Annotated in this window: 53 protein-coding genes and 2 pseudogenes (2 of these 55 running past the window's edge); 47 read left to right on the forward strand and 8 right to left on the reverse strand. The window is 32.9% G+C overall.

Annotated features, from left to right (window positions below):
* The 3 genes from dnaX to FYJ50_RS02105 form a co-directional block, all read left to right on the forward strand.
* Positions 1–786 carry the 3' portion of a DNA polymerase III subunit gamma/tau gene (dnaX, locus tag FYJ50_RS02095; RefSeq protein WP_154459388.1) on the forward strand. It extends 921 nt beyond the left edge of the window, so only the last 786 of its 1707 coding nucleotides appear in the window; the start codon falls outside the window, past its left edge; its stop codon occupies positions 784–786.
* Positions 787–798: 12 nt separating this feature from the next.
* Positions 799–1386, forward strand: coding sequence for a recombination mediator RecR (gene recR, locus FYJ50_RS02100; protein ID WP_154459389.1), 588 nt, complete (start codon positions 799–801; stop codon positions 1384–1386).
* Between the two features lie 561 nt (positions 1387–1947).
* Positions 1948–2514 carry a hypothetical protein gene (locus tag FYJ50_RS02105; RefSeq protein ID WP_154459390.1) on the forward strand — a complete coding sequence of 189 codons (567 nt, stop codon included), beginning with the start codon at positions 1948–1950 and terminating at the stop codon, positions 2512–2514.
* Here FYJ50_RS02105 and FYJ50_RS02110 read toward each other — a convergent pair.
* Entirely contained in the window at positions 2490–3053 is a 564-nt protein-coding gene (locus FYJ50_RS02110; RefSeq protein WP_154459391.1) for a CYTH domain-containing protein, read from the reverse strand. The two genes, FYJ50_RS02105 and FYJ50_RS02110, sit on opposite strands and share 25 nt — an antisense overlap.
* Positions 3054–3106: 53 nt before the next feature.
* Between FYJ50_RS02110 and FYJ50_RS02115 the strand changes: the two genes are divergently transcribed.
* On the forward strand, positions 3107–3880 hold the full coding sequence (locus FYJ50_RS02115; RefSeq protein WP_154459392.1) for an NAD kinase: 774 nt from the start codon (positions 3107–3109) through the stop codon (positions 3878–3880).
* Here FYJ50_RS02115 and FYJ50_RS02120 read toward each other — a convergent pair.
* Complete coding sequence (locus FYJ50_RS02120) at positions 3877–5115, reverse strand: FtsW/RodA/SpoVE family cell cycle protein (RefSeq protein ID WP_154459393.1); 1239 nt, start codon at positions 5113–5115, stop codon at positions 3877–3879. The two genes, FYJ50_RS02115 and FYJ50_RS02120, sit on opposite strands and share 4 nt — an antisense overlap.
* Before the next feature lie 86 nt (positions 5116–5201).
* Here FYJ50_RS02120 and mutS point away from each other — a divergent pair, with 86 nt between their 5' ends.
* The 16 genes from mutS to FYJ50_RS02200 all read left to right on the forward strand — a co-directional run bounded on the left by mutS (position 5202) and on the right by FYJ50_RS02200 (position 26460).
* Positions 5202–7739 (forward strand): DNA mismatch repair protein MutS, encoded by a 2538-nt coding sequence (mutS, locus tag FYJ50_RS02125; protein ID WP_154459394.1) that lies wholly within the window; start codon positions 5202–5204, stop codon positions 7737–7739.
* 10 nt (positions 7740–7749) lie between these two features.
* On the forward strand, positions 7750–9510 hold the full coding sequence (gene mutL, locus FYJ50_RS02130; RefSeq protein WP_338082981.1) for a DNA mismatch repair endonuclease MutL: 1761 nt from the start codon (positions 7750–7752) through the stop codon (positions 9508–9510).
* Positions 9503–10411 carry a tRNA (adenosine(37)-N6)-dimethylallyltransferase MiaA gene (gene miaA, locus FYJ50_RS02135; protein ID WP_338082982.1) on the forward strand — a complete coding sequence of 303 codons (909 nt, stop codon included), beginning with the start codon at positions 9503–9505 and terminating at the stop codon, positions 10409–10411. Before mutL ends, miaA begins: the two co-directional genes overlap by 8 nt.
* Entirely contained in the window at positions 10408–11316 is a 909-nt protein-coding gene (locus FYJ50_RS02140) for a diacylglycerol/lipid kinase family protein (RefSeq protein WP_205946376.1), read from the forward strand. The genes miaA and FYJ50_RS02140 overlap by 4 nt, the downstream gene beginning before the upstream one ends.
* Before the next feature lie 2 nt (positions 11317–11318).
* On the forward strand, positions 11319–12581 hold the full coding sequence (locus tag FYJ50_RS02145; RefSeq protein WP_154459397.1) for an HlyC/CorC family transporter: 1263 nt from the start codon (positions 11319–11321) through the stop codon (positions 12579–12581).
* Between the two features lie 733 nt (positions 12582–13314).
* Entirely contained in the window at positions 13315–13683 is a 369-nt protein-coding gene (locus tag FYJ50_RS02155; protein WP_154459398.1) for a BlaI/MecI/CopY family transcriptional regulator, read from the forward strand.
* Positions 13680–14783: a M56 family metallopeptidase gene (locus FYJ50_RS02160; RefSeq protein ID WP_154459399.1), complete on the forward strand. Its 1104-nt coding sequence runs from the start codon at positions 13680–13682 to the stop codon at positions 14781–14783. Before FYJ50_RS02155 ends, FYJ50_RS02160 begins: the two co-directional genes overlap by 4 nt.
* A 103-nt stretch (positions 14784–14886) precedes the next feature.
* Complete coding sequence (locus FYJ50_RS10480; RefSeq protein WP_205946377.1) at positions 14887–15039, forward strand: hypothetical protein; 153 nt, start codon at positions 14887–14889, stop codon at positions 15037–15039.
* Positions 15040–15188: 149 nt separating this feature from the next.
* Positions 15189–15644, forward strand: a complete 456-nt coding sequence (locus tag FYJ50_RS02165) for a hypothetical protein (protein WP_154459400.1) — start codon at positions 15189–15191, stop codon at positions 15642–15644.
* Positions 15645–15647: 3 nt separating this feature from the next.
* Positions 15648–16223, forward strand: a complete 576-nt coding sequence (lepB, locus tag FYJ50_RS02170; protein ID WP_154459401.1) for a signal peptidase I — start codon at positions 15648–15650, stop codon at positions 16221–16223.
* 17 nt (positions 16224–16240) lie between these two features.
* Positions 16241–20311 (forward strand): DUF7601 domain-containing protein, encoded by a 4071-nt coding sequence (locus FYJ50_RS02175; protein WP_205946378.1) that lies wholly within the window; start codon positions 16241–16243, stop codon positions 20309–20311.
* Positions 20312–20372: 61 nt separating this feature from the next.
* Positions 20373–21902, forward strand: a complete 1530-nt coding sequence (locus tag FYJ50_RS02180; RefSeq protein ID WP_154459403.1) for a SpaH/EbpB family LPXTG-anchored major pilin — start codon at positions 20373–20375, stop codon at positions 21900–21902.
* A 60-nt stretch (positions 21903–21962) separates the two neighbouring features.
* Positions 21963–22784, forward strand: coding sequence for a class C sortase (locus tag FYJ50_RS02185; RefSeq protein WP_154459404.1), 822 nt, complete (start codon positions 21963–21965; stop codon positions 22782–22784).
* 2 nt (positions 22785–22786) lie between these two features.
* Complete coding sequence (locus FYJ50_RS02190) at positions 22787–23692, forward strand: Cna B-type domain-containing protein (protein ID WP_154459405.1); 906 nt, start codon at positions 22787–22789, stop codon at positions 23690–23692.
* Positions 23682–24269, forward strand: a complete 588-nt coding sequence (locus FYJ50_RS02195; RefSeq protein WP_154459406.1) for a sortase — start codon at positions 23682–23684, stop codon at positions 24267–24269. Before FYJ50_RS02190 ends, FYJ50_RS02195 begins: the two co-directional genes overlap by 11 nt.
* Positions 24270–24324: 55 nt before the next feature.
* Positions 24325–26460 carry an oxidoreductase gene (locus FYJ50_RS02200; protein ID WP_154459407.1) on the forward strand — a complete coding sequence of 712 codons (2136 nt, stop codon included), beginning with the start codon at positions 24325–24327 and terminating at the stop codon, positions 26458–26460.
* A 90-nt stretch (positions 26461–26550) separates the two neighbouring features.
* Here the strand turns inward: FYJ50_RS02200 and FYJ50_RS02205 are convergent.
* Positions 26551–26943: pseudogene (locus FYJ50_RS02205) on the reverse strand (AAA family ATPase); the annotation flags it as partial.
* Between the two features lie 172 nt (positions 26944–27115).
* Here FYJ50_RS02205 and FYJ50_RS02210 point away from each other — a divergent pair.
* Positions 27116–27316 (forward strand): hypothetical protein, encoded by a 201-nt coding sequence (locus FYJ50_RS02210; protein ID WP_154459409.1) that lies wholly within the window; start codon positions 27116–27118, stop codon positions 27314–27316.
* Positions 27317–27351: 35 nt separating this feature from the next.
* Here the strand turns inward: FYJ50_RS02210 and FYJ50_RS10715 are convergent, their stop codons facing one another.
* Positions 27352–27477, reverse strand: a complete 126-nt coding sequence (locus FYJ50_RS10715; protein WP_268891862.1) for a hypothetical protein — start codon at positions 27475–27477, stop codon at positions 27352–27354.
* Positions 27474–28148 (reverse strand): YggS family pyridoxal phosphate-dependent enzyme, encoded by a 675-nt coding sequence (locus FYJ50_RS02215; protein ID WP_154459410.1) that lies wholly within the window; start codon positions 28146–28148, stop codon positions 27474–27476. The genes FYJ50_RS10715 and FYJ50_RS02215 overlap by 4 nt, the downstream gene beginning before the upstream one ends.
* A 43-nt stretch (positions 28149–28191) precedes the next feature.
* On the opposite strand from FYJ50_RS02215, the gene tmk reads away from it, so the two are divergent.
* The 10 genes and pseudogenes from tmk (at position 28192) to FYJ50_RS02265 (ending at position 38120) form a co-directional block, all read left to right on the forward strand.
* Positions 28192–28824 (forward strand): dTMP kinase, encoded by a 633-nt coding sequence (tmk, locus tag FYJ50_RS02220; RefSeq protein WP_154459411.1) that lies wholly within the window; start codon positions 28192–28194, stop codon positions 28822–28824.
* Positions 28817–29743, forward strand: coding sequence for a hypothetical protein (locus tag FYJ50_RS02225; RefSeq protein WP_154459412.1), 927 nt, complete (start codon positions 28817–28819; stop codon positions 29741–29743). Before tmk ends, FYJ50_RS02225 begins: the two co-directional genes overlap by 8 nt.
* Positions 29740–30552 carry a regulatory iron-sulfur-containing complex subunit RicT gene (gene ricT, locus FYJ50_RS02230; RefSeq protein ID WP_154459413.1) on the forward strand — a complete coding sequence of 271 codons (813 nt, stop codon included), beginning with the start codon at positions 29740–29742 and terminating at the stop codon, positions 30550–30552. The genes FYJ50_RS02225 and ricT overlap by 4 nt, the downstream gene beginning before the upstream one ends.
* A gap of 1 nt (position 30553) precedes the next feature.
* Entirely contained in the window at positions 30554–31396 is an 843-nt protein-coding gene (rsmI, locus tag FYJ50_RS02235) for a 16S rRNA (cytidine(1402)-2'-O)-methyltransferase (protein WP_154459414.1), read from the forward strand.
* A gap of 169 nt (positions 31397–31565) precedes the next feature.
* The gene (gene purE, locus FYJ50_RS02240; RefSeq protein ID WP_154459415.1) at positions 31566–32051 is read left to right on the forward strand and encodes a 5-(carboxyamino)imidazole ribonucleotide mutase; all 486 of its coding nucleotides are present in this window, start codon (positions 31566–31568) and stop codon (positions 32049–32051) included.
* Positions 32052–32061: 10 nt separating this feature from the next.
* Complete coding sequence (locus tag FYJ50_RS02245) at positions 32062–35754, forward strand: phosphoribosylformylglycinamidine synthase (RefSeq protein ID WP_154459416.1); 3693 nt, start codon at positions 32062–32064, stop codon at positions 35752–35754.
* A 12-nt stretch (positions 35755–35766) separates the two neighbouring features.
* Positions 35767–36792 carry a phosphoribosylformylglycinamidine cyclo-ligase gene (gene purM, locus FYJ50_RS02250; protein ID WP_154459417.1) on the forward strand — a complete coding sequence of 342 codons (1026 nt, stop codon included), beginning with the start codon at positions 35767–35769 and terminating at the stop codon, positions 36790–36792.
* Positions 36786–37370: a phosphoribosylglycinamide formyltransferase gene (gene purN / locus FYJ50_RS02255; RefSeq protein WP_154459418.1), complete on the forward strand. Its 585-nt coding sequence runs from the start codon at positions 36786–36788 to the stop codon at positions 37368–37370. The genes purM and purN overlap by 7 nt, the downstream gene beginning before the upstream one ends.
* Positions 37367–37942: pseudogene (purH, locus tag FYJ50_RS02260) on the forward strand (bifunctional phosphoribosylaminoimidazolecarboxamide formyltransferase/IMP cyclohydrolase); the annotation flags it as partial. The gene purN and the pseudogene purH, both read left to right, overlap by 4 nt.
* A gap of 40 nt (positions 37943–37982) precedes the next feature.
* Complete coding sequence (locus FYJ50_RS02265; RefSeq protein ID WP_205946380.1) at positions 37983–38120, forward strand: hypothetical protein; 138 nt, start codon at positions 37983–37985, stop codon at positions 38118–38120.
* On the opposite strand, the gene FYJ50_RS02270 is transcribed toward FYJ50_RS02265, so the two are convergent.
* Together FYJ50_RS02270 and purF are read right to left on the reverse strand one after the other, a co-directional pair.
* On the reverse strand, positions 38117–38728 hold the full coding sequence (locus FYJ50_RS02270) for a LytR/AlgR family response regulator transcription factor (RefSeq protein WP_154459420.1): 612 nt from the start codon (positions 38726–38728) through the stop codon (positions 38117–38119). The two genes, FYJ50_RS02265 and FYJ50_RS02270, sit on opposite strands and share 4 nt — an antisense overlap.
* A gap of 190 nt (positions 38729–38918) precedes the next feature.
* Positions 38919–40337 carry an amidophosphoribosyltransferase gene (gene purF / locus FYJ50_RS02275; RefSeq protein WP_154459421.1) on the reverse strand — a complete coding sequence of 473 codons (1419 nt, stop codon included), beginning with the start codon at positions 40335–40337 and terminating at the stop codon, positions 38919–38921.
* 147 nt (positions 40338–40484) lie between these two features.
* On the opposite strand from purF, the gene FYJ50_RS10485 reads away from it, so the two are divergent.
* The 7 genes from FYJ50_RS10485 (at position 40485) to FYJ50_RS10495 (ending at position 48293) form a co-directional block, all read left to right on the forward strand.
* Positions 40485–40727 carry a hypothetical protein gene (locus tag FYJ50_RS10485; protein ID WP_205946381.1) on the forward strand — a complete coding sequence of 81 codons (243 nt, stop codon included), beginning with the start codon at positions 40485–40487 and terminating at the stop codon, positions 40725–40727.
* 60 nt (positions 40728–40787) lie between these two features.
* Positions 40788–43613, forward strand: coding sequence for an excinuclease ABC subunit UvrA (gene uvrA, locus FYJ50_RS02285; protein ID WP_154459423.1), 2826 nt, complete (start codon positions 40788–40790; stop codon positions 43611–43613).
* On the forward strand, positions 43610–44566 hold the full coding sequence (gene hprK, locus FYJ50_RS02290) for an HPr(Ser) kinase/phosphatase (protein ID WP_154459424.1): 957 nt from the start codon (positions 43610–43612) through the stop codon (positions 44564–44566). Before uvrA ends, hprK begins: the two co-directional genes overlap by 4 nt.
* A complete protein-coding gene (lgt, locus tag FYJ50_RS10815; protein ID WP_338082983.1) occupies positions 44559–45989 on the forward strand; it encodes a prolipoprotein diacylglyceryl transferase in 1431 nt (476 codons plus the stop codon). Before hprK ends, lgt begins: the two co-directional genes overlap by 8 nt.
* Positions 45965–46873, forward strand: coding sequence for an NAD(P)/FAD-dependent oxidoreductase (locus FYJ50_RS02300; protein WP_154459425.1), 909 nt, complete (start codon positions 45965–45967; stop codon positions 46871–46873). Before lgt ends, FYJ50_RS02300 begins: the two co-directional genes overlap by 25 nt.
* A gap of 101 nt (positions 46874–46974) precedes the next feature.
* A complete protein-coding gene (locus FYJ50_RS10490; protein ID WP_205946382.1) occupies positions 46975–47805 on the forward strand; it encodes an ATP-binding protein in 831 nt (276 codons plus the stop codon).
* On the forward strand, positions 47799–48293 hold the full coding sequence (locus tag FYJ50_RS10495; protein WP_205946383.1) for a DUF4143 domain-containing protein: 495 nt from the start codon (positions 47799–47801) through the stop codon (positions 48291–48293). The genes FYJ50_RS10490 and FYJ50_RS10495 overlap by 7 nt, the downstream gene beginning before the upstream one ends.
* 32 nt (positions 48294–48325) lie before the next feature.
* On the opposite strand, the gene FYJ50_RS02310 is transcribed toward FYJ50_RS10495, so the two are convergent.
* The gene (locus FYJ50_RS02310) at positions 48326–49849 is read right to left on the reverse strand and encodes a helix-turn-helix domain-containing protein (protein WP_154459426.1); all 1524 of its coding nucleotides are present in this window, start codon (positions 49847–49849) and stop codon (positions 48326–48328) included.
* 157 nt (positions 49850–50006) lie between these two features.
* Between FYJ50_RS02310 and FYJ50_RS02315 the strand changes: the two genes are divergently transcribed.
* The 9 genes in view from FYJ50_RS02315 to FYJ50_RS02355 are tightly spaced (at most 23 nt apart) and all read left to right on the forward strand, a layout consistent with a single transcriptional unit that may run on beyond the window.
* The gene (locus FYJ50_RS02315) at positions 50007–50957 is read left to right on the forward strand and encodes a flavodoxin family protein (RefSeq protein WP_154459427.1); all 951 of its coding nucleotides are present in this window, start codon (positions 50007–50009) and stop codon (positions 50955–50957) included.
* Between the two features lies 1 nt (position 50958).
* Entirely contained in the window at positions 50959–51417 is a 459-nt protein-coding gene (locus FYJ50_RS02320; protein WP_154459428.1) for a hypothetical protein, read from the forward strand.
* 11 nt (positions 51418–51428) lie between these two features.
* Entirely contained in the window at positions 51429–52922 is a 1494-nt protein-coding gene (locus tag FYJ50_RS02325) for an FAD-dependent oxidoreductase (RefSeq protein ID WP_154459429.1), read from the forward strand.
* A gap of 15 nt (positions 52923–52937) precedes the next feature.
* Positions 52938–55025, forward strand: coding sequence for an FAD-dependent oxidoreductase (locus FYJ50_RS02330; protein WP_154459430.1), 2088 nt, complete (start codon positions 52938–52940; stop codon positions 55023–55025).
* Positions 55026–55034: 9 nt separating this feature from the next.
* Positions 55035–55610 carry an indolepyruvate ferredoxin oxidoreductase subunit alpha gene (locus FYJ50_RS10620; RefSeq protein ID WP_154459431.1) on the forward strand — a complete coding sequence of 192 codons (576 nt, stop codon included), beginning with the start codon at positions 55035–55037 and terminating at the stop codon, positions 55608–55610.
* Between the two features lie 23 nt (positions 55611–55633).
* Complete coding sequence (locus FYJ50_RS02340; RefSeq protein ID WP_154459432.1) at positions 55634–56962, forward strand: thiolase family protein; 1329 nt, start codon at positions 55634–55636, stop codon at positions 56960–56962.
* On the forward strand, positions 56952–57371 hold the full coding sequence (locus tag FYJ50_RS02345; protein WP_154459433.1) for a Zn-ribbon domain-containing OB-fold protein: 420 nt from the start codon (positions 56952–56954) through the stop codon (positions 57369–57371). The genes FYJ50_RS02340 and FYJ50_RS02345 overlap by 11 nt, the downstream gene beginning before the upstream one ends.
* 17 nt (positions 57372–57388) lie before the next feature.
* On the forward strand, positions 57389–57628 hold the full coding sequence (locus tag FYJ50_RS02350) for an acyl carrier protein (protein WP_154459434.1): 240 nt from the start codon (positions 57389–57391) through the stop codon (positions 57626–57628).
* Positions 57629–57642: 14 nt separating this feature from the next.
* On the forward strand, positions 57643–57671 hold the start of the coding sequence (locus tag FYJ50_RS02355; RefSeq protein ID WP_154459435.1) for a phosphate acyltransferase. 973 nt of this gene lie beyond the right edge of the window; the window shows 29 of its 1002 coding nt (coding positions 1–29); its start codon is at positions 57643–57645; the stop codon falls past the right edge of the window.

The raw sequence follows: 57671 nt of genomic DNA on the forward strand, positions 1-57671 counted from the left end.
AGTATAATCGAAGAGTATTTTTCAAATACAACTGTTTCATATAAATTAAATGTTTTAAATCATTTAATGGATACATATTCTAAATTTGTATATGCATCAAACATATTGGACTACATTGAAACCTGTTTACTGACAATTATTTCTGAATCATATGATTTCAAAACAAAAGAATCAAAAGATAACCTGATTCAGATTAAAAAAGAAGAAAATAATATTGAAAAAAAGGATAATCCTATTCCAGTCATAACCAATGAAATTAAAAAAGATGAGAATATCAATGTTTCACGTGAAACATTGATACCGGAATCAGATAAAAAATTTATTTTAAATGACGATTACATTATACAATTACTGGTTGGAGCCAATAAAAAAATAAAATTGGAAGATATAGAAAAAATGAAACAGCTAAGTATGTATATTTCAGATTTAAATTATGGAAAATATGCCAACAGTTTAAAAAATATGAAAGTACTAGCTAGTTCAGATACATATATGATTGTGGTGTTAAAATCAGATTTAGAAGTTAAAAATGTAAATAATATTCAGAATGAAGAAGGATATGAAAAATTTACGAATGTCATATTAGGTAAACCAAAAAAGATATTCGCAATGGATTTCAATCAGTACAGTCAGACAATGGATACATTCAGAAGACTATCTGCCTCAAAATCTTTACCAGAACCAGCAATTGTTCATGTGAATTATGATGAAAATCATATGAATATAGATAAAACAGAAGAAAATTTAATGAAAGTATTTAATGATTTAGAAATTATAGATGATTAACGGAGGAAATAAATGTATCCAAAGAAATTTCAGAACATGATCGACTCCTATCAGAAATTACCAGGAGTCGGTAAGAAAACTGCAGAAAGATATGCGTTTAAAACGCTTGACTGGGATGAAGAAACTCTAGATCAGTTTATTCAGTCTTTAACAGATCTAAAAAAAGGAATCACCTATTGCCATATATGTGGTAATTTAAGTGAAGAAGATATATGTGATATCTGCAAAAATGAAAATCGCAATCACAATTGTATATGTGTGGTTCAAAATCCAAAAAACATTGATTCTATTGAAGCTATGCAAGAATTTAATGGTGTATACCATGTACTAAATGGAACAATTAATGTATCTAAAGGTGTTTTACCAGAACAATTAAATATACAATCTTTGATCAATCGAATCAATGAGGATACAGAGGAAGTCATCTTAGCACTGGATCCAACTGCAGATGGAGAAACCACTTCAATGTATATATCAAAACTTTTGAACAACAAGTGTAAGGTCACTAAACTTGCCAATGGCATTCCTCTAGGATCTCATTTGGACTACACAGACCCTCTTACTCTGTTAAAGGCATTTCAAAAGCGTTCTAATAACTGATTTTTCATATTTTAGCCATATGATTGCTCAGATTTAAGATAAAAGGCATTTATTTTTATATGATTTATATATGAAATATCATATAACTTAATAAATGCCTTTTTATATGAAATTTTATAAAAAAAATAGGAATTATTTATATTTTTCACATGGAGGATAAAATTAAGTTAAAACAAATATTTTAATAAAATTTAATATGAAATTTAAAAATAAAATCATATGATTGAAATATTTTAAAATCAGTATTAAAAATATTAAATTTAAAAAAACATATTAGAAATAACTTATTCATATGACTGCTCATATTTTATTTTTAAATATATGAAAATAATTTATGAATTCATATATTTTATTATCTATAAAAATTTAATGAATCAATAAATAAATTTAAAATATATGAAAATCCGATAAAGAATCATATACAATTAAATCATATTTATGATTTATATATGAAAAGATTAAATAAATTCATATTAGAATGATTGTTGTGATGAAAAAAATATTTTGCTATAATTGTAAAAGATTTTTATATAGGAAAATCATGCGAAAAAGGGGTTTAATATGGATGAGAATCAGACAATAGATGTTTATTATGATATGGACATTGCACAAATATGTCAGCATTTTAATAAAACAAGAAATACAGTGGATAAGGCAGTCGCAAAACTGGTAAAAGATTATCCGGATAAAGATTATAAATATAAGAATCCAGATACAAAAAGAATTACAATCAAAGCAGAAGGTGTTGAAAAATTATCGACTTATTTTAGAAAAGAAAAGAATGAAATTTCAACCGTTGAAATGGAACTTCGATATGAAAATGAAAAATTAAAGGCGGTGATTGAGGAAAAAGATCGTTCTCAAAAATTGCTGGAACAGTTATATCAGGAAAAATTAAAATTGGAACTTGAAAAATCAAAACAGACTTTTTTAATTGAACAACAGACAAAAGAAGAACAGATTCAGAAACTGGAAACAGAAAAATCGGAACTGATCAAAGAAAATCAGAATCTTCAACAAAAGATTGAAGATGTATCTGAATTACAGAAAGAATTAGAAGAACATAAAAAGAAAGAATCAGAATACAATTCCAAATCTTTCTTCTATCGTTTACTGCATAAGATATAGTCAAATGCTCTGGCAATTTTGCTAGGGCAATTTTTTTCATATTTCATATGAAAAGGATGAAGGATTTCATTAAAAGTCTTAATTCCATCATGTTCTTTTAAATATTCATATTCAATTTCATAATCATGTATATCATTAAAAATATTATAATCCGCACATAATTCGGCTTCTTCTGTTCTATAGATCCTTCTTTCTGTCTGTATCACAACAGTTTTCTTTAGTGGTTCACTCAAATTTAATTTCTGTAACCAGGATAATACTTCTGGATCGTTAATATTATCTATCTTATCCGTACTTATTTCTTTTTCATATTCAAAATGTGTTAATTTATCTTTTCTGATTTTTAAAGTAAATATTTTCTTTGAATCAATTGTTCGAATGCGTACTGCTGCATTCTGTTTTTTTACCTGTTTACTGGTCGTATCATAATAAGTATTGATCTGTATCCATGATTTTGAAAAATCATATGATTTTATAATCTGATCATATTGTTCTTTTGAAACAAGACATTTCAATTCTCTTTCCATCTGATTATACATATTAAAAATCCCTCCTTTATGATACAATAAAACCTGTATAAAGGAAGGTCAACATGAAATTTTCAATAATTGATCGTATGGATCCCAATTCTATAATACAAAGAAATGAAATTCGTAATAAACTGATTCAGAAAAACTGGATATATGATGAAGAAAATCCAGGACTGGTGATATGTGTAGGTGGAGATGGTACTTTTTTAAGAGCTATTCATCAGTATTTACATATATTAGATCATACAATGTTTGTAGGAATTCATACTGGAACTTTAGGTTTTTTAACTGATTTTACACAGGATGAAATTGATATTTTAATTGATTTAATTACAACAACGACTCCAGTTATTGAAAATCGTCCAATGCTGGAAATTGAATTTCCACAAAATAACCAGATATATTATGCTTTAAATGAAATACGTATTTCTTGTATGGAACATACTTTAAATTTAAATATATATATTGATGATGAAATTTTTGAAAAAACTTCAGGTTCAGGTATTTGTATCAGTACACAGGTAGGTTCCAGTGCTTTAAATCGCGCTTTAAATGGTGCGGTTGTGGATTCAGGTTTGAATGTTTTGCAGTTATGTGAAATTATGCCAATATCAAATAAAAATCATCATTCGCTTCAGAATCCATATATTATGAAAGAAACAAGAAAAATTAAAATTACCGGGGATTCCATTCAGTACGCAAAGATCAATTATGATCATCTGAAAATCAATCCTGATCAATTAAATGAAATTCGCATTCAAAGTTCAGAAAAAAAAGTGCGATTTGCTCGATATCGCACCTATTCTTATTTAGAAAGATTAAAGAATTTATATTAGGAATACGACAAAGTTGTATTCTTTTTTTGTTTCTTTCTTCCAATGGTAAATGTTTTCTTTGATACTGGAGAAGAATTCATCACAAAAGAGAAAGCGATAAAGTAGGATAAGATACTGCTTCCTCCATAGGAAATTAAAGGAAGGGTAATACCAGTAATTGGAAGTAATCCAACAATCATACCAATATTCTGAAGCTGCTGATACAATAACATTCCAATGACACCTAATACAACAAATCGATCTCTTTTCTGAACTATATTATAGGCAATTTTACAAAGATATAAGTCCAGAATTAAACACAATAAGACAATATAAATGGTTCCCAAAAAACCAAAACATTGTCCAAATGCCGCAAAGATGAAATCTGTCTGGGCTTCAGGAATAGAAATAATGTTTGCCTGAGAACCAAATCCAAATAAACCTGCAGATCCCAGTGACAGTAAAGAGGTATACAGCTGATTTGAACTTCCTAAGATATTGCTTTCTGGATCCAGCCAGGCATCAATTCTCTGTACACGATAAGAGGAAATTAAAGATGCCAGCAGATCAGGTTCTTTATAGTAAAGGAATAAAAACGAAATAATCACAATGCCTAGAAGTGTAAAGATTCCAATAATATAACCTCTTCGAATTCCACTGCATACAAGCATGATAAAGATATTGAAACAAATAATGATACACAATCCTGTATCAGGCTGTAAAACGATCAGAATCAGTGGAGGTATTAAAACTTTGGCAATTTCAATCAACAATTGTAAATCTGTTTTAAAATTGGCATCTGGATATGTATCCTGATGTTTTGCGATGATTTGAGCTATCATTACAATCAATACAATTTTGATAAATTCACTAGGCTGAAAGCTGGCAAAAGGAATGGTAAACCAGCTTATAGCTCCATTTATAACAGGAGCTAAAGGCAATGTATGATGAATTGTCAGATATAAAATACGAGAAAATAACAGGTAAACAAGAGTCACCAGTAGAAAATAATAGGCTTTCTTTATATATTTATAGATAAAATCGTTACTGAAAGAACAGAAAAACATCATCGCAAAAAAGCCAATGATATACCACATAGCCTGACGGATCATATAGCTGGTTCCTGTACCGGTCTTAATTAAATTAGAAGCGTTATAAATCGCAAAAAGGCTTGTCAAACCCATAATCACAAGTATAATAATAAATCCAATATCAATTTTATAAATTTTATTTTTAAATAGAATTGTCTGTTTCAAAATATATACCTCTTATAATTTTATAGTATAACACAAGTGAAAAGAATTAAAAAATAATGATATAATATGTGCATTGGAGATTGTTTATGAAAGAAAAAAAATTATCACCTATGATGGAACATTATATAAAAGTAAAAGAAGAAAATCCGGATAAAATTTTATTTTATCGTGTAGGTGATTTCTATGAGATGTTTATGGATGATGCCAGACTGGCTTCTCAGGAACTGGATCTTGTTTTAACAGGAAAAAGTGCAGGAGTCGAAGAGAAAATTCCAATGTGTGGAATTCCTTATCATGCTGCCAATTCATACATTCAAAGACTGGTAAAAAAAGGTTATAAAGTTGCCATTTGTGAACAGTTAAGTGATCCAGCCACTTCAAAAGGACTGGTTGAAAGAGGAATTATCAAAGTAATAACACCTGGAACATATATGGATGAAGTAATGGATGCCAAATCAAATAATTATATGGCTTCTATTTCAATATCAAGCTGGAATGTATGTGCTTTATTTTGTGAATTAAGCACAGGAGAATTAAAATATCAGATTCTGGACCGTTCTTTGATTTCACTGGAAAAAGCGTTATTGACAATGGATACCAGTGAAATAGTAGTTCCTGTTACATTAGATAAAAGATGGTTAGCAGCACTGGAAGAAATGGATACAATAACGGTATCTCTGCAGAAAAAAGAAAATCTGGAAAATGAAGATGTTAAATTATTACATGAAAACGATCCTGAAATTGTAAAAAATGCTTTGGCCCAATTAATGGCTTATTTAAAAGAAACACAGAAACAGCATATTGATCATTTTATGCCAGTGACTTCAATGGACGCACAAAGTACACTGGTACTGGATTATGAAACGAAAAATCATCTGGATCTGATTACTTCTCATTCTTCCAGTACAAAATCAGAAAGTTTATGGACTTTTATGGATCGATGTCAAAGTGCAATGGGATCTCGTACTTTAAAACAATGGATTGAAATGCCTTTGATCAATGCTCCTAAAATTGAAAAAAGACAAAGAGCTATCTTAACTTTAAAAAATGATTTTATATTAAGAGAAAATTTAAAAGAACATTTAGCTTATATATATGATATGGAACGACTGGCTTCTCGTATGGCTTATGGAAATGCCAGTCCAAGAGATGTCCTTCAGCTGGTGACAACTTTAGAACACGCAAAACCAATATTAGAACTGGCACAAAAGATTGAATCGTATCCAGAATTTAAAGAAACTCCGGATTGTCATAGTTTATATATAGAAATCCAAAATGCTATTGTGGAGAATCCTCCTTTAACTTTAAAAGAAGGGGGAGTATTTAAAGAAGGATACAATGTTCAATTGGATGAATTAAGAAATATTTCAAGTAAAGGAAAAAATACCATTTTAGAAATTGAAAATAAAGAAAAAGAAAGAACAGGAATCAAATCTTTAAAAATAGGATACAATCGAGTATTTGGATATTATATTGAAGTTCGCAATGGATATTTAAATGATATAAAAGAAGAATATGGATATTATCCAAAGCAGACACTGGCCAATGCCACTCGTTTTGTGACTTCTGAATTGAAAGAAAAAGAAGATCAGATTGTTCATGCACAGGAAGAAAAGAATAGACTGGAACAGGAACTATTCACAAAACTGCTGCTTAGAATTAAAGAAGATTTATTTGATCTGCATAGTTGTGCTAAAGCTCTGGCAAGTATTGATGTACTGGTTTCTTTAACACAGTTGGCAATTGATAAAGGATATGTCTGTCCTGTATTTCATCCGGAAATGTCTGTAAAAGTGATAGAAGGAAAACATCCAATTTTAGAAGATCGAATGAAAAAGAAAAAGTTTGTATCCAATAATTGGATCATGGATGAAAACAATTCAATTGAATTGATTACGGGACCAAATATGGGTGGAAAATCTACTTATATGAGACAGAATGCTTTGATTGTGATTATGGCACAAATGGGAAGTTTTGTACCTTGTAAATCGTGTGAACTGCCTATTTTTGATCGTATATTTACGCGAATTGGAGCCAGTGACGATATATTAACTGGGAAATCTACATTTATGGTGGAAATGATGGAAGCCAATGTAGCTCTTCGTTATGCGACAAAACACTCTTTAATTTTATTTGATGAAATTGGAAGAGGAACAGCAACTTATGATGGAATGGCTCTAGCTCAGGCGATGTTAGAATATATAGAAGAAGTGATTCAGGCAAAAACGTTATTCTCTACGCATTATCATGAATTAACAGAAATGGAAAATACACATGCAAGAGTTAAAAATGTACATGTAGATGTAAAAGAGAAAAAAGGAGAAATTGAATTCCGTTATCGTATGATTGAAGGAAAAGCGGATAAATCTTATGGTATTCATGTCGCAAAATTAGCGCATTTACCAAAAGTGGTATTGGAAAGAGCCACTCAATTATTAAAAGATTATGAAAATATAGACAATACATCTTCTTATCAGCCAAGTTTGTTTGTGATGGATCCCATTCAGCCAGAAAAATCAAAATTAATGGATCGTCTTCATGAACTGGACATTGATTCGATGTCACCAAGAGAAGCTATGGAATGTTTATATGAATTGAAACAGTTAGCCGATGAAATAGAATAGAGGTAAAAAAGTGTCAAAGATACATATACTGAGTGAACATTTGACAAATATGATTGCAGCAGGAGAAGTGGTTGAAAGACCAGCTGGAATTGTAAAAGAATGTGTAGAAAACAGCATAGATGCTCATGCGAAAACCATTGAAATTGAAGCCTTTCAGGGTGGAATTGAAAGGCTTGTGATTACGGATGATGGTTGTGGTATGGATCATGAAGATGCCCAGATGGCTTTTAATCGCCATGCGACCAGTAAAATGCATAGTGAAGAAGAACTCTTTAATATAGGTACAATGGGATTTCGAGGAGAAGCTTTACCAAGTATTGCTGCAGTATCAAAAGTGAATCTGGAAACTAATGATGGAAATCAGGGAAGCATCATTGAATATGAATATGGTCAATTAAAACGAAAAGAAATTTATGATTGTCCCAAAGGAACCAGAATTGAAATTGAAGGTCTGTTTCTGAAAACACCAGCTCGATTCAAACATTTAAAAAGTGCAGCCTATGAATTTTCAGTGATTGCGGATCTGATCAATAAAATGGCATTGTCTTTTCCAGATATTCGGTTTGTACTGTCTCATGACGGAAGAGTGGTTTTTCAGACCAGTGGAAATGGCAACATTCAGGAAATATTATATTTGATGTATGGAAAAGAAGTGGCTGAAAATGCGATTCCTTTTGAATCCAGTGATGAAGATTTTCATATCAAAGGATATGCGATTCAACCAAAAATAAATCGAGCAACCAAATATTTTATGTTTATTTCTTTAAATAAAAGACTGATCAGATCTAAATATATACAGAATGCGATATTAGATGCCTACAGTGATTATTTACCAGTGAATCGATTTCCCATTGTAGTAATCAATATTGATATTGATACACAGCTGGTAGATGTCAATGTACACCCTAATAAATGGGAAGTTCGATTATCGAAACAGAATCAATGTCTATCTTTGATTCGTTCCACTTTAAAAAATACTTTAAAAAAATCATTACAGACAGTTGAAAAAGTAAAAAAGAAAGAACCAGAAAAAATTATGATTCAGGAAGAAATTCCTTTTTCATATGAAATAGAAGAAAAACCAATAATAGTCAATGAATCTTCTTTTGGCTTTGACACTTATGAAAAAGTTCAGGAAGTACCATTGATCATTGAAGAAAAAGAAGAAATAAAAGAAAATAAAGGACATGAATTTTTTTATCATTTACAGGTACTGGCACAATTTCATGAATCCTACATTTTATGTTCCAACCAGCAGGGACTGGTGATTATCGATCAGCATGCAGCTCAGGAAAGATATCATTATGAACAGATAAAAAAATCACTGGAAAAGCCATGTACACAATTACAGCCATTAATGGTACCCATTCAGATCAATGTCACAACCAGTATTATGACAATGATTTCAAAAATAAATGAACAGGTACAATTTTTTGGTCTACATTTTGAACCTTTTGGAAACGATCAGGTTATCATACGTGAAATTCCAATCTGGTTTCAGGACGTACATGAAGATGAATTTTTTCAGGATCTGATGGATTTCTTTATGCAGAACGAAAATGTAGATATGGAAAAATTAAGAAAACACGTTTTATCAACAATGGCCTGTCATTCTTCCATTCGCTTTCATCGTTCCTTGACAATGGAAGAAATGAAACAGGTTATTGTAGATCTTCAAAAATGTGAACAGCCTTATCATTGTCCACATGGAAGACCAACCGTTATTACTATCAGTGATCAGGAATTATTAAAGGAGTTTGAACGTGGATAAAAAAATTATCGCAATTGTTGGACCTACAGGAATTGGAAAAACATCTTTATCCATTGAACTAGCCAAAGCACTAAATGGAGAAGTGATTTCCTGTGACAGTATGCAGGTCTATAAAAAAATGGATATAGGAACCGCTAAAGTTACTAAAGAAGAAATGGATGGAATCTTTCATTATTTAATTGACATTCAGGAATACGATCAGCCATATAATGTGATGATTTTTCAGGATGTCTGTCGTAAATCCATTCAAAAAATTCAAAATAAAAATAAACAGGTGATTTTATGTGGAGGAACAGGTCTTTATTTAAAAGCTGCTTTATACGATTATACATTTGAAGAAGAAACACAGGATGAAGACTATTTAAAGGAATTAAACCAGAAATCCAATGAAGAACTGTATGAATTATTAAAAGAAATCGATGAAAAATCTTTAGAAAAAATTCATAAAAACAATCGTAAACGAATTCTTCGTGCATTGATGATGGCTCATAGTGGAATGAGCAAGAGTCAAAGAGAACAGCAGCAGAAACATATTCCTTTGTATGATATATATTATATTGGTTTAGATGTGGATCGTAATATTCTTCATCAAAGAATCAATGATCGGGTGGATAAAATGTTTGAACAAGGCCTGGTAGAAGAAGTGACTTCTTTATTTAAAGATGAAAAAACATGGGAATATACGAGTTTTCAGGGGATTGGATATAAAGAATTTAAAGATTATTTTTTAGATCAGATCACTTTAGAAGAAACAAAAGAAAGAATCAAAACGCATTCACGTCAATATGCTAAACGACAATATACATGGTTTAAGAATCAGATGCCGGTTCACTGGTATTCCATTGATCAGAAAGAACAGATTCTAAAAGATGTGAAACAATGGCTGAAGGGAGAAATATGAAATACGTATTTATAGTCAATCCAAATTCCAGAAAAGAAGGATTGTATACATTAATGAATCAGATCAAATCGCATTTTCCAAATGAAAAAGTGATCATTGAAAAAACACAATCTATGAATCATGCCTGTCATATTGCCAGAAAATATGCTTTTAAAGAGGAAGAACCCATTCATATGTTTGCCTGTGGAGGAGATGGAACTTTACATGAAATTGTGAATGGAATTGCAGGATGTAAACATATCACATTATCCATTGTTCCAATTGGAACCGGAAATGATTTTGTGAAATATTTTGATCATTTAAGTCGTGAAGATTTTTTGAATTTTGATTTATTAAAAAAAGGAGAAATCGTTCGTTGTGATTTATTAAAAGTAAATGGAGAATATGCCATAAATACGATTTCTTTTGGATTTGATGTACATGTGGCAATGCATGTAAATGAATATCGAAAAAAATTACCAGTAAGAGGAATTTTACCTTATTATTTAGGAATGCTTTCCAGTTTAAGAAAACCTATCTCTTCTTCTTTTGATATTCAGATAGACGATCATAAACTGGAAGAAAAAATATTTTCTTTTGTGGTAATCACAAATGGAAGATATTATGGAGGAGGATATAAACCTTGTCCACAAGCTTTAATTAATGATAGTAAATTAGATATCTGTTTAATTAGAGATGTAAAAAGAACAGAAATATTAAAACTGGCAAAAGTATACGAAAAAGGAGATCATTTAAATTATCCAGATCTAGCTTATGTCACAAAAGGAAATGTTGTCTCTTTACATACAAACAATCAGGAAATTTATACGAATTTAGATGGAGAAATTCGTTTATTAAAAAATCCAACCATTGAAATTGTAGAAAATCAGATTCAATTGTTGATTCCATCAAAAAATAAGGAGTAGAAATGGAACCGGAATTAGAAATACAGATTATTACATTGATTATATTATTATTTTTATCTTCTTTCTTTTCCTCTGCTGAAACCGCTCTGGTATCGGTGAATCGAATTAAGATTCGAACTTTAGAAGAAGAAGGAAATAAAAAAGCCAAAACATTAATGAAGATTTATGAAAATGAAGCTAAAATGCTGAGTGCTATTTTAATTGGAAATAACTTAGTCAATACATATGCAGCTTCTATTGCAGCCACTATTGCCTATGCTTTTGGTGGAGCAGCTGTTGGACTTGCGACCTTTCTGATTACTTTGTTCATACTGATTTTTGGAGAGATTACACCAAAAACTCTGGCTACCCAAAATGCGGAAAAAATAGCTTTGGCCTATGCACCGGTTATTTTATTTCTGATGAAAATTTTAACGCCATTTATTTTCTTTATTAATGGATTCAGCAATATCGTATTAAAAATATTAGGAGTCAATAAAGATCAGAACAATCCATCTATGACAGAAAATGAATTAAGAACGATGATGGATGTATCTCATGAAGAAGGTGTCATTGAAGAAGATGAAAAGAATCTGATCAATAATGTATTTGATTTTACCGATTCAAAAGCCAGAGATGTAATGGTTCCTCGAGTTCATGTGGTTATGGCAGATATTGAAAGTTCCTATAAAGATTTAATTGAAATCTTTAGAGAAGAACACTTTACCCGTATTCCTATCTATAAAGAATCCATTGATAATATTGTGGGACTGGTTAATATGAAAGATTTACTTTTATATGAAGATATTGATGATTTTGATATCAATAAAGTATTAAGAAAACCATATTTTACCTATGAAACAAAGAAAATATCTGAATTATTAGTGGAAATGAAAGAATCTACTTTCAATTTAGCCATTGTAGTGGATGAATATGGAGAGCTGGCAGGAATTATTACATTGGAAGATATCATTGAAGAAATTGTTGGAGATGTTCATGATGAATATGATGAAGAAGAACAGGAAAACATTAAGAAAATCAATGATACAACATATGATGTAAAAGGATATATCAATTTACATGATTTAAATGATGTTTTAGGATTGGATCTGGATAATGAAGATTTTGATTCTATAGGTGGTTTAGTGATTGATGCTTTAGGATGTTTTCCTAAAAAATACGATACCGTTACTTTAGAAGATGGAATTAAAATTAAAGTCACTAATCTTGAAAAAAATCGTATAGAAGAAGTACGATTGTATTTACCTGAAAAAGTAGAAGAATAATGAAAATGTCTAATTGTTAAGAAATTAATGATTAGACTTTTTATTATATAAAATTTTAGAATAGAAAAATGTAACAAATCACAAAAATCTATTTCAGGGAGGTTCTAATATGGAGATTCAAAGAGATTTTTATTTGGATAAATTGATAAAAAGGAAAAGCGTATATTGAAACTCCAAAGAAATATTACTTTTCCAATCTTGGACTACGCAATGCCAGAATTAATTTTCGTCAGTTAAAACAGACCCATTCCATGGAGAATGTAGTTTATAACGAACATGGTATGCTTGGATATAGCGTGGATGCAGGTGTAATACCAATTACAGAAAGAAATCAGGAAGGTAAAAATATCTTAAAAAACTTGAAGTTGATTTTGTGTGTAATCTTGGTTCATCCAGATACTATATTCAGTCTGTATACTTACTGCCAGATGAAGCAAAGCGTACTCAGGAAATTAGATCATTTAGAAAGATTGATGATTCTTTTAAGAAAATCGTTGTTACCAAAGACATCGTTATACCACATTACGATGAATATGGTATCTTGACTGTGAATATTTATGATTTCCTTCTTGATCCACATATACTGGAAAAAAATGTAAACTCATGTCAGTAAGATGTTTGGAGTCATCATAGATTACTGACTTTTTATAGTATTTTCAAAAAAACAGTGTTAATCTTATATATAGAAAATATATATATGAATCATAAATAATAATATTAAAAATGAGAGTCTATGAAACCATTAACAAAAAAAGAATCTGAAGTTATGAACATTTTATGGAAAGAACATCCATTATCTGCCTCACAAATTCAAAAAAGATACAGTGAATTAAGCATTTATTCCATTCAGCAGCTGATTCAAAGACTGATGGATACAGGATTTATTAAAGTGGAATGCATTGATTATTCAGGTAAGAAATTATCCCGTTTTTTTGCACCTAATGTATCTTTACCTGAATATATTGAATATATAATAGGAAAAGAAACAAAGAATTATAAAGATACAGCCTTTTTCTTAGTCGAAAAAATGGAAAGTAAAGAAACATTGGAAGAATTAGAAAAACTTGTTCAGAAACGTAAGAAGGAGCTGGAGGAAAAATGATCTTATCTTTTTCGTCCATTTTTATCACTCTGGTTGTCAGTACTTTATTAATTTTGTTTTCAGAATATATTTTCATTCATAAACAGAAATTCTACTTTTTTAGAGTGGATTTTTTAATCATTCTGATGGCAGTGATTTTTATACGTCTGTTATTACCTTTTGAGTATCCATCTTTTACCATCACAATTGAATTGCATCAGTTAATGAATCCGATTAATGATTTCTTTTTACATGAATATTTTTCTATTCCATTTTATAAGATTTTTATATTTGTATGGATTACTGTCGCAATCTTGTTAATTGGTAAATATATATATGATATTTATAAAGAAAATAAACGGATTCAACAGCTTGAATTATTGTGCATCCATAAAAATGTTTCTGATTTTTTTGATGTTAAAAAGAATGAAGATTATAAAGTATGGATCATGGATTATACTGGATCTCCTATGGTAATTGGTTCAAAAAAAATTATTTTTTTACCAGAAAACATAATAGAAATGGATCAAATAGAGGACATTATAAGACATGAAATGTCACATATAAATTCAAAAGATTTTTATATGAATGTTTTTGTTCAGCTTATCACAAAAATATACTGGTGGTTTCTTCCGGTTTATTTATTAAAGAAACAAATGAAATTATTATTAGAAGTACGAGCGGATACGAAAGCAGTAAAGGAGAAAAATGGAAAAGAATTATATCAGTATTCTTTGGCATTGATTCAGATTGAAAAACTAATAAAGGAAAATGAGGAATTAAAATTTGAAAATAAAGGAAATACTTTAATATTAGAAAATAAAGAAACATTAAAATATAGAATACATTATTTAATCAATTCAAAATTCAATAAAAAATCAAATATTGTACTTATTCTAAGTATTGTTCTTCTTCCTTTTCTATCAAATTGTATAATTTTTGAAGCGTCTTATGAAGCACCTGAGGAAGATGGACCTTATGTTGAAATATCTGATATTGAAAATGGATACATAGTTCATCATAAAGATGGAACTTATACATTACATATGAATGATATGGAAGTATCCATATCAAGTATAAGTGAACCACCTTTTTCAGAATTACCAGTTATAGTGGAATAACTATAAATGTTTTTATTTCTTTATAACAATAATATTGATAAATATATTAATAGATATTATAATTATAATAAAGATATAAATATTTATAAAGGAGACTATGATTATGAATGACAAACAAAGAAAGATGATTGAAAAGCTGAATAAAGATAATGAACATCTAAATGAAGCACATAAATCCTGGGTGGAATATTCCAAGGGAAGAATAGTAATTGGTCTATTAGCTGTAATTGTTTTACTGATTTTAATTTTTAAATAATAATTTAGATACCTTTCATATAGAAAGGTATTTTTTGTAAAAAATTTGTATTAAATAACAATAAACGTGTAAAAACTATTCAAAAGATATAGACATAGTAAAAAATAAAAGACTATAATAAAATCGATACATAATTTATGGAGGAGAGTATGACGGAACAGGAATTGAGAAGACTGTCTCGTAAGGAATTGCTGGAAATGTTGATCATGCAATCAGAAGAATTGGAATCAACAAATAAAAAACTAGCAAATACAAAATCAAAATTATTGGAAAGAGAAATATCAATTGATAATGCAGGATCCATTGCAGAGGCAGCTTTACAGGTAAATGGTGTTTTTGAGGCAGCACAGAAAGCTTGTGAACAATATATAGATAATATTAAAAATTTAAGTAAACGGCAGGAAGTTATTTGTGATCAGAAAATGAAAGAATGTGAAGAACAGACACAGAAAATGTTGAAAGATGCACAGATTGAATGTGACATGATGAAAGCCAAAGCAAAAGTAGAGGCGGAAAAGTATTGGAGCGAAGTGTCTACGAAACTGGAAAACTTTTATAGAGAATACAATGAACTTCAGAAAATATTACCAATCAAGGAAAAATAAAATATGAAAAAATTAGAAGTACCCGATATAGAACTTTTAAAAAAAGAACTGGATCGAGTGAATTATAAAACAAAATATCGTTCGGTTTTAAAATCAACGATTTTTATGCTGGTTGTAGTAGCTGCAATTGCGGTATTAGTGGCAACAACCTGGTTACCGGTATTACAGATTTATGGATCCAGTATGACACCTACATTAAATGAAGGAGAAGTGGTTGTTTCAGTGAAAGGATCTTCTTTTGAACAGGGAGATTTAATTGCGTTTTATTATGGAAATAAAATACTGGTAAAACGATGTATAGCGACACCTGGTCAATGGGTGGATATTGATGAAGATGGGAACGTATACATTGATGGAAAGAGATTGAATGAGCCATATGTAAAAGAAAAAGCATTTGGAGACTGTGATATTAAATTACCATATCAGGTACCTGAAGATCGATATTTTTGTATGGGAGATCATAGAGAAACATCCGTAGATTCCAGAAACAGCAGTGTAGGATGTATATCAAAAGAACAAATCATTGGTCGAATCTTTTTTCGAATCTGGCCATTAAATGATTTGGATTATTTTGAATAAAGAAAAGGAGGATGAATATGAAGCATATCAAACAACTTAAATTTGTATTGGCCGGTATTGTAGCTTTTACAACAGTACTTACTTTAATTCGTCCTGCCATTACATTTGAAAATACCATTTGTGGATTAGAAGAACATACACATACAGAAGAATGTTACCAGACAATTGAAAATACAATTACTCATAAAACATTAGATTGTACAGAAGAATCTTTACATATACATGTACATTCACCAAATTGTTATGATGAAAACAATAATATAATTTGTGGATATGCAGACTATATGATTCATGAACATAATGAAGACTGTTATGATGAAAACAATCAGTTGATCTGTACATTACCTGAAATAAAAGAACATACACATGATGGTAATTGTTATGATTCAGAAAATAATTTAATTTGTGATAAACAGGAATTTATAGAACATACACATGACAATAACTGTTATGATCCAGAAGGAAATTTAATTTGTGGTTTACCAGAATTAAAGAAACATATTCATGATGATTCCTGTTTTACACAAACAGAAGAAATTATAGAAGATGAACAATTAATTTGTGATAAACCAGAACATATACATACAGAAGAGTGTTATGAAAAAGAAGAAGAAATAGAATATGTCTGTGGTAAAGAAGAACATACACATGATACATCTTGTTACAATGAAGACAATGAATTGATTTGTGGTAAAGAAGAGCATGTACATAGTAGTGAGTGTGAGGAATATCAATTAACAGATGAAGATTGGCAAAGAGTAAATGAAACAATTACTTTAATTGATGAATTACCTTTAACAGAAGAAATAGAAGGAAAGTTAACAGAATTGGAAGAAGATGAAGATCAATACAATGAATATTTTGAAAAAATATATCATCAGGTGATGGAAGCTTATCTGTTATATATAGATATAGGTGAGAAATTACAATTAGAAGTCACAAACGCAGAAAAATTATTAGCATTAGATTGGATATACAATGTTCAACTTTTATCGATAACTAATGAAATAACAATCCAACAAGTGAACTGTTTCGGATCTGCTTCGGGAGGTATTGATAAAAACCTTTTAATTTATAATAACTCTGCTGAAAATAAAACAGCTTCTAGTATTGTTGACAATATGTTTCAGTTTCCTAAAGCAACATCTATTTTGGTTTCAAATATGAATAGTGAATTAAGTGTTTCAGAAATTGATATAAATTCTGAAAGTAATAAAAGAGTTAAAGTTATTCCGCCAAAAGGATTTTTAATAATTATACCTACTGGATATAATGGATCAATTGAAACAGGAGATATAGCAACAGTAGATTTTGATTATACTCAATCCAGATATAATGTAAGTGGATTGGGAAAGGTAACTTTTACAGCAAAAGAAAATATTGGATCTAAGCCACCAAAAGACAATTCTAATAAATTATCCGTTGTTCAAAGTGCAGATACAAAAGATTTAATTGAAGTGAATTTATATGATTACAATGATAATATAAATTCATATTATTTAAATAATAAAAATTTACCTGGTTTTCAACAAAATCAAGGTGCGTATATTTATCCTAAATTGGAAAAAATTGGTTCTAATACAGCATTCACTTCTGGAAATTTTAATTTTGGAGATAGTATTACAGAAGATTTAAATGCAGGAATTCCAGTTGTAACACAAGATAATAGTGCGGGAAATATTAATAAAATAAATGGAGGAGCAAATAAACCTCTAGAAGGTACAATGAATAATAATCTTATAAATGGATATCCTGCTTTGAGTGATGGAACGAGTCTTTCCTATTTATTTAGCAATAACAATGCAGTAAATAAGGTGAATACAGATAACATTAATGGTTTATTCCAATACAATGAGACGACAGGAGCTTATACATTTAACAGTCGTGAAAACCATGCACAATTTAATGCGAGTACAAATACATTTACGTTGTATGATCAAATGATATCATCAAATTTCATGATGTATCCTTTTGGTAATTTCTTACCATTCAATGACATTGTTCATGAAAGTGCACAAAGTAGTCAAATAGATCGTACTTATTTTATTCAACTTATGAATTCTGCAAGAGAGAAGGGAAATCAAAATTTAGGAGGAACAACCGATTATACAACTCCTGAAGAAACAGTAAATCGTTATACCAGAATGGCAGATCAGTTGGAAAAATTTATCAAAATGATGGATTTAAATTATGGTGAGAATTGGACAGGAATAAAGGCATTAAAAAAATATTTTGAAATCAGCAATATTCCAACACCAGATGATGCCACATTAAATAATTTGTTAAATCAAATCTATTGTATCGATTTTGATGAACCTACCGATTTCTATTTTGGTATGGAAATGAAAATGAATTTCATGCAACCTAAAAATGGTCTTACAGGAAAAAATGGTCAACAACCAATGGTATTCTATTTTACTGGTGATGATGATGTATGGGTATATATTGATGGAAAACTAGTATTGGATTTATCTGGAATTCATAGACACGTAGGTGGAGAAATTGATTTCACTAATGGAACAGTCAAATATTATGAATTGAGTAAAGATACCGGTGATGTAGGTACAATTCCATATAAAACTGTAAGTTTTAATGATTTAGGATTAGAAACGAATTCAAAAGGAACATTAAACGATTATTCAACACATTCATTTAATTTCTACTATATGGAGCGTGGAGCTGGTTCAGGTGTATGCCGAATGAATTTTAACTTTCCATTATTAAAGAAAAATTCAATCAGTGTATCCAAAGAATTAAGTGTAGATGATGAAAGTGCACAAAATATCTTGGGAAATCCAAATTTTAAATTTCAGGTATTAAAAGAAAACGAAGAAGGATTGTTTATTGGTCCAAATACTTTATATGATATTAAAGATTCACAAGGAAATATTATTGGAAGTGGGAAAACAGATGAAAATGGAATCTTTACATTAAAGGCAGGGCAAACAGCTATATTCAATGATATTCCTGAAAATTCTGGAAGATATTTTGTTCGTGAATTACTAAATACACATGAATTTAGTCAGTATGGAACAATATCTGTGGATGGATCTTCTCAAACCACTAATTATGAAGTAACGATAGGTTCTGATACTTTTAAAGGTGTAAATAGTCCTGTAAAAGATATGTCTGATGGAAGTACATATTTCCATTTCAATAATAAAATTGAAACAAGTAAATTGGGTAAATTATCTATTACAAAAAAATTAGAATCAGCAGATTCAAATACGAATAAAGATTTTAAATTCCGAATTACACTTGATGGAGTTTTATTACCAGTGAATACAAACTATAGAGTAGGTAGTGAAACAAGAACGGTTACGGAAGCAGGAATTATTACGTTAAAACCAAATGAAACGGCTGTAATAGATAAAATGCTTGCTGGAAGTACTTATAAAATAGAAGAAATTGATGCTGAGGGATATGAAGTTACTTATAAAGTAAATGAAAGTCCTTGTGATGATTTACCAACGGGAATAATTAAAACGAATAAGGCTATTGTTGTTGAAGTTTGCAACAAGGAAAAATCGTCCTCTGTGAATATTCCAATTTACAAAATATTGTCCAATCCAGATGGAAAGGAACATACATATCAGTTTGATTTAGTACAAGTAACGGATCAAACCGGGAATACTTCAGTAGAAGGTGGTTTAAATGCTTCTACAAATATAATAATACTTGAAAGTTCTTCTCAAGAACATTCAGAATCTTTTACAATCAATTATTTGAATAATCAAATTGATTCTTCATCAAAAGATTTCTTCTATAAAATTACAGAAACTCAATTGGAAAACAAAGAAATGGGAACTACCTTTGATCAATCTGTATATGTTGTACAAGTAACGGTTACAAAAGATGAAAACGGAAATTTGAATGCTGTCATTTCGGAAATATATAAAAATAATGAATCAGTAGGTTCTAATGGAAAGATTTTATTTGAAAATAGGATTACTGAATATAAACTACCAGAAACCGGTGGACCTGGAGACTGGTTGTATATAGGAAGTGGAATATTATTAATCACAATAGCTGGATATTTTCTTATTAAGAGAAGAATTCACGGGAAGGAGGATATGATTTCTCAATAGTCAATTTATTTATAAATACAAATTAAGAAAGGGTATTGATAAACGAAAGGACAAGAGAAAAATGAAGAAATTCAAAAAATTATTAGGTTTTTTCTGTGCATTTGCTTTAATTTTAGGTATGAATGTAATACCTGCATCAGCAAATACGAATGAATACACTATTACAATCACAAATACTGAAAGTGGGCATACATATGCAGCTTATCAGGTATTTGCTGGAGATATCAGTGATGGAAAATTAACGAATATTGAATGGGGTTCAGGAGTAAATGGAGCAGCTATATTAACTGCATTAAAAACACCAGAAAATAGTTCATATGCAAGCTGTACTTCAGCAGAAGATGTAGCAGGTGTAGTAGCTGGATTAAATGGTGAACAATTAGATGCATTCGCAAAAGTAGTTGGAAAATATTTAAGCGAAACAAAAGCAGGAACGTCAGTATATGAAAATTCTGTTTATAAAATTAATGTAGAAGGTGATGGTTATTATCTTGTACAAGATATTAATTTAGCTGAAAATTTTCATAATTCTGCAACTAAATATATTTTAAAAGTTGTTGGAGATGTTGAAGTGGCTGCCAAAGCAGAAACACCTACGATTGATAAGGTAATTGTAAATGCTGATAGTGATGCAAATGAAAATCCCGCTGATGATAACACGGATGGAAATGGTACTGCACAAGATGTAGGTAGTGTTGTTAGTTTTAAATTAACATCTAAAGTTCCTGCAATGGATGGTTATGATACTTATGAATATATTGTAAAAGATACAATGTCTACTGGGTTAACAGCGGTTGATGCAAACTCTGATGGAAAAATTGATGTTTCTGTAACAATTGGTGGAACAACTTATAATGATTTTACCGTTACACAGAATGGACAATCCTTTACAATCAAATTTAACAATTTCATTAATCAGAAAGCTAATGCAGGAAAAGATATCGTTATTACATATTCGGCAACCATTAATGAAAATGCGCTATCAACAAAAGTTGAAACAAACACAGTAAACTTGGAATATTCAAACAATCCAAATGACAATACATCTAAAGGAAAGACACCAGATAAAGTTGTTTATGTATATGATTTTGATATTGTAATCGATAAATATACAGGGGATGAAACAACTGGAACTCGATTAGCTGGAGCTAAATTTGTATTGTATAAAACGGTAGGTTCTGAAAACTTATATTATTCCTATAATGAAACAGATGATAAAGTAGAATGGAAAAATAGTAGTGAAGAAGCAACTGAAGTCACAACAGATACTAATGGTGCTGCTACATTCCAGGGACTGGATACAGGTACGTATTACCTTCATGAAACAGTAGCTCCTGCTGGATATAACTTATTAAAAGGTGATGTAGAAGTCACTATCACAGCTACTTATGGTAATGATGGACAAATAACTTCTAGTTCAGCTATTTCTACAAATAATGGTCAATATAAACAGACTCAAAAAATAGAAAATAAATCGGGTGCTACATTACCTGAAACAGGTGGTATGGGTACGACTTTATTCTATTTAGCTGGTGCTGGTTTAGTATTGGTTGCGGTTGTATTATTAATTACTCGTAAGAGAATGAATTAATGTTTTGAAAACAGGAAAGGATTTATCCTTTCCTGGATTCAGTGGTAAGGAGAAGGTTACATGAAAAAGAAATCAGGGTGGACTACAGGGTTACTGTTTTTGATTCTTCTTGTAGGGTTGTCCTTACTATTGTATCCATCGTTTAGTGATTACTATAACTCGTTTCATCAGACACAGGCAATTGCTTCGTATTCTTCACAGGTTCAAAAGTTAGATGAGAGTAAAACACTGGAATTAAAAGAATCCGCTGTTTTATACAATGAATCTTTGGTTCATAAAACCAATCGTTTTCATTTAAGTGAGGAAGAAGAAAAAGAATATGAATCTTTATTGGATGTAACGGGTACGGGAATTATGGGATATATTGAAATTTCTAAAATCCGTTGTACTTTACCAATCTATCATGGAACAGAAGATGCCGTTCTTCAGATTGCGATTGGACATATTCCGGGTTCTTCTTTACCGGTGGGTGGAGAAAGTACGCATTGTGTATTGTCTGGGCATAGAGGATTGCCCAGTGCCAAATTGTTTTCTAAACTGGATCAGTTGGAAGAAGGGGATACTTTTGTTTTACGTGTACTGGATGAAGTATTAACGTACGAGGTGGATCAGATTTTAATTGTAGAACCACAGGAAGTGAATTCTCTTCAGATTGAAGAGGGAAAAGATCTATGTACATTGGTAACATGTACTCCTTATGGAGTAAATACACATCGATTACTGGTTCGAGGACATCGAATTGAGAATTTGAAGGATTCTTTATATGCACGTATTACAGCGGATGCGACACAGGTGGATCCAATGATCGTAGCTCCGATTTTATCGATTCCATTATTTTTAATTTTAATTCTTATTTTATTGATTCCTGGAAAGAGAGATTGAGTATGAAGAAACTTTTAAAAATTATGATCAGTATATTTCTTTGCTGCTTATGCATTCCTTTATCTATACAGGCAGCTGGAAAAATAAATAAAGAACAGGATGTTTCTTTAACTTTATCTTGTTCGCATGAAAATGTACCTTTTTATTTATATTATGTTGCTTCCATTAATGAATATGGAGAATTAAGTGTAAATTCACCTTTTTCTGATTTTAATGTCAATATTACTGGGAAAAATGATGAAGCATGGAATGATTTAGCTTTGACTTTAGCTGGTTATGTGGATCAAAATGAAATGGTTCCTTCTGCTTCTAAAAAAACAGATGAAAAGGGAGATGTATATTTTCCTTCTTTAGACCAGGGTTTATATTTGATTCTTTCTGAAAAAACTTCTTCAAATGGAATGATTTATCAGTCCAGTCCCAGTCTGATTTTACTTCCTTCTTTAGATGAAATAAACAATGAATGGATTTATGATGTGAGTGCGAATGTTAAGGGAGAAGAAATCGAAGATACTAGGACGTCTATTAAAGTTCAAAAAGTATGGAAGGATTCTGGATATGAAAATAAACGTCCTTCTTCTATAATGGTACAGTTGTATAAAGATGGTCAGATTTATGATTCAATTACTTTAAGTGAAGAAAATAACTGGCAGCATATATGGGAAAACTGTTCGACAAAATCTAATTATACTTTGGTGGAACAGAAATTAGATTCTTATACTGTTCAGGTGTCCAAAGAAGGAATTACGTATTTAATTACCAATACGTATAAAACAGTAACTCCATCTATACCCAATAAGAATATTCCTTTTACAGGACAGTTATGGTGGCCAGTACTGATTTTAATTACGCTTGGTTTATTCTTTATTTTAATTGGATTGATACGGAGAAGACAAAATGAAAGGTAAAATATGGATCCGTATGGGGTTATTATGTATCGTAATAGCCCTTCTTTTAAGTATTTATAATATATATCAGACATGGAATGCACATATTCAATCGAATCTGGCTGTAAATGAAATCATTCCTTCTTTAGAATATGAACCATTGGTACATGGAGAAATTGAAGATTATATTTTAAATCCTGATATGGATCTGCCTAAAAAAGAAATAGATGGAAAAGAATATGTAGGAATACTTCAGATTCCTGTTTTAAATCTGGAATTACCAGTATTATCACAATGTACTGATTCCAATTTAAACATTGCTCCTTGTCGGTATACTGGAACGTGTTATAAAAGTAATTTTATAATAGGAGCTCATAATAGTTATTATCATTTTGGAAATTTAAAACAGTTAAAAGAAGGAGATAACATTGTTTTTATTGATATGAAAGATAGAGTCTTTGAATATCAGGTAGTCGGTATTGAAATATTAATGCCCAATCAGGGGATTGAACTGGAAAATGAAGATTGGGACCTTTCTTTGTTTACTTGTACATGGGCAGGTTATTCCAGAGTGGTAGTACGTTGTGTAAAAGTCTGAAAAGACTTTTTTATTTTTATGTAATAAAATAAGTATAAAGAAAGGAGATGGTTATATGTCTCAATATGAATCTTTATTTACACCTTTTTCAATTGGAAATTGTGAAATTAAAAATCGTTTTGTTTTAGAGCCTATGGAAGGAACCAATATCATAGATTGGCTGCAGGAGACAAAATTTAGAGGAAATGAAGTTCATGATTATTATATTGAAAGAGCAAAAAATAATATAGGATTGATTATTCCAGGTATGATTCCATTACGAAGCTTATTACAGGCTAAATGGCTTCCAGATCATCCAGAAGTATTTAAAGATGTGAAACCTTTAATGGATGAAATACATTCTTATGGCGCAAAAGTATTTTTTCAGATCGGAGCTGGATGGGGAAGAGCTTTAACGGCCAATGATATGTTTCAGAAAATTAATGGGAATAGAATTGTAAAAGAAATCTGTAAACCCATATTAAATATGGATAAATTATTGATTTCGGCAAGTGAAAATTCCAATCGATGGATTGATACTTTAAAACATCGTGAATTAACTAAAGAAGAAATTCAGGAATTTGTACAGGGGTATGCGATTGTTGCCAAATATTGTAAAGATGCAGGAGTGGATGGTGTAGAAGTTCATGCGGTACATGAAGGGTATCTGATGGATGAATTCACAACACGTTATACCAATCATCGTCTGGATGAATATGGTGGTTCTTTTGAAAATCGCTATCGGTTCGCAAAAGAAGTAGTGGAAGCTATTAAAGAAAAATGTGGAAAAGATTATCCTGTTTCAATTCGTTTTTCTGTCTGTTCCAAAACTAAAGGATTCCAGAAAGGAGCGGTTCCTCAAGATCATTCTTATATAGAAGTGGGACGAGATTTAGAAGAGGGAATCAAAGCGGCTCAATATTTAGAACAGGCAGGATACGATATGCTGAATGCGGATAATGGAACGTATGATGCATGGTACTGGTCTCATCCTCCGGTTTATATGCCATTAAACTGTAATTTAAATGAAGCAATGGAAATTAAACCTTATGTTAATATTCCTGTAGTCTGTGCAGGAAGAATGCAGCCAGATGCAGCAGATTTTGCGATATCGGAAGGAAAACTGGATGGTATTGGAATTGGAAGACAATTTTTAACCGATCCGGAAACGGTCACAAAAATTTTAGAAAACCGAGAAGAAGACATTCTTCCTTGTATTTCCTGTCATAATGTTTGTTTACCTGTGGCTTTGAATCCAAAAAAAGGAGTGGCTTTAGATGGGGAATCGGCATCTACCCAAGGTCATTGTGCTTTAAATCCAGTGACATTTGCGGAAAAGAAATACCAGTTAAAGAAAACAGAACAACCAGAAGATATTGCTATTGTAGGTGGGGGAATTGGTGGTATGTGTGCGGCCATTCTTTTAAAGAAGCGAGGACACAATCCAGTAATTTATGAAAAAAACAGTCAATTGGGTGGTGTATTCATTGCAGCCAGTGCACCTTCTTTTAAAGAAAAAGATAAACAGTTGTTAAAGTGGTACATCAGACAAATCAAAGAGCTAAATATTGAAGTTCATCTGGAAACAGAAATAGAACAGATCACAAATTTAAAAGAAGAAAAAGTCATTATCTGTACAGGTGCTAAACCAAGAAATCTTCATATTGAAAATTCAATAGAAGCCATTGATTATTTAAAAGGAACAGAAGTTGGAAATCATGTTTTAGTGATTGGTGGAGGATTAACGGGATGTGAAATCGCATACGACTTAGCTTTAAAAGGAAAGAAACCTGTTATTCTTGAACTTCAGGATGATATATTAAAAGTTAAAAATTTATGTATGGCGAATTCTACCTGTTTAAAAGACTTATTAGACTATTATCATGTTCCAGTTTATGTTCAATCTTCTTTTGTATCCTGGGATGGAAAACGAGCAACAATTTCTACACCAGATTCTGATAAAATTATTTTATGTGATTCCATTATTACGTCTTGTGGATATATTTCAGATCCATTAAATATCACAAAAGATCAGAAGCGAAAATACGATCGATACACAAAACGTATGAAAAACAGATTCAAAAATAAATTACCAGAACCTGCATATATCTCAATGGAAAATAAAAAGGTATATTTATTAGGAGACTGTAATCAGGTAGGAAATCTAAAAACTGTTATCTGGTCAGCGTATGATTTAGCTTATAAACTGTAAAAAGGCACATTGTGCCTTTTTATATGGAAGAATAAAAAGACTGTGTTCTCAAATCTAAATCATCGTATAAAACAGGAAAAAAACCTCGAATTATGTATTGAAATGCCTGTGTTTGTTTATAGTATATCGATTCGCTCGATTTGAGTTTGTGATTAAATCAACATAAAAAGGAAGGTTATCCATTTTTAAAATTTCATTCAAAGATAAATTATTCATATCTAAAATACAAACTCTTCCAGATAAAGATTCTTTGGCATCATTAACCAGTTTATTTTGACAAGATACAGAAAGAATATACATTCCATTACTTTCTTTATTTCCTCTTTCCAGTCTTGACCGATTCACAATGGCCTCAATTTCAGGAAACAATTCAGGCACTCTTTGTGCTTCGTCAATAATAAGGGGATAAGAATGAATTTCCAGAAAACTTTTTGGATCATTTTTCGCAAGAGCCAGATCCAGAGAATCGTCCAGTGTTACATAGGAAAACGTTTTATTCCTTCAATGATTACTTATGATTCTGGGAATCATATTATCACCAACTTTCGTATTTTTTGCAGTAAGACTGCAGATTTTACGATAATTTTATAACGATACGAAATTATTTTTTTAACTTTTAATATTTATTTTATAATGATATTGAAGGAGGCAATTTATGAAAAAGTCAGATATTTTGATCATTTTATTTGGTTTCCTTATTGTAATTGCTTGTTTTATTGGATATTTGTATTTTCATTTAAATGAAACAGTATTTTATATAATATGTGGTATTACATTTGCGACTGTTGTTCTTTATTTTTATATACGAAATTATAAAGACAGCAGCTATGGTGCTAAATTTCATGATCGATATTAAAATGGCGTGATTTTTTAATCACGCCAATTAATAGATTATTTTAATAAATATTTTTCAAATGCTTTCTGATTATCAAAATGAACTTCTTTAAAAATCGCAAATAATATACCAATGATCGCAAAAGGTACAGCTAAAACGATACAGGATAAAAAGCCCATCATATCTGATAATTTCTTTTCCCGAAAATAGAACTTCCAATACGAATGGTATTGGAACCATGTTTTAATGCCAGCAAATAATCATCGCTCATTCCCATAGAAAGATAGTGCATATCTGGATACATCTTTTTTACCAGTTTGAATAATTCGTTCATCTGATCAAATTCATTTATGACAATGCTTTCTTCTTCTGTATTGGAAGCCACACACATCAATCCAGTAATTTTAATATGAGGAAAAGCTTCACATTCTTTTAAGAATAGAATGGCATCTTCAATAGGAAGTCCAGTTTTGTTTTCGTCGTTGGATATTTTGATCTGTACATAACATTCCTGTATGACGTTATGTTTACTGGCCTGTTTTTCAATTTCTTTGGCAAGTTTTACAGAATCCAGACTTTCAATCACATCCACTTTTCCAACAATATATTTTACTTTATTGGTCTGCAGATGACCGATAATATGCCATTTATATTTTGGATCGTATTTCTCTACAAATTCCTGTACTTTGTTCTCCCCAAAAGTAGTCAGACCCAGTTTTGCCACTTCATCAATTTCTTCTTTGGTACGAGTCTTTGAAACCGCAACTACCTGAACATTTTCCAGTTTTTTTAATGTTTCAATCATTTCTATATTCATATTTATCACCTTTTGGTATTGTAGCACAAAAATCATTATAATATTGAATTTTTCTGTTATAATCTTTTTGGTGATAAAAATGAAACAGGGAGTTTTTATAACATTTGAAGGAAACGATGGAGCGGGAAAAACGACCGTTTGTCTTAAAATAAAAGAAGAGCTGGAAAAAAGAGGATATCCGGTTCTTTATACGCGTGAACCTGGGGGCAGTAAAATTGCCGAACAGATCCGAGATATTTTACTGGATACAGAAAATAAAGGAATGGATTTTAAAACAGAAGCTTTATTGTATGCGGCCAGTCGAAGACAGCATCTGGTGGAAAAAGTGATTCCAGCTTTAAAAGAAAATAAAATTGTATTATGCGATCGATTTATCGATTCTTCTTTGGCTTATCAAGGATACGCAAGAGAAATTGGTATGGAGGAAGTGTTTTCCATCAATCGATTTGCGATTGAAGATTATATGCCAGAAAAAACCATTTTTTTATCGGTGAGTATGGAAACAGGTCAAAAGAGAATGAATCTAAGAGGAGATAAAAATCGTCTGGATCTTGAAAAAGAAAGTTTTCATAAAAAGGTAAGAGAAGGATATGATCAGTTGATTTCAGAATATAAAGATCGAATCTGTGTAATCGATGCGGAATATGATATAGATACTGTCTTTTTGAATGCATTGGATGAAGTAATGAAAGTGATCTTAAAATATGAATAAAGAACAATTTAAAAAGAATCAGCCCATTGTGTATCGGGTCTTATCCAATGCGTTAAAACACAATCGCCTGGCACATGCCTATTTATTTACGGGAGCTAAAGGAAAAATCAAACAGGATACAGCAATTTTATTTGCGCAAAGTTTAATCTGTTCTCATGTAGATGAAGATGGCTTTGCCTGTCAGGAATGTGATAGCTGTTTAAGAATTCAAAAAGAAGAATCTTATGATTATAAATACATTCATGGAAATATTGAACGTATTAAAAAGAAAGACATTGTGGATCTGCAGGATTTCTTTTCTACAACATCACAGGAAGTCGGAAATAAAAGAATTTATATTTTAGATGGATTTGATCAGGCTACAAAAGATGCTTCAAACAGTCTGTTAAAATTTTTAGAAGAACCCTCAAAGGACATCTATGCGATATTGATTGCCAATGATAAAAACAACATTTTACCAACCATTCAATCTCGTTGTCAGATTGTTACTTTTCGTCCAGATTCTGTATTGGAAGTAAAAGAACAGCTGAAACAGATTGTGGATGAAGAATGTGCACAAATGCTGGCAATGAATGGATATTCTTATGCAGAAGTATTAGAATTAAAAGAAAAAGAAGAGTTTGATAAAGTAAGAGAATTTGCAGAAGCTTATAGTTCTCACTGGGATTCATTTGAAGAAATTGGTATCATGCAGATGGATCGAATGGTCCCAAAATCAAAATATATGGAAAAACAGTGGATCCGTTTATGGATTCAATGGATGTTATACTTAATCAGACAGAAAAATTTAGATGTATCCACCTATACAAAAATCCAAAAGATTCTGGTGGAATCACTGGATGTTTTAAAAATACCAGTGGATACTGCCATGTTGATGGATCAGATCTATAATCGAATCAGGAAGGTTGTGAGTCAATGAGTCAGGAATTTAAATATATTATTTATGTACAGTTTGAAGAATCAAAGAAAGCTTATACATTTGGAGCCAGTACGACTTATAAAATAGGAGATTATGTCGTTGTAGAAACCGTTCGAGGTAAAGAACTGGGGAAAGTTTGTGCTCCTTATATTGATTTTGATGAAACAAAAGTAAAAGGAGAATGTAAACCTGTGGTTCGTCTGGCCACAAAATACGATTTAATTCAGAAAGAAGAAAATGTAGAAAAAGCGAAAAAGGCAATGGAAATCTGTCAGAAATGTGTAGATAATTTATCATTAGATATGCATCTGATCAGCAGTGAATATACATTGGATTGTACAAAAGTGATTTTTACATATGTATCGGATGATCGTGTGGATTTCAGACAATTGTTGAAAGATTTAGCGGGACAGCTTCATTGTCGAATTGAATTAAGACAGGTAGGACCAAGAAATAAAGCAAAAATGGTTGGTGGACTGGGAAATTGTGGAATGGAAACGTGCTGTTCAAGATTTTTATGTGATTTTGATTCCATTTCTATTAATATGGCTAAAAATCAACTGCTGGCTTTAAACATTCAGAAATTAAGTGGCCAATGTGGGAAACTGATGTGCTGTTTACGTTATGAAAATGATTTATATACAGAAATGAGAAAAGATCTTCCTAAATTAAATTCATTTGTGACATTTGAAGGAAATAAATATCGAATTACTTCTATGAATGTGTTACAGAAAACCGCAAAATTAGAAAATAAAGAAGATGTGAAATTTGTGACATTTAAAGAATTATGGCCAGATAAGGACTTTTAATATGAAAAGACAAAAAAGTTTTGAAAAGGAACAGCCTTCTTTATATCTGGTTCCTACACCAATTGGAAACTTATCGGAAATGACAAAAAGGGGACTGGAAATTTTAGAAAAAGTGGATTGTATTGCCTGTGAAGATACTAGAAATACAGGAAAGCTTTTACAGGCTTACAATATTCATAAACCACTTGTATCGCATCATGAACACAATACCAAAGAAAGTGTTCCCAAAATTATCAATGCCCTAAAAGAAGGAAAAAATGTAGCGGTGGTTTCCGATGCAGGCTATCCTTTATTATCCGATCCTGGTTCCTGGCTGGTAAAAGAATGCGTAGATCAGGATATACCAGTCATATCTTTATCCGGATGCAATGCGGCTCTGAATGCACTGGTTGCCAGTGGTTTATCGACAGAACATTATTTATTTTATGGATTTCTGGATCATAAAAGTTCAAAACGAAAAAAAGAACTGGAATCTCTGGCTTCTTTTCCTTATACGATAATTTTTTATGAAGCCCCTCATCGTATCGAAGCCTGCTTGCAGGATATACTGGAAGTCTTCTCCAATCGTAAGATGTGTCTGGCTAGAGAATTGACCAAACTTCATGAAGAATACATTCGTGGAAATGTAGAAGAAATTCTTTCGATCTGTTCCACTTTAAAAGGAGAAATGGTTCTTGTGATTGAAGGAAATTCAAAAAAAGAAGAAGTAGATCTTAATCTGGCTATATCCAGAATTGAGGAATGTATAGAATCGGGTATGAAAACAAAAGAGGCTATTGTTTTTGTATCAAAAGAGATGAATATGAAAAAGAATGAATTGTATGATCTATATCATAAGAAATAAAAAAATATTGTCTATTGTCTTTTTTTTCGATACAATACTAATGAAAAAAATAAGGAGGTCTTGCTTATGAAATCAGTAAGTAGATTTACCGAAAATTTATTTTTTTATAGTGCTTTTTTTAGCGTGTCTTAAGATACGCTTTTTTTGATGAAACGAAAGGAATAAAAATATGAAAACACGAGTATTGATTGTTATGGGATCCAGATCCGATTTACCAGGTCTACAAGGATGTATGGACCAGCTGGATGCTTTTGAAGTGGGATACGAAGTACGAATTTTAAGTGCGCATCGTACTCCAGATGCAGTAATTGCCTTAAGCGAACAGGCAAAAGATAGAGGAATTGAAGTTATTATTGCAGCAGCTGGGGGAGCGGCTCATTTAGCAGGCGTTATCGCCAGTTCCACTCCATTACCAGTCATTGGAATTCCTGTTCAGACATCGGCTTTAGGAGGAATGGATTCTTTATTGTCTACCGTTCAGATGCCATCTGGTGTTCCTGTGGCAACAGTAGCCATTGGAAAGGCAGGACCAAAAAATGCAGCCATCTTAGCCTGTCAGATGATTGGATTAAAGGATAAGGAAATTCAGGATAAAATTATTGCTTTTAAGAAAGAACAGGCTGAAAAAGTATTAAAAGACTCATATGTAGAATAGGAGAAAAGGAATGGATACACGTATTTTTGTAAGTAAAAAAGAGCAGTTTCGTGTTGAAAGTGATTCTTTATGCAATGAATTAAAGACATCTTTATCTTTGGATGCGAATTTAAATTTAACACTTTACAATATTTATGACATTTTTAATGCCGATGAAACGGATATTCAACTGTTAAAAGAAAATGTATGCAGTGAAGTGGTAACCGACACTGTATTTGATGCAGTGGATCTGAAAGATAAAAAATATCTGGCTTATGAATATTTACCAGGACAGTATGATCAAAGAGCGGATAGTGCTATGCAGTGTTTGATGTTGTTAAACAATAAGAAAACTGTTCGTATTCATTCTGGAACGCTTTTGGTATTTGAAGGAAAAATCAGTGATGAACAATTAAGTCAGGTTGAACATTATATTGTTAACCCGGTAGAAGCTCGTGTAAAAGATTTAAGTGTACTGGAAGACGATCAGAATGTTGATTTTGAAGACGTTCCAGTAATCAGTGGATTTATTGATAAATCAAAAGAAGAATTAGGTGAATTACGCAATTCATTAGGACTGGCAATGTCATTTGAAGATATTGTTCATGTACAGAAATATTTTAAAGAAGAAGAAAAAAGAGACTGTACGATGACAGAAATTCGTGTACTGGATACATACTGGTCCGATCACTGTCGTCATACAACTTTTGAAACGGTTCTGGATTCGGTAGATTTTAAACTGGATACTTTAAAGGAACAGCTTCAGGAATCTTATAATCGTTATCTGGAATTAAGAGAAAAAGTTCATGGAAATAAAAAAGAACAGACTTTAATGGATATGGCTACTATTGCAGGTAAATATTTAAGAAAGTCTGGAAAAGTAAACAATATTGAAATCAGTGATGAAATCAATGCCTGCTCTATTGAAATCAAAGTGGATGTCAATGGAGTGGATGAAGATTGGCTCTTGATGTTTAAAAATGAAACACATAACCATCCAACTGAAATTGAGCCATTTGGAGGAGCCAGCACTTGTATTGGTGGAGCCATTCGTGACCCATTATCTGGACGTGCCTATGTTTACCAGGCTATGCGTATTACCGGAGCTGGAGATATCACAAAACCAATTTCACAGACTATGGAACATAAACTGCCACAGTCTAAAATTTCTAAAAAAGCAGCTCATGGATATTCTTCTTATGGAAACCAGATTGGTCTGGCAACAACATTTGTAGAAGAAATATTTGATGAAGGATACGTTGCCAAACGTATGGAAGTAGGAGCGGTCGTAGGGGCTGCACCAAAGAGTCATGTAAAACGTGAAAAACCATTACCTGGAGATATCATTGTTATGTTTGGAGGGGCTACCGGACGTGATGGAATCGGTGGAGCCACAGGTTCTTCAAAAGAACACAATGAAACATCTCTTGAAAAATGTTCTTCCGAAGTTCAGAAAGGAAACGCTCTGGTTGAACGTAAACTGCAGCGTTTATTCAGAAATCCAGCCTGCACTCGTTTGATCAAAAAAGCCAATGACTTTGGAGCTGGAGGAGTTTCGGTTGCCGTTGGCGAATTGGCCGATGGTCTGGATATCAATCTGGATGCCGTACCAGTTAAATATTTAGGATTGGATGGAACGGAACTGGCCATTTCAGAATCACAGGAACGTATGGCCTGTGTTATTGAAGCCAAAGACTTTGAAGAATTTAAAGAAATCGCCTTTACGGAAAACCTGGATGTAATCAAAGTAGCGGATGTAACCGATACTAATCGTCTGGTGATGCATTTTAAAGGAAAAACGATTGTAGATATGTCTCGTGATTTCTTAAACACAAATGGAGTTCGCCAGCATCAGAAAGTCGATGTTACAGAAAGTGAATACGATGAAAAACCATTTGAAGCCAAAGAAAGTACATTGCTGGATGTTTTGCAGGAAGACAATGTAGCCTGTCAGATCGGTTTATCTGAAATGTTTGATGCTTCCATTGGAAAAAGTACGGTACTGATGCCATTTGGTGGATTCTATCAGTTGACACCGGAAGAAGGTTCAGTACAGAAACTTCCAGTTCATGGATTCACAAACACTTGTTCATTAATGACATATGGGTACGATCCACATATTTCAAAATATTCTCCATATTTAGGAGCGGCTTATTCAGTGGTAGAAGCTCTAACGCGTATTACGGCACTGGGAGCGGATTATAAAACATGTCGTTTATCCAACCAGGAATATTTTGAACGAGTAGGAAGCGATTCTGTAAAATGGGGACGTCCATTTGAGGCTTTACTGGGACTGATCGATGCTCAGCTGGCTTTTGAAACCCCAAGCATTGGTGGAAAAGACAGTATGTCGGGAACATACAAGGACATTCACGTGCCACCAACGGTGATTACTTTTGCGGTAACTCATGATAAAACCGATCATATTATTTCGGCTTCCTTTAAAAAACCAGGAAATTATGTATATTTAGTCAAACACAATCGTTTAGAAAACAACTGTCCAGATTATGAACAGCTGAAAGATAATTTTGAAGTGGTTCACGATTATATGCTTCAAGGTAAGATCGTATCGGCAAGCAGTGTAAAATTTGGTGGAATTGGATATGCAGTTGCGAAAATGGCATTTGGTAATAAGTTAGGGGTTGCCATTATGAGCGATGAAGATATTTATGGAACAAATATTGGGTCACTGGTTGTAGAAACAACAGAAGTGATTCACGATCCTCACTTTACGATGTTAGGAATTGTCAATGATACAAAAGAAATTGTGATCAATGAAGAAAAAGTATCTATTGAAGAAGCATTGGATGTATGGATGAAACGTTACAATGACATTTATCCAGTGAATGTAGATCGTAACAATCAGGTTATGGTAACACCAATGACCAATGAATCCTTACCACAGTCAAAAGTTCAGATTGATAAACCAGTGGTTGTTATTCCAGTCTTCCCTGGACAGAACTGTGAATACGATACAACAGAAAAATTTGAAAGAGCTGGAGCACAAGTTCATCAGGTTGTATTCAACAACTTAACGGTTGAAAATATTAAGAAGAGCATTGATACATTGTCAAAAGAAATTGAAAAAGCACAGATTCTGATGATCGTAGGTGGATTCAGTTCAGGGGATGAACCAGATGGTTCAGGTAAATTTATTGCCAATGTATTACGTAATGAAAAAATCTGGAATGCGATTCAGAAAATGAGAGAAAACGATGGTTTGATCTTAGGTATCTGTAACGGATTCCAGGCATTGATCAAATCTGGACTTCTTCCTTATGGAGATATTGAAAAACTGGATGAAAACAATCCGACTTTATTCAGAAATGACATTAACCGACATGTTTCTCATATTGCCCGTACACGTGTTACATCCAACAAATCACCTTGGATGCAGGGAATTGATACAGGAAGCATTCATTCCATTGCGATGAGTCATGGGGAAGGTAAATTTGTTGCCAGTGAAGAAGTATTAAAACAATTGCTTGAAAATGGTCAGATTGCGACTCAGTATGTAAATGAAATGGGAATTCCGACAATGGATGGTTTAGACAATATCAATGGTTCAAGTATGGCCATTGAAGGTATCTATAGTGAAGATGGTAAGATCTTTGGTAAGATGGGACATTCTGAACGATATGAAAAAGGATTGTTTAAAAATATTGCCGGAAACAAAGATCAGAATATATTTGAAAACGGTGTAAGATATTTTACACATAAATAGATAGGAGTTTATATGGATTATAAAAAAGCAGGAGTCGATATTGAAGCGGGTTATAAATCCGTGGAATTAATGAAAAAACACGTAAAACAGACAATGCGCCCAGAAGTATTAGGTGGATTAGGTGGTTTTGCGGGAGCTTTTGATTTAAGTGGAATCAAAAATATGGAAGAACCCGTTCTATTATCTGGTACTGATGGATGCGGTACAAAAGTAAAACTGGCTTTTGTCATGGATAAACACGATACCATTGGTATTGATGCGGTTGCGATGTGTGTAAACGATATTGCCTGTAGTGGAGGAGAACCTTTGTTCTTCCTTGACTACATTGCCTGTGGTAAAAACTATCCGGAAAAGATCGCAACAATCGTATCAGGAGTTGCACAGGGATGCATTCAAAGTGAATGTGCACTGGTTGGAGGAGAAACGGCCGAACATCCAGGATTAATGCCAGTGGATGAATACGATTTAGCCGGATTTGCGGTAGGAGTTGTTGATAAAAAAGATATTATTGATGGTTCCAGCATCAAAGAAGGAGATGTACTGGTTGGAATTGCTTCCAGTGGTGTTCATTCAAATGGATTCAGTCTGGTTCGTTCTGTATTTGATATGTCAAAAGAATCATTGGATACATACTATGATGAATTACAGAAAACATTGGGAGAAGCTTTAATTGAACCAACACGTATTTATGTAAAAGCTTTAAAGAATGTGAAAAAAGCAGGTGTGAAAGTAAAAGGATGTTCCCATATCACTGGAGGAGGATTCTATGAAAATGTACCTAGAATGCTTCCAGAAAACGCAAAAGCCATCATTCAGAAAGACAGCTATCCAGTTCCACCAATCTTTGGTCTGATTCAAAAGAATGGAAATATTGAAGAAAAAATGATGTACAATACATTCAATATGGGATTGGGAATGGTTATCGCATTGGATGAAAAAGATGTAAAAACAGCTATGAAAGCCATTGAAGAAGCAGGAGATGCCTGTTATGTAGTTGGAAAAATTGTAAATGGAGAAAAAGGAGTCGAATTATGTTAAGACTGGCTGTTCTTATCTCAGGATCAGGAACAGATCTTCAATCCATCATTGATCATAGAAATCAGATCAATGGCGAAATCGCATTGGTTATTTCCAATCGTAAAAATGCATATGGACTTCAAAGAGCCCAGGATGCAGGAATTAAAAACTTAGTAATCAAAAATCAGGATGAATTATTGAATACATTGAAAGAAGAAAAGATTGATTTTATTGTACTGGCCGGATATCTGGCAATTCTAGGGAAAGAATTAATTGATACCTATCAGAATAAGATCATCAACATTCATCCTTCTTTGATTCCTTCTTTCTGTGGACCTGGAATGTATGGTTTACACGTACATGAAGCGGTTTTAAAAAGAGGGGTAAAAGTCAGTGGAGCAACGGTTCATTTTGTATCTGAAGAAGTGGATGGTGGACCAATTATCTGGCAAGAAGCGGTATCCATTGCCGATTTAGATACACCAGAAGATATTCAAAAACGTGTATTGGAAGTGGAACATAAAATTTTACCAGAAGTAGTACAATGGATCTGCGATGGAAAAGTTGTGCTTGAGAAAGGAAGAGTGAAAATACGATGAAAAGAGCATTGGTCAGTGTTTCAGATAAAACAGGATTAGTGGAATTTGTTTCTGGACTGGTTGAACAGGGATATGAAATTATCTCAACTGGAGGAACAAAAAAAGCATTAGAAAAAGCAGGATTAAACATTATTGGAATCAGTGAAATCACTGGATTTCCAGAAATTATGGATGGAAGAGTAAAAACTCTGCATCCAAAAGTACATGGAGCTTTATTATGTGTAAGAAGCAATCCCGATCATGTACGTCAAATTAAAGAATTAGGAATTGATTATATTGATCTGGTTTGTGTAAACTTATATCCATTTAAACAGACAGTAGAAAAACCAGGGGTTACACACGAAGAAGTTATTGAAAATATCGATATCGGTGGACCAAGTATGTTAAGAAGTGCAGCAAAAAACTACGCTTCCATTCCAGTTATCTGTGATCCAAACGATTATGAAACTGTATTAGAAGAAATTAAAACAAATGGAGAAACAACTCTGGAAACAAGAGAAAAGTTAGCCGCAAAAGTATATCGTCACACTTGCACATATGATAACTATATTGCGACTTATTTAGAAAATCGTATTGCCAAATGAATCTATTCAAAGAAATAGATTCTTTTTTTTGTGTCAAAATGGAAGAACGGAAGGAAATATATCTACAGCCCATAATCTATATGAAATGGGACTGGATCTGGATAAAATCGCAAAGGCTTTGGAATGCAAGATCACTCAGGTTAAGGAATGGCTTTCTACACACTAATGCATTATAAAATCAACCCATTTTTGTTCAAAGGATTTATGAAAGTGTTTAGATAAAGGAAGTAGAAATCCATCTTCTAAAACAACATCTTTCTTTTTTATTTCATTTACATAATTAAGGTTGATTAAAATAGATTTATAAGATTGGGCAAAATATAAATTTTTCAAAAGTTCCAGCCATTCATACATTTTATATTTTGTTTTTAAAACTTTATGATTGTTTAAATCAATATAGGTATATCGATCCATATATTCAATATACATAATATTTTTATAAGGAATACGTACATTCGATACATTTGGATCGTAAAATACAGGTTCTTTTTTATTATAAGAAAGAAGCAATTGTTTCATTTCTGTTTTAAATAAAGATTCCTGAATGGGTTTGACAAAAAAACGGTCTGCTTTTGTCTTATATCCATTTTCCAGATATTCTTTAAAAGCAGAAGTTAAAATAATATGTAAATTTGGAAATTCTTCTTTGATCTGAATTCCCAATTCAATTCCATTTTTATTTTCTAATTTAATATCTAAAAAAAACTCATATTTCAATAAATCTTTAAGATACAAAGCATCGGCTTTATTTTCATCACATATTAAAGAATTCATAATCTTTCCCCAACTTCTCTAGATATATATATATATATTACTATAAAATAAATGATGTGAATTATTTAACACATATCATGGAATAGAATTACATAAGAGGAAAATTAAGATACGTTAATTTTTGACTTCTTATGCTGCAGGTATTGAATAATCATAATAATAAAAAAGAGTCGGTTCTATACTGAACCGACTAAAATTTTATCTTATTTTCAAATTTAGATTTACTTTGATGATTCGCAATTCTTGTTGGATATTTTAAATCAAAACAGGCTGTACATAATTCTTTTCCATTCGGTACAATCTGTTTTAATTGTTCTACTGTTAAATAATTCAAAGAGTCTACTTCGATGATATCCGCAATTTCTTTTATTGTATGCTGGTTGGCAATCAGTTTTTCAGGATCGTCAATATCTGTTCCATAGTAACAGGCTCCAATAAAAGGTGGAGAAGAAATACGCATATGGATTTCTTTAGCTCCTGCTTCTCTTAAGGAACGAATGATCCTTCGACATGTGGAACCACGAACAATGGAATCATCCACTAAAATAATACGTTTTCCATTAATAACGGAACGAATGGGATTTAATTTAATGTTTAATTCTTTGGTACGCTGTGAATTGGTTGGGGAAATAAAAGTTCTTCCTATATATTTGTTTTTCACAAATCCATTAGCATATGGAATACCGGATGCATTGGCATATCCTAAAGCAGCATCCAGACCAGAATCAGGAACCCCGATGACCAGATCGGCTTTTACCGTATCACTTTTAGCTAAAAATTCACCGCATTTCTGACGAGCCAAATGAACACTGTGTCCATCAATAATGGAATCGGAGCGTGCAAAATAAATATATTCAAAAGCACAAAGAGATTTCTTACACGTTTCACATAAGGATTTATTGGTATGAATACCAGAAGAAGAAACGGTTACGATTTCACCAGGCAATATATCTCGTACAAAATGAGCACCTACTGCATCTAAAGCGCAGGTTTCTGAAGCAAATACAATATCTCCATCGTCTCTTTTTCCCATACATAAAGGTCTGAAACCGTGAGGATCTCGTACTGCAATCAGTTTGGATGGACTGGAGATCACTAAAGAAAAGGCTCCTTCCAGTTTCTGTACAGCTTTATAAACGGCTTCTTCAATACTTTTTGAAGTTAATCTTTCTTTTACGATTGTATATACAATGCTTTCTGTATCACTTGTGGTATAGAAAATAGATCCTGTACTTTCCAGTTCTTTTCTTAATTCATAAGAATTCACAAGATTTCCATTATGAGCTAAAGCTAGATTTCCTTTCATATGATTGATACAGATAGGCTGTGCATTTTTCTTGGCATCTAAACCGGTTGTTCCATAACGGACATGACCAATGGCAATACGACCTTGTGGTAATGAATGAAGATGATCCTGTATAAAGACTTCACTGACCAGACCTTTATCTTTATACACATTTAAAATTCCATCGTCATTGACAACGATTCCAGCACTTTCCTGTCCTCTATGCTGTAAAGAATATAAAGCATAATAACTTAAAGAAGCTACATCTTTTCTGGTTTGTGAAAAAATCCCAAAGACACCACATTCTTCATGTATGTGTTCCATATAATTGTCTCCTTCCATATAAAAAAGGGCGCATTAAAGTCATTGCTTTAATGAACGCCCTTGCTCATGGACAAACAATACCATTTTTAAGAAAAGAACTCAAGGTTATTTGTTTGTTTCTGAAAGTTTTTTTGATAGAATAGAAGCATGACGTATTCAATTATAAACTTAATATGTATGGTTGTAACAGATTTATGTACAACATTGATATGGCTTTCAAAGGGGAAAGATTGGATGAAAAAAGTAAGTATGGTTTTACTTTTTCTATGTACATTTTCATTTTTTGTGTTTGAAAATATGTATGGAGACCAGACTTTATTTAATTCTTATTCTTTCTTATATATTATTTGTTTGGCAATCAATGGCATATTGTTTATGAGAGAATCTTAGATTCTCTTTTATTATATACAAGAGAAACAGTATATAATAGAATAGGAAAAAGAGGAAATTATGGAATATAAATATATAAAAATTAAAGGAGCAAGAGAAAACAATCTGAAGAATATCGACATTGATATTCCAAAAAATCAGCTGGTTATTATGACAGGTGTTTCTGGAAGTGGAAAGACTTCTCTGGCTTTTGATACCATTTATGCAGAAGGACAAAGACGATATATGGAATCTTTATCGGCCTATGCCCGTCAGTTTCTGGGAAATAGTGAAAAACCCGATGTGGATCAGATTGAGGGGTTATCTCCAGCAATTGCCATTGATCAGAAGACCACTTCAAACAATCCGCGTTCAACAGTGGGTACGGTTACAGAAATCTATGATTATCTGCGTTTATTATATGCTCGTATTGGAGTCCCTTACTGTCCGAAACATAATGAACCTATTACAGGAAATACGATCAAAGAAATGGTCGATCGGATTATGGAATTACCGGATAAGACTCGATGTACGATTTTAAGTCCTATTTTAGAAGGAAAAAAAGGAACGCATAAAGATTTAATTGAAAAATTAATGAAAGAAGGCTATGTTCGAGCTCGTATAGACGGGGAAATTGTTTATTTGGAAGAAATCGATTCTTTAGAAAAAAATAAAAAACATACTATAGATGTAGTAGTCGATCGTATCGTAAAATCAGATGATCGTTCCCGTTTTTATGATTCTTTAGAAACAGCTTTAAAATTAAGTGATGGTTTAGCCATCTGTATGACAAAAGAAGATGAATTTCTGTTTTCCAGCAATTATGCCTGTAAAGTATGTGGATTTTCAGTGCCTAAATTGGAACCGAAACTGTTTTCTTTTAATGCTCCATTTGGAGCTTGTCCAGCTTGTAAAGGGTTAGGATTTACACAGCAGGTTGATATTGATTTACTGATACCGGATCCATCAAAAAGTATCAATCAGGGTGGAATTCAGTTTTATAAAAACATTGTGAATACTGAAAATTTAGAATGGCAAAGAGTGCAGGCTCTGATTGATTATTATGATATTGATAAAAACATTCCAATTAAAGATCTTCCTAAAGAACAATTGAATTATCTGTTGTATGGAAGCGATGTACCGATTCAATATGAAACGCATTCAAGAGGTGGAATTCATTCCAAAAAGAATGATTTTATAGAAGGGGTCATTCCTATGATCGAAAGACGATATATGGAAACATCTTCTTCCTCTTCAAGAGAGTGGTATGCTTCTTATTTATCGGATTGTATCTGTTTAAAATGTCATGGAGCACGATTAAATGAAAAAGCATTGAGTGTTCGAATTGGAAATAAAAATATATATGAATTCTGCTGTTTCAGTGTTAAAGAAGCTTTAGATTTTATATCTCATCTTTCATTAAATGAAATGCAGAAAAACATCAGTCGTTTAATTGTAAAAGAAATTGCTAACCGATTAACATTCTTAAACAATGTAGGTTTATCTTATATTACTTTAGATCGTCTAGCTTCTACCTTATCAGGAGGAGAAGCCCAGAGAATTCGTCTGGCAACACAGATTGGATCTCGTTTAACTGGTGTTATGTATGTACTGGATGAACCAAGCATTGGACTTCATCAAAGGGATAACGATAAACTGATTGCCTCTTTAAAAGAAATGCGGGATCTGGGCAATACTTTAATTGTGGTCGAACACGATGAAGATACAATGAGAGCCAGTGACTATATTGTGGATATTGGACCAGGTGCCGGTGTGCATGGAGGTCAGGTAGTGGCTCAGGGAACACCCGAAGAAATCATGAATCATCCCACTTCGATTACAGGAATGTATTTGAGTGGTCGAAAGAAAATTGAAGTTCCAGCTGTTCGTCGTAAAGGAAACGGAAAAAAATTACGCATTGTACAGGCAACGCAGAATAACTTAAAGAAGGTAACAGTAGATATCAAATTAGGCTGTCTGAATGTAATAACTGGAGTATCGGGTTCTGGAAAATCCAGTCTGATTACCGAAGTGTTAACACATGGAATTCAGAATTATCTGGGACGTGTGCGCATTAAACCTGGACAGTGTAAAGAAATTAAAGGATTAGAAAATGTAGATAAGATCATTGAAATTGGACAGGATCCTATTGGTCGAACACCACGATCCAATCCAGCTACTTATACAGGTGTTTTTGATGACATTCGAGATCTGTTTGCATCCACAAAACAGGCAAAAATGTTAGGTTATGATAAGTCACGATTCTCTTTTAATGTAAAAGGAGGAAGATGCGATGCCTGTCAGGGAGATGGAATTTTAAGAATTTCAATGCATTTCCTTCCAGATGTCTATGTGCCTTGTGACCAGTGTCATGGTACAAGATATAACGAAGAAACTCTACAGGTACAATACAAAGGAAAAACCATTTCCGATGTATTAAATATGACGGTGGAAGAAGGTCTGGAATTCTTTAAAAATATTTCAAAGATTTCTCATCGTCTTCAGACTTTATATGATGTAGGACTGTCTTATATTAAACTGGGACAAAGTGCTACCACTTTATCAGGAGGAGAAGCCCAGCGTGTAAAACTTGCCAGTGAGCTTCAAAGAAAAGCCACTGGAAAAACGGTCTTTGTCTTAGATGAACCAACAACGGGGTTACATAGTGAAGATGTAAAAAAATTAATTGAAGTGCTGCAAAGACTTGTGGATAATGGAGATACGGTAGTGGTTATTGAGCACAATTTAGATGTTATCAAATGTGCGGATTATATTATTGATATGGGGCCAGAAGGTGGAAGTGATGGAGGAAGTGTTGTATGTACAGGAACTCCCGAACAGGTGGCTCAATGTGAAGAAAGTTATACAGGACAGTACTTAAAACCACTTTTAGAAAGGAGGTCATGATCGTGTGTAAAGTCACAATTAAAGATTTAGCGGATTATTTTAACTGGACACAGATTGCTGGCGATAAGGAATCTTTAAAAAGACCGATCCATTTAGCGGATATCAACCGACCTGGACTGGAACTGGCGGGTTATTTCGAATATGGTCAGCAGAAAAGAGTTGTTGTCATTGGAAATAAAGAAATTCATTATATTACCAATAAAATGGATGAAATTGCCCAACGTCGCAATTTTGAATTCATTACCAGCGAATCCACACCAGGAATCGTTATCACCAATGGTCACGCTTGTCCGGAAGTATTAAAAGAAATCGCCAATCGTAAAGATTTAGCGGTTTTTTCAACCAATGAAACCACAACCAATACCAGTGTACGAATCACAAGTTACCTGGATGAAAAATTAGCTCCATCCATTGTTATTCATGGAGAACTGATGCGCATTCATGGAATTGGGGTCATGATCGTTGGAGAAAGTGGAATGGGAAAAAGCGAAATTGCCTTAAGTCTGATTCAGAAAGGACATCAGCTGATTGCCGATGATCGCATTGACTGTTACAAAATTCACAACAATCTAATTGGACGCACTTCCAGAATGCTGGAAGGATTTATGGAACTAAGAGGGGTTGGAATCATTAATGTCGCTCGTATGTATGGAGTGGGCTCTTATGCCAAAGAATGCGAAATTTCTTTACAGATTGAATTGGTTCCGTTTAATGATAAAGCAGATTACGATCGAGTGGGAATTGAAGAAAAAGAATATGTGGATATTTTAGGAGTAAAAATATTAAAGCTTCAGATTCCAATCAGTATGGGTCGTCCAATGGCTACAATTATTGAAACAGCTGTATTCCATTATATGTTATTAAGAGATGGAAAAGATGCCGCAAAAGAAATAGAGAATCTGGTTCTGCAGGAAATTGAAAAGAACGAAGAGGAGGAAGTAAAAAGTGAATGATAAAATATTTCTTTCTTTTGGTCCTTTTACCATTACCTGGTATGCCTTATTTATTTTAACGGGTGTGGTGGTTGCCTATGAATTGTCACAAAGAACGATGAAAAAATGGAAATATTCTTCCAGTGTATTAGAAGATTATGTCATTCCTATGATGTTTTTTGGAATACTGGGTGCTCGTATTTATTATGTGATTTTTGAATGGGATTATTATTCTTTACATTTAGAAGAAATTATTAAAATCTGGCATGGAGGTCTGGCAATACATGGAGGATTGATTGCTGGCATTTTATTCAGTCTTTATTATTTTAAAAAGAAAAAAGTATCGATCTATCGTATGATGGATTGTATTTTACCTAATGTAATGATAGCTCAGGCATTTGGAAGATGGGGAAATTTTATGAACCAGGAAGCCTTTGGTGGAGTGGTAAGTGAATCCTTTATCGATCATTTTCCAGATTTTATTAAAAATAAAATGTATATCAATGGACAATATCATCATCCAACTTTTCTATATGAAAGTGCATTAAATGTAATCGGATTTATTTTAATCTATTGTATTCGTAAAAGAGGATTAAAGAAACAGGGAGATGCTGGATTTTTATATTGTATCTGGTATGGAATGATTCGTTTCTTTATTGAAGGATTAAGAACCGATTCATTAATGTTAGGTCCTGTTCGTATTGCGCAGCTGGTCTCTTTATTACTGGTGTTAATTGGAGTACTGGGATTGTGTGGAATTGGATATAAATATGAAAAACCAGTTGTTTTATTTGATCTGGATGGAACGCTTCAGGACAGTAAACAGATGATATTTGAAACTTTTGTTCAGGTCTTTAAAGAAAGAAAACTGGACATTCAACTGAGTCAGGAAGAACTGAATTCTTTTTTTGGACCAACTTTAGAAGAGTCATTTGGGAAATATTTTAAAGAAGAAGAAATTGAAGAGATCATCGAGCGTTATCAGCAGATCAATCTGGATCTGCATTATACAATGTTAAAAGAGATCGATCATGCTACAGAATTACTGGAAACATTAAAAAAAGACGGATATCATTTAGGTATTGTATCCAATAAACGAATCAAAGCGGTAGAACTGGGAGTACAGGTAAATCATTTTGAACCTTATTTTGATGTATTGCTGGGAAAAGAAGATTTACCGATTCCAAAACCAAGTGGAACAGGACTGATTGAAGCCTGTTCTAGAATGAATGTATCTCGAGATAATGTTATTTATGTGGGAGATGCCAAAAGTGATATCTTATCCGCAAAAGATGTGGCAATGATTTCGGTTGGATTTTCAAAAGATGAAGATCGCATTGAACAGATGAACCAAGCCAATCCGGATTATATCATTCGCGATTTAAGAGATTTAATTTCAATTTGTAAGGAGAAAAGAACATGGAACGATACTTCGATTTGGTAATTGTAGGAGCTGGACCAGCTGGATGTACAGCCAGTCTGTATGCTTCTCGAGCTGGATTGTCTACATTATTGCTGGACAATGGAGCGCCAGGAGGAAAACTTGTCAAAACATATGAAATTGCTAATTATCCAGGAGTCGGTGCTTCATCCGGTGTGGATCTGGCTATGAAGATGTTTGAACAGGCAACTTCTTTTGGAGCGGTATATGAATATGGAGATGTCATTGAAATCACAAAAGATAAAGTGGTAAAACTCTTTGATGGACAAGAGATTCAGGCCAAAGCTGTATTGATCGCAACAGGAACCAAAGAGCGTTTGTTGAACATTCCTGGCGAACAGGAAAACATTGGAAGAGGGGTTTCCTTCTGTGCTGTCTGTGATGGAGCGTTCTTTAAAGATAAAGATGTAGTTGTCATTGGAGGCGGAAATTCAGCTTTAGAAGAATCTTTATATCTGACAAAATTTGCCAATGTGACCATTGTGATTCGAAGAGATGTTTTTAGAGCAGAAAAAAACATTCAGGAACAGGTGGAATCCAATGACAGAATAAAAATTATCACAAAACACATTCCAAAACAGATTTTAAGTGAAAATGGAAAAGTATGTGGAATTGTATTAGAAAATGTAGATACCAGAGAAACACAGACTTTATCCTGTTCAGGAATTTTTCCTTATATAGGACAGGATCCAATGACACAAAGCATACAGAATTTAGGAATCTGTGATGATAGAGGCTATGTGATCGTAGATAAAAACATGGAAACAAGTATAAAAGGAATCTATGCAGCAGGAGATGTCATTCAAAAAGATTTAAGACAGGTCGTTACCGCTACAAATGATGGAGCTATTGCGGCTCAGCATGTTTTTCATGAATTATCAAAATAATGATTTTATATACAAAACAGTCATATTCTTTGACTGTTTTTTTTACTTTTACAAAAAATGTGGAAAAACACTTGAAAAAGCACTACAAAAATGTGAATTATATGTTAAAGAGAAAAATTGACAGTTATTTAAAAGATTGGAAACAACGAGAACATAAGCCATTAATTATAAAAGGAGCGCGCCAAATTGGGAAAACGACAAGTATTAGACAATTTGGAAAGTCTTATCCGAGCTTTATTGAAATAAATTTTATGGAAAATCCAGAATACAAAAGTGTGTTTCAACATGGATACGATCCAAATAGGATCATAAAGGAATTGTCTTTATTGAATCCAGAATTTGAATTTATACCTTATCAGACATTAATTTTACTGGATGAAATTCAGGAATATCCAGATGCGACAACCTCTTTAAAGTTTTTTAAAGAAGATGGAAAATACGATGTAATCTGTTCTGGTTCTATGTTAGGAAATCACTATAAAAAAGTAAGCAGTATTTCGGTTGGATATAAAGAAGATGTACAGATGTATTCTATGGATTTTGAGGAATTCTTATGGGCAAATGGTTATAATGAAGAAAATATTGAGTTCATTTATTCATTTTTAAAAGAGTTGAAACCTTTGCCAGATTCGATTTTTGAAAAGTTAAGTGATTTGTTTCAGGATTATATTTTTTGTGGTGGAATGCCTGAAATTGTAGATACGTTTATAAAAGAAAAAACATTTTCAAATATTTTTTCAAAACAAAGTCAGCTTCATTCAGATTATGAAAATGACATTACAAAATATGTAGAAGGATTGGACTACGCAAAAGTATTAAATGTATATCGTCATATCACAAGTCAGCTATCAAAAGAAAATCATAAATTTCAAATATCGAAGTTAGGACATGGAGCTCGTTCCAGAGAATATACAGGATGCCAGGAATGGTAAACATTTCTTATTGTTTGAATGAATGTGCTTTTCCTTTTTCTGCATATGAAGACTATACAAATTATCGTATGTATTACTCGGATACATCTTTGTTGATGGCAACTTTGGACGATGAATCAAAAAAGGATGTTCGGATCAACCGGAATTTTAGAATTTATTCTGGTGCTATATATGAAAATCTTGTGGCAGAAGCATTAACGAAATTGGGATATTCATTGTATTTTTATAGAAATAAAGAGAGTACGATTGAATTGGATTTTATAATAAGAGTAAAAAACGAAATCATTCCCATTGAGGTTAAAGCCAATCGAGGCAGAAGTCGATCTCTAAATACGATATTAGAAAATCCATCAATTCCAATACATTATGGAGTTAAATTAACTCACAATAATATTGGATTTGATGGATCAAAATTTACGATTCCATATTTTTTAACCTTTTTAAAAAAACGTTTTTTTGATGAATACGATGAAATTCAATATGAATGATCGGCTCTTCTATTTGAAGTAACTGAATTCATCTATCTTTCTTTCAGAATATTGATCAGACGTAAAGAAAACTCATATGCGAATAAAGAATCGGAATGATTTAATTTAAGATTGAACAATTCTTCCATTTTAGCGAAACGATAAAATAAAGTGGATTTATGAATGTACAATTCTTTTGCACTTTCTGGAGCGTTTCGGTTATTTTTTAGATATACTTCCAATGTATAAGTATATTTTGTATTATGAAGTTCATCATATTGCACCATTTGTCGAATAGCTGGATGAATAGAAGAAACAATTTCTTTTTGATTTTCAGATAGTAAATACAGATGTTCAAAGAAGAAATATTTGTAATACGAAATTGAATTTGTTTCATGATAGGCTAAATTATGCTGTAGCTGTTTTTTTGCCTGTTCTACATATATTTTCGCATCCAGAAGATCATTGAATCGATAACTGATAGCGGCTTTCATTTTATTCATTGATAAAAAAGATTCTAAACGACTTTCTATATTCAGTATATAATCGTCAAAATGATCTGTGGAAATCAGAGTGATGTAATAATTTCTATCTACACAGGTAATACTGTTGTCAAATATCTGTCTTAACTGCATCCAGTAATAATTTGGAGGCAGTTTTCTTTTTCTTAAATCCTGAAATCCACAGACAATAAAGAAATAGAATTCTTTTGGTTTGACTCCAAATTCTTTTAAAGTAACAATTCCTTCCTTTTCACTTTTTAAATGTCCCAGTAAAAGATCTTTTAAGAATAAATCAAATTTTATCGCATAAGGATTCTGATACAGTTCATCTTTTTGAAGCTGAATTGATACCATTTGTGTCAATATATGCACAAAATCCAATTCATCATCAGTTAATTCTTTATTTTCACATTTAATGAAAAGATAACCTACAACGGAATTGTTGATGCGAATGCTTTCAAAGATCGCAATGCAGTTTAAATCTTTTAGAAAGACTTTAAATGGATAAACAGAATGAAGAATCTTATCTTTTAGATTCTGGTTTTTCATTCTTTCCACAAATTCTTTTTTTAATGATTTTCGATTGTATTTTTCTTCAAAGATCGGATCGGGATCCGATAATGGAAAGCGGGCAAGAATGGTATAGCTGGAATCGAGTATCTGTATAGGATTTTCAATTGAGTTGTACGCATTTCTTAATAATTCGGTTAAACCATTTCCAGAATGAAGGACATTAAACAACAATTGTTTTTTACGTTCTACATTTTCAAATTGATCGAGGACTTCAAAAATGGAATTGGATATTTCAAACAGATCAATGTTTTCCTGAATGGATAAAAAGTTTTTTGATGGCTCCATGCAGTTTACACAAAGAATCAGACCATATACATTTTTATCACGGATAAGGTCATAATCACATAAATAAAGAATGTTTGGAGAAAGATAGACAGAACGGATATCTTCTTTGTTTAGAAAACGGACTCCTTTTACAAAATCATTTGGATGATAGTCACCATATACTTTTATCTGGTGTACTTCTTCTATTTTTTGGATGATGTTTTTCAGTTTCGACATAAAATTACCTTATTTATAATTAATTTCATTTTATGCTACATTTGTCGGAAAAACAATCGTAAAAAAGGCAATATACTCGTCTGTTATTTGATGTTTGTTGCATAGGTATTTGATAACATTTTCACATAGAAACAAATAGGCAAGAGGAGGAAATAATATGCCAATTAAAGTCATGGGGGTAGCCTCAGGAAGAAAAGACAGTAATACAGAAATATTACTAAAGGAAGCTTTAATTGCTTGTGAAGAAGCAGGAGCTGAAGTCAGAATGATTAATTTAAGAGACTATGATGTATTGGATTGTACTGGGTGTACAGCTTGTACAATTGGAATGTCTCAGGGAAAAAATGTTGGATGTACATTACAGGAAAAGGATGATAAAGATCGAATCATGAAATTGCTCCTGGATCAGGATGCTGTTATTTTTGCAGCTCCAACCTATGATTTAATGCCATCTGCGAATTATTTAAGATTTGCACAAAGATCGTTAAGTTATGAAACTGCATTTTTAGAAAAAATCGGTGCAATCGAACATAGAGATCGAGTAGCTGGTCTTATTTCTGTTGGAGGATCTACAAGAGCCTGGCAATCTATGGCTTTAGAAGCGATGGCAGCTACAATGTTTACTACTGATTTTAAAGTGGTAGATATGATGCTAGCTACACAGGTTCCAGCTCCAGCTCAGGTCTTATTAAAAGATGATCTGATTGAAAGAGCTAAAAAGATGGGACAAAACATAATCAAAGCTTGTAAAACGCCTGTCGCAGAAAGAGGATGGCTTGGAGAAGAAGATATGGGATGGTGTCCAAACTGTCATTCCAATGCACTGGTACTGGGTGAAAAACAATGGGATGGATTGCATTATCCAATTGAATGTCAGGTTTGTGGAGCAGGTGGAAATCTGGTTCAGACCGAAGATGGTAAATGGAAATTTGTGATTCAGGAAAATGGTTTGTTGAAAGATCGAACAACGGTAGAAGGTCGTGGATTGCATTTAGATGAAATCGGGCATACACAGGGTGGATTCTTTGCGAATCCAGAAAACAGACAGATTGTTGCTAAAAAAATCGTTCGTTATAAAGGAAAGAAATTTAAAGAATTAGAGGACTAATATGAATAAAAGTACAAAATGGCGTGTAGTCAATACACTTTTGATGAACATTCCTATTGCAGCAGCTATTTCAATAACGGCTCAATTGCTGGCAATTGGCATGATTGTCTGGAAATTATTTTTTATTAATTTTGCGATTGCTTATGTTTTATCTTTCATTGTAGGAATGAGCGTTCCAGCTGTGAAATGGGGAATAGGATTTGCTAAATTATGTAAAACAAAACCAGGTTCATTACCATTTGGATTGTGTATCAATGCAGTTGTAAATCTGGTTTATGTAGTAGCCAATGAAATTGTATTAACGTATTTCAATGTTGTGATGTTAAATGGGGCTCCATTTATTGCTTTCATCTTTGGGATATTAGAAACTTTCATTCCAATTTATATTGTTGGATTTATTGTTTCTTTCTTATGGAATCAGCCATGTGAAAAAATCACAGATAGTATAGTAAAAGAATAGGAGAAAAAAGAATGAGAAATTTAGAAACTGATGTAGTAGTGGTTGCTGCTGGTTTATCGGGTTTAGCTGCAGCAATTACAGCTGCTGAAAATGGAGCAAGTGTTATTGCTTTAGAAAAATCCACAACAACAGGTGGAGCAGCCAATATGGGTATGGGACCTTTAGGAGTAGGATCTCGTATTCAAAAAGATCACATGATTTCCTTAACACCTGGAGAAGCGTTCAGAAAACATATGTATTTTACACATTATAGAGTGGATGCCAGACTGGTAAGAGATTACTATTTCAAATCTGGAGAAACAATCGACTGGTTAATGGATATGGGTGTTGAATTTGTGGGTGTTCAAAGAGCATTCTCGGCTCCAGAAGCTACAAGAGCTTATAGTGATGGAGAATTTACATGGCATGTTTGTAAACCATTGGATGGAGGAATTCCTGGACCAAGAGCTGCCACTTCTATGATCAAAAAAATGACAGAAAGAGCAGTGGAATTGGGCGTTGAATTCTTGTTTGAAACACCGGCTAAAGAAATCATTATGGAAGATGGAAAAGCCGTTGGTGTAAAAGCAACTGATAAAAACGGAGAAGAAGTTGTGGTCAATGCCAAAGCCGTTATTGTATGTACAGGTGGATTTGGAGACAATCCTCAAATGATCAAAGAGGAAACAGAATTTGAATATGCCAAGACAATTTATAATTTTGCGGTTCCTGGTATGAAAGGTGATGGAATCAAAATGTGCTGGGCTGCTGGTGCTGGAAAGGAACAGCCAATCATGGAATTGATGTACCAGTTACCTGACAATATGAATCACTTTATTTTAGATGGTGCATTCCGACAACCATGTTTATGGGTAAATCGAAATGGATATCGTTTTATGCCAGAAGATCAGATTGGAAATACAACATTTACTGGAAATGCGATTGCCTCACAGCCTGGTAAAATTGCGTTCTCTATTTTTGATTCCAGAATGTTAAAGAGATATAAGAAAAAAGGACCAGATATTGTATCTCATGTTCATCCACATGATTTATTTGATCATTTTGATGAACAATGGAATCGCGATATTGAAAATGGTTATGAACCGGTAACACAAGCGGATACATTAGAAGAATTGGCTGAAAAAGCAGGAATTGATGTAGAAGGATTCTTAGAACAGATCGAAGAATACAATGAAGCTTGTGAAGCTGGATTTGATGAAATTTTCGAAAAAGATAGAAGATACATGGAAAAAATCGAAAAAGGTCCATTCTACTGCTGTAAACAATATGTTGGAGCTTATGGATCTTTGGGTGGAGTAAAAGTAAATCATAAACTGCAGGTTTTAACTCAGGAATCAAAAGTGATTCCAGGATTGTTTGCTGCAGGAACGGATGCATGTAATATATTCGGAGATTCATATCCATTTATCCTTTCTGGAAATACTATGGGATTCTGTTTAAATTCAGGTCGCATTGCTGCTGAAAGTGCAACAGCGGATTTAGAAGAAGAATGGGATTTTGAATAATTTAAGGAGTGAAAAATGATAATTACAATAGATGGAAAACAAATTGAAGCAAAAAAAGACAGTTCCATTTTAGAAGCTGCCTTAGAAGCGGGTATTTATATTCCTCATCTTTGTAGTCATCCAGATTTAGAAGCAAAAGGAGGCTGCCGTCTTTGTTCTGTTGAAATTGATGGAATCAAGGGGGCAGTGCCTTCATGTATGACAAAAGTAGAAGAAGGAATGAATATTACAGTAAATGGACCGGAAGCAACAAAGGTGCGTAAAACGGCAATGGAATTGATGCTGGCAACACATCCTGCAGACTGTACAGGTTGTCCAAAATATGGAAAGTGTGAACTTCAGTCGCTGTATCAGTATTTAGGGGTTAGTCCTGAGCGATGGAGAAAAAAATCAAGAAGTGTACCAAACGATGATTCCAATCCGTTAATTTCACATTTATTCACTCGATGCATTCGCTGTGGACGATGCATACGTGCATGTCAGGATTTAAGAGGTGTAAACATTCTGGATTATGTAAAAACAGAGACAGGCATTCGTGCAGGAATCAAAGCAGGTACCAGCCTGGAGGATGCGGGATGTCGTTTCTGTGGTGCCTGTATTGAAGTGTGTCCAACTGGATCGATCGTTGATCAGATAAAAATCATGGATGAACAAAGATCTTATCAGGAAAATGTGGTTCCATGCAGATCGAATTGTCCAGCACATATTGATATTCCCGCTTATATCAGAGCCATCAAAGAAGGAGATTTTGATACAGCGACAGCCATTATTCGAGAAAAAGTACCATTTCCGGAAGTGTTAGGTTCTGTATGTACACACTTCTGTGAAAGTGGATGTAAACGAAATGAATTGGGACAGCCAGTATCAATCTGTAAATTAAAACGGGTGGCTGCAGTCAATGATTCAGGTGCCTGGAAAGAAAGAGTTATGAAATGCGAAGCAACAGGAAAGAAAGTGGCCGTGATTGGTGCGGGACCTTCTGGATTGACAGCTGCGTATTATCTGGCTAAAAAAGGGCATTCGGTTACTGTATTTGAAAAGAATGAAAAAGCCGGTGGGCAATGTCGTTATGGAATTCCATCCTATCGTTTACCGGATGAAATGTTAGATCGGGAAATCAATACCATTTTAGAAGTGGGAAATATCGATCTTCAGTGCAATACAGTCGCAAAATCACCAAAAGAATTAAAAAAAGAATTTGATGCCGTTCTTGTATCCATTGGTACTCATCTGGGAACAAAATTACCTATACCGGGAAACGATTTACCAAATGTATATGTAAATGTGCAATTTTTAAAGGCAGCCAGAAGTCAGGAAAAACTTCCAGTGGGAAAACGAGTGATGGTTTTAGGTGGAGGAAATGTGGCTTATGACTGTGCAAGAACTGCCATTCGATCCGGGGCTCAAGAAGTTCATATTGCTTGTCTTGAATCCATAGATAAAATGACAGCTTCTAAGGATGAAATCGAGGAAGGAAAAGAAGAAGGCATTATTTTACATGCAGGATATTCTTTTTTGGAAATCACAGGAGAAAGTACAGTAACTGGGGTTAAACTTCAGAAAGTCAATCGATTCTACTTTGATGAAAATCGAAGAGCTGTTCTTGAACTGGAAGAAGGATCCCAGCATATCGTGAGTGTGGATACGGTTATCTTTGCGGTGGGTCAAAAACCAGAAGGAACAGAAAGCATGGAACTGGAATTAACACATGGTCCATATATTAAAACAACTCAGTCAAAAACAAGTATGGAAGGTGTATTTGCCTCTGGAGATGTTGTGACAGGTACTCGTTCCGTTATTGAAGCCATTGCAGGTGGAAGAGAATCCGCCAGTGCTATTGATGAATATTTAGGTGGAGATGGAAACATTCAGGAAGTTCTGGTTCAGCGTAAAGCTGCCAATCCATTTATTGGCCATATTGATGGATTTGCTCATCTACAAAGAGTGCAGCCAGAAATGCTGGATTCCAAAACTCGCTGTGCAGGATTTGATGCCATTGAAAAACCGATGACTTGTGATCAGGCAAAATGTGAAGCTGGTCGCTGTTTACAGTGTGATTTACGTTTAACGTTATCGAAAGTCAAACTTTGGAACGAATACTAGGAGGATGTTATGACAGTTGTTGAAAAAATAAAAAATTTAGATGAAAAACAATGTGTTGTGAATGTACTTCTGGATTCAGTAAAAGCTCATCCATGTAAAGATTGTGGAAAATGTGTATTTGGATATGAAGGAATTACACAGTTTGAAATGATTTTAAAAGACATTACAGAAAGGAAAGCAAGAAGCGAAGATAAAGTTTTATTAACGGATCTTGCAAACTTAATGGTTACACAAGCTTTATGTGATGATGGAAAAGAAATTGCTCAGGCAATGCTTACTGCTTTGGATAAACAAGGAGAAGTGTTTGATGAACACATTTCTAAAAAACAATGTCGTGCTGGCGTTTGTAAACAATTCATGACATTTCATGTTCTGGCGTCAAAGTGCAATGGATGTACAGAATGTATGGAAGTTTGCGAAGAAGATGCGATTTCAGGAAAAAATAAATTTGTACATGTAATTGATAACGATGAATGTACACGCTGTGGAAAGTGTATAGATGTATGTTCGCAAGGGGCGATTGTTCTGGCTGGAGCTATAAAGCCAAAATGTCCAAAGAAGCCAATTCCATGTAGAAAAAAATAAAATAATAAGGTAGGAAATACAAAATGCAGAAATTAGGAAAATATGCTCGAAGTGTATCAATTATCGGTGTTGGATGTACTCCGTTCATGTATACAGTCGATAATGAAGAAACAAATGGTTTAACAGAGGGTGAATTATTTGGATATGCCGCTCTAAAAGCAATGGAAGATGCAGGTGTCAATCCTCAGAATGTGGATTTTTATTTTCATGGAGAAGCGTCTCCATTAAATGGTTCAAACTATTTAACACCAAACATTCAAATCGGTAACTGGTTTGGTATGAAAGGAAAAGGGTCCATTCACCATTCAGAAGCTTGCTGTACTGGATATTTAGCGGTTGAACAGGCGGTCAATGCCGTTGCTTCTGGTAAATACGACTGTGTATTGACAGGAGCGGTTGAATTTGGGGATTCTACTCCGTTTCCAGCTGACAATGTAGAAACGCCAAAACATCCATATAAACGCGAAAAGATGACAATGGAAAAATTTTTGAAGACGACTTCCTGGCTGTACGATCGTACATATACAAGAACTTTAATGGCTGGGCAGGAATTGATTTATGATGACGCAGCGGAATGGTATGTGAGAACACGTGGTTTAACAAATGAAGAAATGAATAAAACGTTAAACTGGATGTGTATCAACAACCGAAAAAATGCTTCCGTCAATCCACTGGCAATTGAAAGAACAACGTATGAAGAACTGGCTGAAAAAGCGGGAATGACTTTAGAAGAATATATGAATTCTCCATACAATCCCAAAATGGGAGATTTCTTAAGAGCGGGAGGACTGGAATTAAAATGCGATGGTGCAGCTGCATTGGTTGTATGTGCCACTGAAAAAATTCCAGAAATTGCGAAGAATCTGAAACATAAACCAATTGAAGTTTTAGGTGTTGGAAGTGCAGCTTGTGAAGCCAGTACTCCACATTTTGAAGTGGCTGCCACACAGGAAGCTACTCGACAAGTGTACGAATTGACAGGTATGTCAGGAAAAGATATTGATTTATTTTATGCCAATGATTTCATTATTACTTCTCATTTGATTGCAGCTGAAATCGCGGGTTATTTACCTGAAGGAGAAGGATGGAAATACATTTGTGAAGGTCGCACCGCATGGGATGGAGATAAACCAATCAATTCAAATGGTGGGAGAACTTCTTTTGGACATGCTCATGCAGCTTCTGGATTGGCAGATTTTTATGAAGCCTGCAAACAAATCTGGCAGGAATGTGGCGATCGCAATGTAAAATTTAAACCAAAAACAGCGTTCTTACGTGGATATGGTGGAGCACAGAATGTGGCATCGATCATTATTAAAGAATTAGAAGAGGGAGAATCTTATGGCGATTAGATTAGAAAAAGTCGTAGAAAAATTTTACACATCACTTGAAGAAGGGAAAATCTTGGGTCGTAAATGTCCTGATTGTGGAAATGTAGAATTCCCTCCTGTCTATGCCTGCAATAAATGTGGGAGTTATGAAACGGAATGGGTAGAAATCAGCGGTAAGGCAAAACTTCATTCCATTGTTTTACCTGCTGCTTTATCAACTAAACCAGAATATAAGAAGATGAAAAAATTCTGTTATGGTGAAATTGAACTGGAAGAGGGTTCAAGATTTAATGGTGTAGTTCTGGGAATTTCTAAAAAGAATCGAGAAGAACTGTCTAAAAAATTACCATTAAATGTACATGCGAAAATTATGGATAGAGACATTGGTGTAAAAACCGTTGTTTTCGAAATTGATGAAGACCAATTATAAAAAGAAGGAGAATAAAAATGGAAAGAAATGAAATTTTAAGTCAGGTTTTAGAAATGGTGGCTATGTCTTATAAAAAAGATGTATCTGAATTATCAGAATCCACTTCGTTTAAAACCGATTTATCCGGAGCCAGTGTACAAATGGTTGCTTTAGTATCAGAAATTGAAAATGAATTGGATGTTGCTTTAATGTTATCGGATGCATCTGCCTGCAATACAATTGGAGATCTGGTTACTTTAATTGAAGAAGAAATGTAAAAGGAATCTGTAGAATGAGTGTAATTGATCAGATTTTTGAAAA

Source organism: Floccifex porci (assembly GCF_009696175.1).
In the GTDB taxonomy this organism is placed as follows: domain Bacteria; phylum Bacillota_I; class Bacilli_A; order Erysipelotrichales; family Erysipelotrichaceae; genus Floccifex; species Floccifex porci.

Excerpts from the sequence above, each read along its gene's own strand:
- FYJ50_RS02225 (WP_154459412.1), top strand. The coding sequence starts at position 28,817 with ATGAATAAAGAACAATTTAAAAAGAATCAGCCCATTGTGTATCGGGTC.
- ricT (WP_154459413.1), top strand. The coding sequence starts at position 29,740 with ATGAGTCAGGAATTTAAATATATTATTTATGTACAGTTTGAAGAATCA.
- FYJ50_RS02270 (WP_154459420.1), bottom strand. The coding sequence starts at position 38,728 with ATGAATTCTTTAATATGTGATGAAAATAAAGCCGATGCTTTGTATCTT.
- FYJ50_RS02165 (WP_154459400.1), top strand. The coding sequence starts at position 15,189 with ATGACGGAACAGGAATTGAGAAGACTGTCTCGTAAGGAATTGCTGGAA.
- FYJ50_RS02175 (WP_205946378.1), top strand. The coding sequence starts at position 16,241 with ATGAAGCATATCAAACAACTTAAATTTGTATTGGCCGGTATTGTAGCT.
- FYJ50_RS02245 (WP_154459416.1), top strand. The coding sequence starts at position 32,062 with ATGGATACACGTATTTTTGTAAGTAAAAAAGAGCAGTTTCGTGTTGAA.
- lepB (WP_154459401.1), top strand. The coding sequence starts at position 15,648 with ATGAAAAAATTAGAAGTACCCGATATAGAACTTTTAAAAAAAGAACTG.
- rsmI (WP_154459414.1), top strand. The coding sequence starts at position 30,554 with ATGAAAAGACAAAAAAGTTTTGAAAAGGAACAGCCTTCTTTATATCTG.
- FYJ50_RS02145 (WP_154459397.1), top strand. The coding sequence starts at position 11,319 with ATGGAACCGGAATTAGAAATACAGATTATTACATTGATTATATTATTA.
- FYJ50_RS10620 (WP_154459431.1), top strand. The coding sequence starts at position 55,035 with ATGACAGTTGTTGAAAAAATAAAAAATTTAGATGAAAAACAATGTGTT.
- FYJ50_RS10480 (WP_205946377.1), top strand. The coding sequence starts at position 14,887 with ATGAATGACAAACAAAGAAAGATGATTGAAAAGCTGAATAAAGATAAT.
- FYJ50_RS10715 (WP_268891862.1), bottom strand. The coding sequence starts at position 27,477 with ATGATGGGCTTTTTATCCTGTATCGTTTTAGCTGTACCTTTTGCGATC.
- FYJ50_RS02105 (WP_154459390.1), top strand. The coding sequence starts at position 1,948 with ATGGATGAGAATCAGACAATAGATGTTTATTATGATATGGACATTGCA.
- FYJ50_RS02185 (WP_154459404.1), top strand. The coding sequence starts at position 21,963 with ATGAAAAAGAAATCAGGGTGGACTACAGGGTTACTGTTTTTGATTCTT.
- FYJ50_RS02350 (WP_154459434.1), top strand. The coding sequence starts at position 57,389 with ATGGAAAGAAATGAAATTTTAAGTCAGGTTTTAGAAATGGTGGCTATG.
- purF (WP_154459421.1), bottom strand. The coding sequence starts at position 40,337 with ATGGAACACATACATGAAGAATGTGGTGTCTTTGGGATTTTTTCACAA.
- FYJ50_RS02315 (WP_154459427.1), top strand. The coding sequence starts at position 50,007 with ATGCCAATTAAAGTCATGGGGGTAGCCTCAGGAAGAAAAGACAGTAAT.
- purM (WP_154459417.1), top strand. The coding sequence starts at position 35,767 with ATGGATTATAAAAAAGCAGGAGTCGATATTGAAGCGGGTTATAAATCC.
- FYJ50_RS02190 (WP_154459405.1), top strand. The coding sequence starts at position 22,787 with ATGAAGAAACTTTTAAAAATTATGATCAGTATATTTCTTTGCTGCTTA.
- FYJ50_RS02180 (WP_154459403.1), top strand. The coding sequence starts at position 20,373 with ATGAAGAAATTCAAAAAATTATTAGGTTTTTTCTGTGCATTTGCTTTA.
- FYJ50_RS02300 (WP_154459425.1), top strand. The coding sequence starts at position 45,965 with ATGGAACGATACTTCGATTTGGTAATTGTAGGAGCTGGACCAGCTGGA.
- tmk (WP_154459411.1), top strand. The coding sequence starts at position 28,192 with ATGAAACAGGGAGTTTTTATAACATTTGAAGGAAACGATGGAGCGGGA.
- FYJ50_RS02325 (WP_154459429.1), top strand. The coding sequence starts at position 51,429 with ATGAGAAATTTAGAAACTGATGTAGTAGTGGTTGCTGCTGGTTTATCG.
- FYJ50_RS02345 (WP_154459433.1), top strand. The coding sequence starts at position 56,952 with ATGGCGATTAGATTAGAAAAAGTCGTAGAAAAATTTTACACATCACTT.
- FYJ50_RS02210 (WP_154459409.1), top strand. The coding sequence starts at position 27,116 with ATGAAAAAGTCAGATATTTTGATCATTTTATTTGGTTTCCTTATTGTA.
- uvrA (WP_154459423.1), top strand. The coding sequence starts at position 40,788 with ATGGAATATAAATATATAAAAATTAAAGGAGCAAGAGAAAACAATCTG.
- purN (WP_154459418.1), top strand. The coding sequence starts at position 36,786 with ATGTTAAGACTGGCTGTTCTTATCTCAGGATCAGGAACAGATCTTCAA.
- purE (WP_154459415.1), top strand. The coding sequence starts at position 31,566 with ATGAAAACACGAGTATTGATTGTTATGGGATCCAGATCCGATTTACCA.
- hprK (WP_154459424.1), top strand. The coding sequence starts at position 43,610 with ATGATCGTGTGTAAAGTCACAATTAAAGATTTAGCGGATTATTTTAAC.
- FYJ50_RS02330 (WP_154459430.1), top strand. The coding sequence starts at position 52,938 with ATGATAATTACAATAGATGGAAAACAAATTGAAGCAAAAAAAGACAGT.
- FYJ50_RS10495 (WP_205946383.1), top strand. The coding sequence starts at position 47,799 with ATGGTAAACATTTCTTATTGTTTGAATGAATGTGCTTTTCCTTTTTCT.
- FYJ50_RS02155 (WP_154459398.1), top strand. The coding sequence starts at position 13,315 with ATGAAACCATTAACAAAAAAAGAATCTGAAGTTATGAACATTTTATGG.
- FYJ50_RS02200 (WP_154459407.1), top strand. The coding sequence starts at position 24,325 with ATGTCTCAATATGAATCTTTATTTACACCTTTTTCAATTGGAAATTGT.
- recR (WP_154459389.1), top strand. The coding sequence starts at position 799 with ATGTATCCAAAGAAATTTCAGAACATGATCGACTCCTATCAGAAATTA.
- FYJ50_RS02320 (WP_154459428.1), top strand. The coding sequence starts at position 50,959 with ATGAATAAAAGTACAAAATGGCGTGTAGTCAATACACTTTTGATGAAC.
- FYJ50_RS02310 (WP_154459426.1), bottom strand. The coding sequence starts at position 49,849 with ATGTCGAAACTGAAAAACATCATCCAAAAAATAGAAGAAGTACACCAG.
- FYJ50_RS02140 (WP_205946376.1), top strand. The coding sequence starts at position 10,408 with ATGAAATACGTATTTATAGTCAATCCAAATTCCAGAAAAGAAGGATTG.
- FYJ50_RS10490 (WP_205946382.1), top strand. The coding sequence starts at position 46,975 with ATGTTAAAGAGAAAAATTGACAGTTATTTAAAAGATTGGAAACAACGA.
- FYJ50_RS02340 (WP_154459432.1), top strand. The coding sequence starts at position 55,634 with ATGCAGAAATTAGGAAAATATGCTCGAAGTGTATCAATTATCGGTGTT.
- mutS (WP_154459394.1), top strand. The coding sequence starts at position 5,202 with ATGAAAGAAAAAAAATTATCACCTATGATGGAACATTATATAAAAGTA.
- FYJ50_RS10485 (WP_205946381.1), top strand. The coding sequence starts at position 40,485 with ATGACGTATTCAATTATAAACTTAATATGTATGGTTGTAACAGATTTA.
- FYJ50_RS02110 (WP_154459391.1), bottom strand. The coding sequence starts at position 3,053 with ATGTATAATCAGATGGAAAGAGAATTGAAATGTCTTGTTTCAAAAGAA.
- FYJ50_RS02160 (WP_154459399.1), top strand. The coding sequence starts at position 13,680 with ATGATCTTATCTTTTTCGTCCATTTTTATCACTCTGGTTGTCAGTACT.
- FYJ50_RS02215 (WP_154459410.1), bottom strand. The coding sequence starts at position 28,148 with ATGATTTTTGTGCTACAATACCAAAAGGTGATAAATATGAATATAGAA.
- FYJ50_RS02195 (WP_154459406.1), top strand. The coding sequence starts at position 23,682 with ATGAAAGGTAAAATATGGATCCGTATGGGGTTATTATGTATCGTAATA.
- FYJ50_RS02115 (WP_154459392.1), top strand. The coding sequence starts at position 3,107 with ATGAAATTTTCAATAATTGATCGTATGGATCCCAATTCTATAATACAA.